The sequence below is a fragment of the Streptomyces sp. WM6372 genome, assembly GCF_001279655.1.
Taxonomy (GTDB): Bacteria; Actinomycetota; Actinomycetes; order Streptomycetales; family Streptomycetaceae; genus Streptomyces.
On record NZ_LGDB01000207.1, the window covers coordinates 1 to 56,306 of the forward strand.

The window sequence follows — 56,306 nt, forward strand, 5'->3', positions numbered from 1 at the left end:
GGTACGGCCCTTGCTGGCGTGGGGGGTGGAGAGGTGGGCTCCGGATGCGGAGTCCGGTACCGGCTCCTCCTCCGGTGCCGGTGCCGGTGCGGTGGTGGGGTTGTGCAGTGGGCTCTGCCTGGCGGCGTACGCGACGAACGCGATGGGGGTGCACGCCCTGTTCGGGGCGTTCGTGTTCGGGGCGGTGGTGCCGAGGATGGCGGTGGTCGAGGCGGCGGCGGAGCGGATGCGGGCGTTCGCGGTGCCGGTGCTGCTGCCGTTGTTCTTCGTCGGGAGCGGGCTGAAGACGGACGTGGGGCTGCTGGGCGGCGGCGCGGCGTGGCTGTGGGCGGTGGCGGTGCTGGCGGTCGCGGTCGTCGGGAAGTGGGGCGGAGGGGCCGGGGCCGCGCTGCTGGCGGGGCAGCCGGTGCGGGACGCGGTGACGCTGGGGGCGCTGATGAACTGCCGGGGGGTGACGGAGCTGGTGGTGCTGAACGTGGGGCTCGGGCTCGGGGTGATCGGGCCGGAGCTGTTCACGGCGCTGGTGCTGATGGCTTTGGTGACGACGGCGGTGACGGGGCCCGTGGTACGGGCCTTGCGGGAGCGAGGGCGGGAGAGGGAGGCCGAGGCCGACACGGTCGGCAGCCCTCAGCGTTAACGCCGTTAATGATCCACAAGGAGGGGCGCCCGCGTTAACGGCGTTAACGCCGTTAACGGTCCCGACCACGGCTCCCCGGATCCGGCCGGGCGGAGCCCCGGCGTTAACGGCGTTAACGGTCCGGGATGTGGAAACGGGGGGCGCGGGGAGGCGTGCGCCTGTGATCATCGGGCGATGATCGATGAACAGCGGAGCAGACCCGTGCTGGTGGGCGATGAGCGTGCCACCCTGACCAGCGTCCTCCAGTGGCAGCGGGACACCCTGATGTTGAAGTGCGCCGGGCTGACCGACGAGCAGTTGCGGTGCAAGGCGGTCGCGCCGTCCGGGCTGAGTCTGATCGGGCTGGTGCGGCACCTGGCGGAGGTCGAGCGGGGGTGGTTCCGCAACGTCCTGAACGATGAGGACGTACGCGGCTACTTCCCCAAGAACGCCGCCGGGGAGTGGACGGAGTTCCACGTCGAGGAGGCGGACCCGGCGGAGGCGTTCAAGATCTGGGAGGACACGTGCGCGCGGTCCCGGGCGATCGTGGACGCCGCCGAGTCGCTCGACGTGACGGGGCACCACGGCGATCAGGCGTACTCGCTGCACTACATCCTGGCCCACATGATCGAGGAGTACGCCCGGCACAACGGGCACGCCGATCTGCTGCGCGAGGCGATCGACGGGGTGACGGGGGAGTAGCCCCCGCCGGCCTCACGCGGTGTGCGGGGCGGTCGCGGAGTCCAGGGCGGTGAGCGCCGCCGGCCAGGGGAAGTGGGGCGGGGCGTCGGGGCCGGCCGGGCCGGGGACGAAGCCGCCCTCGCCGTAGAGGACGGTGATGCCGGCGCCGCGCAGGGCGGCCAGGGACTGGTCGAACTGCGGGTGGGCGGCGAGGGCGGCGTTCATGCAGGGCATGGTGACCACGGGGGTGTCCTTGCCGATCGCCTCGGCGGCGACGCCGACGGCGAAGCGGTCGGTCAGGCCGAGGGCCCAGGCGTTCAGGGAGTTGAAGGTGGCCGGGGCGAAGAGCAGGGCGTCGGCGGGCGGCCATACGTCTGGCTCGCCCGGGAGTTTGTACTGCCAGCGCACGGGGTGGCCGGTCAGGGCGGCCAGGCCGTCCAGGCTTCCGGAGAGCCAGTGCGCGGCGGTGGGCGTGAGGCCGAGGCAGACGTCCCAGCCGCGGGACTGGGCGTCCTCGATCACGTGGGCCACGTCGAAGACGGGCGGGGCGGCGGAGCAGAGCAGGTAGAGAGTCCTCGTGGGGGTCATACCGACATGTGATCACATTGCTTGATCTCGACCCTAGTTGAGGGACCGTGATCGGCCACTTTGCGCGGAGCGCGAGTGTTTTTCGCCGTGCGACGACGAGTTCCGGGTCCGGGCGGGGTCTACCCCTGGACAGAGGATGACATCCACTACGACAGGAGCATGTCGATATGAGCGAGCCGGTCAAGGGCCCCGCCAGCTACTTCCCTTCGATCGAGAAGAAGTACGGGCGCCCCGTCGCGGAGTGGAAGGACTTGATCCGGTCCTCGCCGCTGACCAAGCCCATGGAACTCGTCTCCTGGCTCAAGGCCGAGCACGCAGTGGGGCACGGCCACGCCAACGCCCTCGTCGCGCACACCCTCGCCGAGGACGCGGGACGGGCCTGAGGTGCGCGTGGACGCTCGCGTATGGAGTTGAGCTTTTCGGCGATGTCGCGTCTCGCCGGGGCGGGCTTGACTTGAGCCATGACACAGACACAGGCATCTACGGAAAATGCGGCCGCCACCCTCGTCATCGGAGGGAACGGCAAGACCGGGCGGCGCGTTGCGCAGAAGCTCCGCGTCCAGGGGCGTCCCGTGCGGATCGGGTCGCGGACCGGGGCTCCCGCCTTCGACTGGAACGTGCCCGGGACCTGGGGCCCGGCGCTGGAGGGCGTCGACCGGGTGTACGTGACCTACCACCCGGACCTCGGCTTTCCCGGGGCCGCCGAGCAGGTCGGGGCGTTCTCGGAGGCGGCCGTGGCCGCCGGGGCGGGCCGGCTGGTCCTGCTGTCCGGCCGGGGCGAGGAGGCCGCTCGGCGTGCGGAGGAGCGCCTGAAGGCGTCCGGCGCCGACTGGACGGTCGTCAGGGCCAGCTGGTTCAACCAGAACTTCGACGAGGACTTCTTCCTGGAGCCCGTACGGGCCGGGGAGATCGCCCTGCCGACGGCGGACGCGGTCGAGGCTTTCGTCGACACCGACGACATTGCCGACGTGGTGGTGGCCGCGCTCACCGACGACCGGCACATCGGCCGGACGTACGAGCTGTCCGGGCCGCGGCTGATCAGCTTCGCCGACGTCGCCGCCGAACTGTCGAAGGCGACGGGACGCGAGATCGCGTACGTGCCCGTCTCGGACGAGGAGTACCGGGCCGTGCTCCGCCAGAACGGCCTGCCGCAGGAGTTCGCCGACCTGTTCGCGCAGATCCTCGACGGGCGCAACGCGCACCTGGTGCACGGGGTGGAGGAGGTGCTCGGCCGGAAGCCGAAGGACTTCGCCGACTACGCGCGCGAGGCGGCGGCGAGCGGTGTCTGGGAGGTTTGAGTTCCCGGCACGGGCCGGGAACGCGGGGGAGGATGGGGCCATGGACACGCTGACCGGTCTCCTCGAAGGCCCCAACGCCCGGGGCGCCTTCCTCCTCAAGACCGTCTTCAACCCGCCCTGGGCGGTGCGGATCGAGGACCGGGCCCCGCTGTCGGTGGCCACGATGGTGCACGGATCGAGCTGGCTGCTCCCCGACGGCGGGGAGCCGGTACGGATCGGCCCCGGGGACGTGGCCGTCGTACGGGGGCCGGAGCCGTACACGATCGCCGACTCCCCGGACACGCCGGTGCAGATCAGGGTGGACCCGGACCAGCGGTGCAGCACCGAGGGCGGCGAGGACGTCACCGAGAGCATGTCGCTGGGCGTGCGCACGTGGGGCGCGGAGTTCCAGCGGCCCGGGTCGGCGGTGATGCTGAGCGGCACCTACCAGGCGCCGAGCGAGATCGGCCGCCGGCTGCTGGGCGCGCTGCCGACGGTCGTGGTCCGGCCGGCGGCGGCCGCGGACGCCACGCTGATCGGGCTGCTCGCCTCGGAGATCTCCCGGGACGAGCCGGGCCAGGAGCTGGTCCTGGACCGGCTGTTGGACCTGCTGCTGATCGGGGTGCTGCGCACGTGGCTCGCGGATCCCGGCTCGGGGGCCCCGGGCTGGTACCGGGCGCAGGGCGATCCGGTGGTCGGCCGGGCGCTGCGGCTGCTGCACGAGAACCCGGCCCACGGCTGGAGCGTGGAGGAGCTCGCGCGCAAGGCCGGGGTCTCGCGGGCCTCGCTGGCGCGGCGGTTCACGGAGCTGGTGGGGGAGCCGCCGATGGCCTACCTGACGGGGTGGCGGCTGGCGCTGGCGGCCGATCTGCTGCGGGAACCGGACGCCACGGTGGCGAACGTGGCCCGGCGGGTGGGGTACGGGTCGGCGTTCGCGCTGTCGACGGCCTTCAAGCGGGTGCGGGGAGTGAGCCCGCAGGAGTTCCGTACGGGGGCGGCGGCGCCGGCAGCCCGGCCGGCGGCCGCTGCCGCCACCGGGCCTTCGCGCACGGTGGTCCTGCCGGGCCCGGCATGATCCGGAAGACACGGCCTAAGCCGGCGGCAGGTCCAGTACGCCCACGGTCTGGCCGCCGCTCAGCTCGCCGGTGAGCCGGAAGCCCAGGCCCAGGTAGAACGGCTCGGGCGTGCCGGGGCCGGGCTCCCACGTCACGTACGCGCGGTCGGCGCCGCGGCGGCGGAGCTCGGCGGTGACGGCCTGGACCGCGAAGCGGCCGTAGCCCTTGGCCTGGTGGGCGGCGGAGACGTTCAGGCGCCAGATGCCCGAGCGGATGTCGGCGGGGTCGCGCTCCGGGTCCCAGGCGATGTCGACGAAGGCCATCACGAAGCCGACCACCTCGTCGCCGTCGACGACGGCGCGCGCCCAGGCGGTGTCCCCGTGGACGTAGGCCTCGGCGAGGGACTTGACGACGGGGGAGACGAGATGGGCCTGGTCGGGCCGTACCCGGACCGCGCACACCGCATCGAAGTTGGCTGCGGTGACCGGCTCCAGGCGGAGTGCGGAGGTGCTCATGGCCGCACCCTAACCGAGGGCGTGTCCCGCGCCGCCAGCGGATGTTTCGAGAGGGGATCGGCACCAACGGAAAGGAGTTCCTCATGCAGACGAACACCACCACCACCACCACGAAAACCACCACCGGCGGCAACCGGATCTCGACCGTCCTGCTCATGGTCGCGACCGTGCTCGTGGGCCTGATGGCGGGCCTGTTCTTCGCCTTCGACGTCTCGGTGATGCCGGGGCTGGCGCGGGGCGACGAGCGGACGTACGTCACCGCGATGCAGAACATCAACGCGGTCATCGACGGGAACGGCCTGTTCGGCACCGTCTTCGTGGCGGCCCTGCTCGCCGCCGTCGCCTCGGCGGTCGTGGAACTGCGCACGGGCCGGCGCGGGGTCGCGGTGTGGGTGGGGGCGGCGGCCGTGCTGTACCTCGTCGCCCTGGTGATCACCTTCACCGTGAACATCCCGCTGAACAACGAGCTCGCCACTGCGGGCGACGCGGCCCGGCTGACCGACTTCTCGATCGTGGACAGGTTCAAGGGGACCTGGGTCGCCACGAACATCGTGCGCACGGTGTGCTGTACGGCGGCGCTGATCGCCCTCGCTCGGGCGCTGGTGCTGTACGGGCGGGGCACCCCGCGGTGAGGAGCCCTCAGGGCCCGGTCAGAGGCGGCCGTTCAGGACCAGGGCCCAGGCCAGGCAGCCGAGGGCGATCGTGCACAGCAGTGTCCGCCAGCGGTTGGCCGGCACCCAGCGGGCCGCGAATGCTTGCCGGACGGCGGCCGGGTCGGCGATGCGCTCGACGGGACTGGCCTGCTCCAGGGCGTTGTTGAGCGGGATGTTGACCCTGCCCGTGACACCGAGCTGGACGGCGTACGCGACGAGCGCGGCGATCAGCGGTGGTGCGACGGCGCCCGCGCCGGAGGCCAGGTGCAGGACCAGCGCGAGGGCCGTCAGCAGCAGGGAGCCGAGGAAGGCGGTCATGAACAGGCCGTTGATGATGGCGATGTTGATGCGCTGCATCACCTCGATGAGCGTCCGGTCGTCGCAGCGCCGCAGCGCAGGCATCACGGACACGTCGAAGGCGAAGAACAGGCCCGCCATCAGGCCCGTGGTGATGGTCGCGGCGATGAGTGCGGCGAGTCGTGCGACGTCCACGTCCGGTTCCCCCTGCTGAGGTCTGCTTGCGGTCGTTTTCTGGTCATCGAATCGTCAAGGCTGCTGATCGTATGGTGGCGGAGTCCTCGGAAAGTGCGCGTCCTCGACACAACTCTGCTCGGAAACGACCGGTACTCGCGAAGCTGTTGGCAGCATGCACCTGCCGTCGTCTACGCACCGCGCACTCCCTGGAGGACACACGTGAAGGACTCGAAGGACACGCTGGAAGCACTGCGGGCCGAGATCGAGCGCCGCAACCCCGCGCAGCCGGAGTTCCACCAGGCGGTCCGGGAAGTCCTGGAGAGCCTGGCGCCCGTCTTCGCCGCGCGGCCCGAGTACGCGGATCCGGCGGTGGCGTTGGTGGAGCGGCTGACGGAGCCGGAGCGGCAGATCGTGTTCCGGGTGCCGTGGCAGGACGACCGGGGCCGGGTCCACGTCAACCGCGGCTACCGCGTCGAGTTCAACAGCGCGCTGGGCCCGTACAAGGGCGGTCTCCGCTTCCACCCCTCCGTGGACATCGGTGTGGTGAAGTTCCTGGGCTTCGAGCAGATCTTCAAGAACGCGCTGACGGGGCTGGGCATCGGTGGCGGCAAGGGCGGCAGCGACTTCGACCCGCGCGGCCGCTCGGACGCCGAGGTCATGCGGTTCTGCCAGTCGTTCATGACCGAGCTGCACCGGCACATCGGCGAGCACACGGACGTGCCCGCGGGCGACATCGGCGTCGGCGGCCGCGAGATCGGCTACCTGTTCGGCCAGTACCGGCGCATCACCAACCGCTGGGAGGCCGGCGTCCTGACCGGCAAGGGAGCCGGCTGGGGCGGCTCCGCGATCCGGCCGCAGGCCACCGGCTACGGCAGCGTCCTGTTCGCCGCCGAGATGCTGAAGGTGCGGGGCGAGTCGCTGGACGGCCTGACGGCGGTGGTCTCCGGCTCGGGCAATGTCGCGCTCTACACGATCGAGAAGCTCCAGCAGCTCGGCGCGAACCCGCTGACCTGCTCGGACTCCCAGGGCTACGTCGTCGACGACAAGGGCATCGACCTCGCGCTGCTGAAGCAGGTCAAGGAGGTCGAGCGCGGGCGGGTGAGCGAGTACGCGCAGCGGCGCGGCTCCTCGGCGCGGTACGTGCGGGGCGGGCGGGTCTGGGAGGTCCCGGCGGACGTGGCGTTCCCGTCCGCCACGCAGAACGAACTGGACGGCCAGGACGCCCGTACGCTCATCGCGGGCGGGGTCAAGGCGGTCTCCGAGGGCGCCAACATGCCGACCACCCCGCAGGCGGTACGGATGCTGCAGGAGGCCGGGGTCGCGTTCGGGCCCGGCAAGGCCGCCAACGCGGGCGGGGTCGCCGTCAGCGCCCTGGAGATGAGCCAGAACGCCGCCCGCACCGCCTGGAGCGCGCAGCGCGTGGAGGACGAACTCGCGGGCATCATGGGCTCGATCCACGCGGTGGCGTACGAGACCGCCGAACGGTACGGGACCCCGGGCGACTACGTGACGGGCGCCAACATCGCCGGCTTCGAGCGGGTCGCCGACGCGATGCTCGCCCAGGGCGTCATCTGACCGACGGGCCGACACGCGGGTGACCGACGGGCCGACACGCGGGCGGTGGATCCGGGGCTCCGGCTCCGGACCGCGCTCCTCCAGCCCCTGTGGGGCAGCCGGGCCGTAGCCTGGGGCCGAGCTGGCGGAGTGACCACCGAGGGGGACGTGACCGTGCTGACGGCGTTGGACGGGGTGTACGGGGACCGGAAGGACGCGGTCTCCGTCGCGGGGCGGAGCGCCTCGTACGAGGAACTGCTGGGCGCGGCGCGGGCGGTGGCCGCCGACGTGGCCGGGGCGAAGTCCTTCGCGATGACCGCGACGGCCTCCCTGGAGACCGTCGTCGCCGCGGTCGGGGGGCTGCTGGCCGGGGTGCCGTTCGTACCGCTGCCGCCCGACGCCGGGCCCGCCGAGCGCGAGCACATCCTGCGGGACTCCGGGGCCGAGCTCGTGGAGGTGGACTTCGCCCGGCGTTCCGACTGGACCGGGCCCGCGGCCGCGCCCGAGGACCCGGCGCTGGTGCTGTACACCTCCGGGACCACGGGCGCACCCAAGGGCGTGGTACTGACCGGCGGCGCGCTCGCCGCCGATCTGGACGCGCTCGCCGGAGCCTGGCAGTGGAGCGCCGAGGACACCCTCGTGCACGGGCTGCCGCTGTTCCACGTGCACGGGCTCGTGCTCGGCGTGCTCGGGGCCCTGCGCACGGGCAGCCGCCTCGTGCACACCGGGCGCCCGACGCCGCAGGCGTACGCGGAGGCGGGCGGGAGCCTGTACTTCGGGGTGCCGACCGTGTGGTCCCGTATCGCCGCGGACCCGGAGGCCGCGGGCGCCCTGTCCGGGGCCCGGCTGCTGGTCTCGGGCAGCGCGGCGCTGCCCGCGCCCGTGTTCCGGGACCTGGAGCGGCTGACCGGGCTGCGGCCGGTGGAGCGGTACGGGATGACGGAGACCCTGATCACCGTCAGCGGGCGGGCGGGCGGCGAGGTCCGGCCCGGTACGGTCGGCACCCCGCTGCCGGGGATCCGTACCCGGATCGCGGCCGAGCCGGGCGCCGAGATCGGGGAACTCCAGCTGACGGGGCCGACGTTGTTCGCCGGCTACCTGGGACGGCCGGAGGCCACGGCGGCCGCGTACACCGAGGACGGGTGGTTCCGTACGGGAGACATCGCGGCCGTGGACGAGGTGGACGGCGTGCACCGGATCGTGGGGCGGGCCTCCATCGACATGATCAAGTCGGGCGGATACCGGATCGGCGCCGGGGAGATCGAGAACGCCCTGCTGGACCACCCCGCGGTGCGCGAGGCGGCGGTGGTCGGGGTGCCGGACGCGGACCTGGGGCAGCGCGTCGTGGCGTTCGTGGTGGCGGAGGGCGTGACGGGGGCGGAGCTCACGGACTTCGTCGCCGCCTACCTGTCCGCGCACAAGCGGCCGCGGGAGGTGCGGTTCGTGACGGCGATCCCGCGCAACGCGATGGGCAAGCCGCAGAAGAAGCTGCTGCTGACGGAGGAGGTCGAGCCGCGGTCGGACTGACGGCGGCGTGGCATGGCGTGGCGTGGCGTGGTGCCGACCTGGCACCACCTGGCGTCACCTGGCACCAGGTGGTGTCGGGTGGTGCCATTTTGCGCTTCTGAGGGTTCCTGGGTGTGCATGGCGCCACCGGGAGGCAGGGTATTTCCTCGGCATTTTCGCAGGTGAGACGGGATTTTGGGGGCTCGGCGCCATCCGCGGCGCCATTGAGGGTTGCATGTGGCGCCATAGTGGTGCCATCATTGAGCCATGGACCTCACGCCCTATGTCGACAACCTCCGCCGCGAACTCGCGGTGGCCGCCGAAGCAGGCGGGGAAGACGCCCGCCGGCTGGCCGAGCGGCTCACTGCTCCTCTGGAGTCGGCGACCCGCCTGACCATGCTCAACGTGCTCTCCGCCGCGATGGACGAGATCACCCGCGAGCTCGCCCCCGGCTCGGTCGACGTACGGCTGCGCGGACTGGACCCCGACTTCGTGGTGACGCTGCCGCCCGCCGAGGGCGGCGCCCCCGCCGAGCCGGACGTGCCCTTCGAGCCGCTCCCGGCGCTGGCTCCCGCACCGGTCGCGGCCGACGGCGACGAGGGCGGCACCGCCCGCGTCAACCTGCGCCTGCCGGCCCACCTCAAGGCGCGCGCCGAGGAGGCCGCCAACCGCGAGGGCCTGTCGGTCAACGCGTGGCTGGTACGGGCCGTGTCGGCCGCGGTCGACGGCGGCACCCGGCCGCGGCCGGCGGAGAAGACCCGGACCGTCGGACAGAGCATCACGGGCTGGGTGCGCTAGCCGCGCCCCCTGCCCGCACCGCACCACGTCACGCGCACCACCTCACCCGCACCAACTTCACCCACAGACCCAAGAGGACGGGACAGCCATGCCTTCTTTCGACACTCCCGAACCGATCTCGGCCACGGCGCGCGTGGAGGCCGGTTCCATCCAGTTCGCCGCGGGCGACCGCCCCGACACCGTCGTCGAGGTGCGCCCCCGGGACCCGAAGAAGGACCTGGACGTGCGGACGGCCGAGCAGACCGAGGTCGCGTACTCGGGCGGCGTACTGACCGTCAGGACGCCGAAGTCCAACATGTTCGGCCGCACCGGCGTCGTCGACGTGACGGTCGACCTGCCCACGGGCTCGCGCATCGACATGACAGGCTCCTGGACCCAGGTGCTCGGTGAGGGCCGGCTCGGCGAGGTCCGCGTGAAGACCTCGTCCGGCGACGTCCGCCTCGACACCACCGGGCCGCTGTACCTGAAGGCGTCGCACGGGTCCATCACCGTCGACCGGGTCGAGGGCACGGCCGAGATCACCACCAGCTCCGGCAGCCTGCGCGTCGGCCTCGTCGACGGGCCCGCCGTCCTGAAGAACTCGCACGGCACCACGACCGTCGGCGCCGCGACCGGCGAGCTGCGGGTCAGCGGCGCCAACGGCGACATCGAGATCCGGCGCGCCGAGGACTCGGTCACCGCCACCACCGCCCACGGCACCCTGCGCGTCGGCGAAGTGGTCCGCGGCACCGTCCAGTTGGAGACCTCGTACGGCGCCATCGAGGTCGGCGTCCGCGAGGGCACGGCCGCCTGGCTCGACGTCCGCTCGACCTCCGGCCAGGTGCGCAACGCGCTCACCCCCTCCGAGACCCCGGAAGGGACCGAGGAGACCGTCCAGGTCCGCGCCCGCACCCGGCACGGCAACATCGACGTCCGCCGCGCCAAGGCCTGAGCACCCCCTCGACCGGCGCCGTCTTCCGCTCACTTCAGCCTTCGAATGGAGGGCCCCATGCCTTCTTCTGTCATGCCCATGCCCAATCAGGCCGGCGCTCACGCGTCGCCCGCCGCCGTCTCCGCCACCGGTCTGCGCAAGTCGTACGGTGACAAGACCGTCCTGGACGGTGTCGACCTGCACATCCCGGCCGGGTCGGTGTTCGCGCTGCTCGGGCCCAACGGGGCCGGCAAGACCACCGTCGTGAAGATCCTGTCCACGCTCATCACCGCCGACGGCGGGCAGGCCCGGGTCGCGGGCCACGACATCGCGACGTCACCGGACGGGGTGCGCGCCGCGATCGGTGTCACCGGGCAGTTCTCCGCCGTCGACGGGCTGATCACCGGCGAGGAGAACATGCTCCTCATGGCGGACCTGCACCACCTCTCCCGCAGCGAGGGGCGGCGGGTCGCCGCCGAGCTGCTGGAACGCTTCGACCTGGTGGAGGCGGCGAAGAAGCCCGCCTCCACGTACTCCGGCGGCATGAAGCGCCGCCTCGACATCGCCATGACGCTGGTCGGCAACCCGCGGATCATCTTCCTCGACGAGCCGACCACCGGTCTCGACCCGCGCAGCCGCCACAACATGTGGCAGATCATCCGGGAGCTGGTCACGGGCGGCGTCACCGTCTTCCTCACCACGCAGTACCTGGACGAGGCGGACGAGCTCGCCGACCGCATCGCCGTGCTCGACAACGGCAGGATCGCGGCCGAGGGCACCGCGGAGGAGCTGAAGCGGCTGATCCCCGGCGGACACGTCCGGCTCCGCTTCTCCGACCCGGCCGCTTACCAGCACGCCGCCGGCGTGCTGCGCGAGGTCACCCGGGACGACGAGGCGCTGTCCCTCCAGATCCCCAGTGACGGCAGCCAGCGCGAGCTGCGCTCCCTCCTCGACTGGCTGGACTCCACCGGCATCGAGGCGGACGAGCTGACCGTGCACACCCCCGACCTCGACGACGTGTTCTTCGCGCTGACCGGCGGCACCGACCGGATCAACCAGCCGAACCAGCCGAACCAGCCCAAGGAGACTGCCCGATGAGCTCGCTCGCCCTCGCCGTCCGCGACTCGTCCACGATGCTGCGCCGCAACCTCCTGCACGCGCGGCGCTACCCGTCCCTCACGCTGAACCTGCTGCTGACGCCGATCATGATGCTGCTGCTCTTCGTCTACGTCTTCGGCGACGTGATGAGCGCGGGCATGGGCGGCGGCGCCGACCGCTCCGCGTACATCGCCTACCTCGTTCCGGGCCTCCTGCTGATGACCGTCGGCTCCACCACCATCGGCACCGCGGTGTCCGTCTCCAACGACATGACCGAGGGCATCATCGCCCGCTTCCGAACGATGGCGATCCACCGCGGCTCGGTGCTCGTCGGGCACGTCATCGGCAGCGTGCTGCAGTCGATCGCCAGCGTGGTCCTCGTGGGCGCCGTGGGCGTGGCCATCGGCTTCCGCTCCGTGGACGCCACCGCCCTGGAGTGGCTCGCGGCGTTCGGACTGCTCACGATGTTCGCCCTGGCGCTGACCTGGATCGCGGTCGGGATGGGCATGGTCAGCCCGAACGCCGAGGCGGCCAGCAACAACGCACTCCCGCTGATCTTCCTCCCGCTGATCTCCAGCGCCTTCGTCCCGGTCGACGCGATGCCGGGCTGGTTCCAGCCGATCGCCCAGTACCAGCCGTTCACGCCGGCCATCGAGACCTTGCGCGGGCTGCTGCTCGGCACCGGGATCGGCAACAACGGGTGGCTCGCGCTCGGCTGGTGCCTGGCGCTCTCCGTGCTCGGCTACTTCTGGTCGAAGGCGGTCTTCAACCGCGACCCGAAGTAGCCGGGACCGGGCGTCGGGACCGGGCGTCGGGACCGTGGCCCGGGCCGCGTCCCGCTGCTCGTCCCGCCCGAGGGCGGCGTACCCCGACTCCAGGTCGGCGTACGCCGCCCCGACTGCGTCTCCACGCCCGTGGTGTCCGGCTCCTGCCGCGAGCCCGGCATCGAGCGATCATTCGCGTTCGAAGCCGTGCGAGTGGCCGATGACGGAGAAGCCGCGGCGCTCGTACCAGTGTCGTGGCCAGTCCGCCGCATCAGCGGTCAGGAACCGGGTACCGCAACCCCCGTCGACGGCCATGCGCAAGCCGGTGGTCAGGACCGCATCGGCGTATCCGCGCCCGAGGTGGGCCTCCGAGGTGATCAGGTCCTCGATCTGGGCCACGCCCGTCGCCGGGTCCAGATACAGGTCGGCCCAGGAGGCGACCTCCCCCTCCTCCGTGCGCGCACCGAGGAAGTGAACGACGTCGGCCCCGCGGCGGCGGGCCTCGCGCCGGTCGACGAGCTGGCGCAGGACCTCGTCGTCGACGTCCGGAAGGAAGCCCCGCCATCGCCGGGTGAGGGGGACGCGCATCGCGTCGAGGTCTATCTCCTCCGCGGAGCCGCCGGCCGGCACCGGGCCCGCATGCAGCATGACCAGGTAGGTGGAGTGGGTGTAGCCGGCCCGGATCAGCGGCTCCGCGCACGCCCTTGCGACTTCGTCGTCGAGGACGGAGATCAGTCGGTGGGGCAGATGCCCCAGTGCCTCCTCCGCGATGGCGGGCACCGCTTCGCCGTCCACGGCGGTGTCGATGATGACCTGGTTGTTCCCGCGGGACAGCGCGAAGGCGTCGTCGTACACGGCGAACCCGCCCGGGACGTCGACGACGTGCGCGGCCTGGCGGCGGGCGAAGGCCGAGAGGAAGGAGTTGATCCGCTGCAGTTCTGCGTTTGGCATGGGGGAAGCGTAAGCAGCCGTGGCCATGACCTGCCGGACCGGTGCCGGACGCCGGGCAGCAGGGGGCTCGCCGTTCAGTCGCTGCTCGCTTCCCGCTGGAGCCGGGGTTCAGGGGGGCTCAAGAGGGCCCGGAGGGCGCGGGGCCGGGGGCAGCGACTGAGGGAAAGCGACTGAGCGACTCTTCGGTCGCTCGGAACGCGGGAGAAAAAGCGCAGGTCAGAGTGGATGGCCGGAGGAAACAGCGACTGAAGCGACTCAAGGTCCGGGTATATGGAGACATTGGCGTGCGCGTGCGCATGCGCGTGTGCGCGTCATATATAGGGGTCTTGAGTCGCTTCAGTCGCTGTTTTGCCTTGCGCAGGGCTGTGACCTGGTGTTCTGTGAGCTACTCAACGAGCGACCGAACGAGACTGAGTCGCTGTCCGTTCAGTCGCTCAGTCGCTGGGGGCGGTCATGGACGCGTACATCTGTTCTGGCTCATATGCCTCTCGCCTCCCGGCGGTTTCGCTAACCTGTTGTTGGGCGTTGAGTCGCTTCAGTCGCTGATGGGGGAAGTGAATGGCAGCTGAGCTGCGGGTTTTTCGCAGCGACCCAAGGCAGTTCACGAGAGCTGCAGCGGTCGTGTCGCAGCCTCTGACGACTGCCACGTGGTGCGCGCGCCAGGGGTGGCCGGTTCACCCACTTGCACCGGGCCGCAAGACGCCCGTGGGCAACTGCGACGCGTGCCGCGCCCCGGGCCACGACCGGGGCTCCTGCGACTGCCTGAGGGCGGGCCGCTGGTGCCACGGGTTCCATGCCGCCACGCTCGACTGCGAGCGGATCCGCCAGTGGTGGGGTGCGCGACCCGATCTCGGGGTCGGCGTCGCCACCGGTCCGGCGGGCCTCGTGGTCATCGACATCGACGCGCACGGGGCAGAACTTCCGGGCCGCGAACGGCTGCTGCCGGGCATCCCCATCGCCGACACCGTCGACCTGACCGGGCTGGCCAACGGGTTCCACACCCTGGGCGTGCTGGCCGCGTTACGCGGTGCCACGAGCCCGGCGGACGACGAGACGACCCTGCGCGTACGGACCCCGTCCGGGGGCCTGCACGTCTGGTACCGCAACGAGGGCGGCCGGCGGTGGCAGTGCTCCGCCGGGTCGGGCAGCGGCCGGGCACTGGCCTGGCAGGTCGACGTACGGGCGCACGGCGGGTACATCGTGGCCCCCGGGACCGTGACCCCCGCCGGGGTCTACCGGCCGCTGGGGTCCGTACGGGTGCCCGCGCCGCTGCCCGCCTGGCTGGCCGGGGAACTGGAGCGCACCGGGCACCTGCCCGCCGAGGCCGTTCCCGGACCCCGGCCCGTACCGCCCCGGGCCCGGCAGGCCGTCATCGCGGCGGGCGGCGGACGGGCGGTGTCGGACCGGGTCCTGGCGGGAGTGCTGGCCGAGGTCGCCGGCTGCGCCACGACGGCCGAAGGGGCCGCGTTCTCCGAGAAGCTGAACCGCGCCGCCTACACCGCCGGGGGACTCGTCGCCGCCGGGCACGTCACCGAGGCCGAGGCCCTGCGGGCGCTGGAGGACGCGGCCGGAGCGGCCCGCCCCGGGCAGGAGCGCCGCTGCCGCGCCATCATCCGCGGCGGGCTGAGTGCGGGCCTGGCGCGCCCGCTGACCCTCCGAGGCCGCGTGTGAGGCCCCAAGCCAGGCCGGAGAACGACGGCATGCTGGCCGGATTCGACGTGGAGCCCGGTTTCGACGTACAGGCCGTCGCGGCACAGATCCTCGCGCAGCCCGTACCGGCGCCCCGCGGGTCCCAGGAGTGCCTGGAGCCCGCCGGATACCCGACGGGCCGGGAGGCGGCCGACAGTGCCCCGGGAGAGGCGGCGCTGGGGGCCTTGGAGGCCCTGGCGGTGGCGGGCGGCGAGGCGACGGCCGACGGGCTGCTGCCCGACACGCTCACCGACCGGGGCAACGCCAAGCTGTTCGTGAAGCTCTACCGCAACGACTACCGGCACGTTCCCGGGATCGGCTGGTTCCGCTGGGACGGCACGCGCTGGCAGATCGACGAGGACGACACCGTCATGTGGTCCGCGGGCGACCTCGCGGAGTCCATAGCCACCACCGACCCCCGGGGCGTCTACACCGCGGCCGCGCTCCAGCAGCACCGCCGCCGCACGCTCAGCACCAGCGGGATGAACGCCATGCTCACCCAGGCGAAGTCCGCCCCGGGCATGGTGCTCAACGCCGCCCGCCTGGACGCCGATCCGTACGCGCTGTGCACGCCCGCCGGTGTCGTGGACCTGCGCAGCGGCCACATCCGCCCCGCCGAGCCCACGAAGGACTTCCACTCCCGTTCCACCTCGGCGGCGCCGCAGCAGATGCCCACGCCCCGCTGGAACCGCTTCCTGACCGACACCTTCGGCGAGGGGCCGGAGGGCGCGGAGATGATCGACTTCCTCCAGCTGCTGCTCGGCTACTCGGTCACCGGGGACGTCGGCGCCCAGGTCATGCCGTTCCTGTTCGGCTCCGGCAAGAATGGCAAGTCCGTGCTGCTGGACGTCCTGATGAAGCTGCTGGGGGACTACGCGGACGCGGCGCCCCCCGGGTTCCTGATGTCGCGCCCGTACGAGGGGCACCCGACCGACCTCGCCGAACTGCACGGCCGCCGCGTGATCGTGTGCAGCGAGGTCAAACCGGGCGACCGCTTCGACGAGGCCCGCGTCAAACTGCTGACCGGCGGCGACCGCATCAAGGCGCGCCGGATGCGCCAGGACTTCTTCAGCTTCGAGCCGACGCACAAGATGTGGCTGCTGGGCAACCACCGTCCGGAGGTCGGCACCGGCGGATTCGCGTTCTGGCGGCGCATGCGGCTGATCCCGTTCGAGCGGGTCGTCTCCGACGACCGCAAGATCGACAACCTGGCGGACGTCCTCGTCACCCAGGAGGGTCCGGGCATCCTCAACTGGCTCATCGACGGCGCACGCCGCTACCTCGGCGGCGACCGTGACCTCACGGGGCCGGAGCGGGTCCGCATCGCGACGACGGCGTACGCGGAGACCGAGGACCACACCGGGCGCTTCATCGGCGAGACCTGCCGGCTGGAGGCCGATCTGAGGGCCGAACAAGCGCAGCTCTACGCGGCCTACAGGGGCTGGTGCCAGAATGAGGGCGCCCCGGCGATCTCTTCCCGGGCCTTCGCGGCGCGCGTGCGCGAGTCGGTGGGACTGGCCTCGCCGAAGGAAATGATCCTGTCCAACCAGCGCAAGTACTACCCGGGCATCGGCCTGCTCGCGGACGAGGAGACAGTGTGAGCGCCCTCATCGCAGAAGACGAGATCGTCCACGAAGTGGACCTCGTCTGGCTCGAGGACATCAGCAGGCTCGACTACGTCCGCCAGAGCCTGGACCGCCTGCCGACGCGGCGCGGGCGGCCCGCGTACCACCGCGACGGGCGGATGGTCGGGTACGCGCTGCTGGGGCCGAAGGCGAAGCCGTCGCGTTCCTCCGGCACCTTCCGGCGGCGGGTGTTCTGGCTGCTGCCGCACGACCGGGACACCGCCCCGGAGGGGCTGTACGCGACGGGGGCGCCGGCCGAGGCGGTGGACGCCCGGACGCTGGCGCCGGGCAACAAGGGGCGCAAGACGGAGCGTTCGGAGGGCGGGCCGATGTCCTCGGCGGTGCGCGGACTTCTTCCGTAGCTCCGTAGCTTCCTGGCTCCCTGGCTGCCTGGCTACTTGGCGCCGTTCCTCCCGCCGTTCCTCCCACAGTTCGTTCCGCTGCTCCTCGCCGTCCCGTTCTTCCGCAGCTCCTTGCCCTGGCTCCCCGCGCAGGCCTTGATCCCTTCCTACCGCTCGCGTCCCCGTACGCCCTGCTCCCTCCTTGCGTCTTCTTCCCTGGAAAAGAAACGGGACACCCGGTATATTTCTGCGCCTGAGGGGTCGTCAACGGGGGAGGCACCGCTGTGCAGGGGGAACGTCAAATGCGGGCGCAGGTGGCGGTGGTGGGCGGGGGGCCCGTCGGGATGCTCGTGGCGGCCGAGTTGGCCGGGTACGGGGTGGACACGGTGCTCCTCGAATCCCGGGCCGGGGTGTCCGAGCGGCCCAAGGCGACCACACTGCACGCCCGGGCCGTGCAGTGCCTGGCCCGGCGCGGCCATCTGCCGGCGCCGGCCGCCCCGTACGCCGGTGCCCGGGGCGCCCGGACCGGGAGCCCCTTCCACTTCGCCGGGCTGCCCGGCCTGTTCATCACCGCGCCCGAGACCGAGCCGGAGCCGATCCTCAAGTGCCCCCAGGCGCAGCTGGAGCGGCAGTTCGAGGAGCGGGCCCGGGAGGCGGGTGCGCGCATCCTGCGCGAGCACCGGGTGACCGGGCTGGTCCAGGAGGCGGACGGGGTGCGGATCACGGCCGAGGGACCGCAGGGGCCGGCCGTGTACGACGTGCGGTACGTGGTGGGGGCGGACGGTGCGCGCAGTACGGTCCGGGAGCGGGCCGGCATCGCCTCCGACACCCATCCGGCCACGATCTCCGCGCTGATGGGCGCCGTCAGGCTCGCCGAACCGGACGCGCTGGCCCCGGGCTGGCACCGGACCCCGCGCGGCTGGATCGTGGCCAAGGGCGACGCCGAGGGCAGGACGCACATCCGGACGCTCAACTGCGCCGGGGCGCATGCCGACCGGCACCTGCCGCCCACGCCGGAGGAGCTGCGGCGCGAGGTGTCCTGGATCGCCGGACGCGAGATCGCGATGGGGGAGGAGCGCTGGCTCGGCCGGTTCAGCGATTTCTCCCGGCTGGCGCGGACCTTCCGCGAGGGGCGGGTCTTCCTGGTGGGGGACGCGGCGCACGTCCACTTCCCGATCGGCGGGCAGGGCCTGAGCACGGGGGTGCTCGACGCCCTCAACCTGGCCTGGAAGCTGGCGCTCGCGGTGCGCGGGGAGGCCGGCCCGGACCTGCTCGGCACGTACGACGCCGAGCGCAGACCGGTTGCCCGGCGGGTCATCGAGAACACCCGGGCCCAGCTCGCGCTGATGCGGCCGGGGCCCGAGCTCGACGCCCTGCGCGGGGTGTTCTCGGGGCTGCTGGCGGAGGAGGGGGCCCAAGGGCACCTCGGCGGCCTCATCAGCGCGCAGGACACGGTGCTCCCGGCGGTGCTCCCGGCCCGTCCCGGGCGTTCCTGCCCGAGTGCAGGAACGTTTCTGCACAATGCCGCACTGACCACCCCGACCGGCGAGACGGACGTCATCCGGCTGCTCCAGGGCGGCCGGCCACTGCTGCTGCTCCTCGGAGACAAGGGCGCCGGCCACCGCGAGGAGGCGCGGGACTGGGACGGGATCCTGCGCGTGGTGCGCGCCCGGCCCACGCCCGACGTGCCGTACGAGGCCCTGCTGGTGCGGCCCGACGGCTACATCGCGTGGGCGCCGGGCGGCGCGGACCTGGCCGCCGCCCTGTCGGTGTACTTCGCCAGGGGCGCCCGTACGGGATGCTCGTGACGCTGCGGCGGCCGGGGCGCCGCAGCCCCGGGGCTGCGGGGCGCCGGGGCTGCGGGCGCGGCTCAGCCGGCGGCCGCGAGCTCCAGCTCGTCCGCGGCCTTGCGGGCCTCGGCGTAGACCGCGGCTCCGCGGGTCTCGGCGAGGTCGAGCGAGGCGAGGACGGAGGGCACCACGATGCTGGGCAGCAGGTGGCGCATCAGGGCGGAGACCCGGACCACCAGGTCGCCGTAGTCGCAGATGGCCTGGGACATGGACTGGATGCCGGCGAACGAGCCCACGATGACGTCGGCGGTCTCGGGCACCGTGACGTGCGGGAGCAGCTCGCCCTGGGCCTGCGCCCTCTCCAGCAGCGCGGAGCCGACCTCGGCCCAGCGCAGGAACGGGCCGCTGCGGTCGAGGCCCTGTGCCAGCTGGTCCATCGACAGCCGGACGCCGGCGCGCACCATGGGGTCGGTCTGGAGGCGGTGGGCGTGCAGCATGACCACGTCCACGATCTCCTGCACCTTGGCGGCGCGGTCGGGGACCATGAGCTGCTGGTCCTGCTCGGCGAGCACGCCTTGGGCCAGGTCTTCCTTCGACTGGAAATGGAAGTAGAGCGCTCCCTTGGTCACTCCGGCCTCGGCGAGGATCTGGGAGATGGTGGCGGCTTGGTAGCCGTGTTCCTCGAAGATCTTGGCCGCCGCGGAAAGGATTGCCTGCCGTGTGCGGATGGCCCGGACTTGCTCAGCCACTGTGCCTCCTCCCTTCCTCAGGGTTGTCGTCCGGTGCGGTCCACAAAAAAACCGCCCAGTTCGTATCTTACAGCGGGTGACCATCATCGGCCGCTCGCGGCGGAAGAAGAAGTCAGGTCAGGGAGGGAAGCCCATGATTCTCGTCACCGGTGCCACCGGGACGGTCGGGCGGGAACTGGTCCGCCGGCTCCCCGCGGGCCTCGCGGTCCGCGTGATGGCCCGGGAGCCGGCCCGTGTCGCGGGCGCGCCCGCCGCGGCCGAGGTCGTCCGCGCGGACTACGGTGATCCGCGCTCGCTCGCGCGCGCACTCGACGGCGTGAAGGCCGCCTTCCTGCTGACCGGCCGCGTCGGGGACGACGACGAGCACTTCGTACGGGCCGCGCAGTCGGCCGGGGTGCGGCACGTGGTCAAGCTGTCCGCGGCGGCCGTCGCGGACCCGCATGCCGATGACCTGATCACGCGGTGGCAGCGGGCGACCGAGGAGCTGCTGCGCGGCTCCGGGATGGACTGGACCCTGCTGCGCCCGCGCGCGTTCATGTCCAACGCCCTGTCCTGGGCGGCGTCCATCCGCTCGGACGGCGTGGTGCGCGCCCTGTACGGGGGGTCGGCCAATGCCTGTGTCGATCCGCGCGACATCGCGGAGGCGGCCGTACGCGCCCTCACCGAGGACGGGCACGCGGGCCGGGCCTACACGCTGACCGGGCCGGGGGCGATCAGCGCGGCCGAACAGACGGCCCAGCTCGCCGAGTTGCTGGGCCGTCCGCTGCGCTTCGAGGAACTCGGGCCGCAGCGGGCGCGCACCGCACTGGCCGCGCGCTATCCGCGGGAGATCGCCGAGGCGCTCCTGGCCAGTGCGGAGCGCCAGCGCGCGGGGGCGAAGGCCGGGGTGGACGCGACGCTCCCCGGACTGCTGGGCCGTCCCGCGGGTACCTTCCGCGGGTGGGCTGAGGATCATCTGAGCGCCTTCTCGTCCCTGTGAAGGTGTCCCGCGGTCCCGGGGCCCCTTCCCTGTGAAGGTGTCCCGCGGCTGCGCGGCTCCCCGCCCGCCACCGCAGGTCAGAGACCGTGCTCTCCCGCGGTCACGGTGGCGCTGAAGACCAGGGCGCCGTCCTGGTGCCCGGTCACCAGGACCGTCTCCTCGCCGTCGGGACCCCGCTCGGGGAGGCGGCGCGCCTCGATCATGCAGGGGGAGTCCAGTTCGGCGTACCGCTTGAACTCGCCGGCGATGCCGAGCGGGAGGTACGAGGAGCGCCCCAGTATGGAGGCCGTTGCCTGCCGGGCCGCCTCGAGGAGCACCATGCCCGGTACGTGGTCCACCGCGTGCTCGAAGAGTATGGGGTGGCGCGTGTCCACTCTCAGCTGCCAGCGGTCGGGTTCGCTCGTGGGAGAGAGGACCACGTCCATGGGCGACATGCGTCCGACGCTCTGCGGCGCGGCCGGGCTGATGAGCGGGAGCTGGTACCAGTCGCCGCCGAGGTTGTGGGCCCCGCGGACGCGCTCGTACACCCCTGGTGGCATGCAGGAGAACGATCCGCCGCCGGTGGCGACGACGTTCCCCTCGCGCCGCAGCACCGCCTCGAAGCGCAGACCCGACAGGTTCCTGCCGCGCCGCTTGACCTCCGTGCAGACGACCTCGATGTCGAGCGCGGCGGGGGCCCAGCCCACCCGCAGGTGCTGCGGGCGCACGGCGATGTCGATGTCCCAGACGATGAACTGGTGGCCGAGGGGGACGCCGAACTCGGCGTGCCCCAGGAGCATGCCGATCTGGCGGATCGTTTCGCAGCCGATCAGCGGGTCGTGGTAGCCGTCCGCGACCGGTGTGAAGAAGCTGTGCCCCCGGGGCCACTGGGCGGTCAGCTCGAAGTGCGTGTCGTCCACCCGCTGCCAGTCGGTCAGGACGACCTCGGCGACGGACGCTCGGTGCACTAATTCCTTCGGCACGGTGAAGGTCAGGGACGGGAAGCGGAATCCGCTCGGCTGGGCTGTGGCAGCTGAGAGGTCCCTTGTCGGCTCGTCGCTGACCGTTGTGCGCTCAACTCGGAACGTGCTCGCAGACATTGCTCCCCCTGGGCTCCGCTGGCGAGAAGGGCGTGTTGCCTCTTGGCTGGGAAAGATACATACCAACCGGTTTAATTTCTAGCGGTATCCGACCATCCGCTCGTGCAAACTGCGGATGATTTCCTTCCGAATAACACGTTTCCGCTGGTCAGGTGGACTCTTCTAGCCTCTGCCCCACTCTAGCCACCCCCTGTGGGGCCCTCTGTGGCCCCGGGAGAGTCGAGTGTGGTCTGAGTGATCCTCAAGTCCGCTGATCAACGGTGTCCGAATGTCTTCGGTGCTGCGGCGTGTTCTTCGGCCAACTTCGGTCGACGCTAAGCCGTGTTGACCCTCTTCTCAAAAACCGCACAGACGGTTTGTTATAGTGGGGTCCGGAGCGAGCGGCCGCCTCGCGACGCTCCGTGGCACGTACCCGCCGGCCCGCCTTCGCGGGTGTGGCGCCCCTCGCAGTGACGGAGCAGTCGATGGTCAAACAGGAACGCGCGGCGCGTACGCGCGAAACCCTGATCCGGTCCGCAGCCGAGACCTTCGATCGGGACGGCTTCTCGGTGGCCTCGCTGACCGCGATCAGTTCGCTGGCCGGGGTGAGCAACGGGGCGCTGCACTTCCACTTCCCCAGCAAGGCCGCACTGGCGAACGCCGTGGAGGAGGCGGCGCTGACCCGGCTGCTGGCGCTCACGGGGGAGGTGCGTGCGGAAGGGGATGCGGAGCGGGACGTGCTCCCGGCCGGGGGGAGCCGTGTGCAGCTCCTCGTCGACGTCACCCACGGGCTCGCGGAGGCGCTGCGCACCGACCCGGTGCTGCGGGCCGGGTTCGCGCTGAGCGGTGAGCTGTCCCGGCCGCGCCCGGGCGACCTGCGCGAACGCTGGCGCCGCTGGGTCGAGGGGACGCTGCGGCGGGCGGAGGCGGAGGGCGAGTTGCGTCCCGAGGCTGCGGCCGGGGACGTGGTGACGGCCGTGGTGGCGGCGACCGTGGGCTTCGAGGTGCTCGCCGTACGGGACGGGGCGTGGCTGTCGGCGGCGACGGTGACCCGGTTCTGGCGGCTGCTGCTGCCGACGCTCGTACCGGCGGACCGGCTCGCCGGTTTCGAGGCCGCCGGGACGGCCCGGCGCTCTGTGTAGTTGTCGCGCCAGTCCCTCTAGTCCCTCTAGTCCCTGTAGACCCTGTAGTCCTTCTCATTCCCCGTCGCCCCGGCGGAGTGGGGGGTGGCGGGGCTGTGCCCTGGTCCTCCGCGTACGAGCGCGGGGGCCGGGGCGCTTCTGTTCGTGGCGAAGGGGTGGGGCGAACCCGGGTGTTCACCCCGTTTGCACGGAGACTTCGCGGTTTGTTTTGCCACATCTAGGGCTGTTCTGGAGAGGGTGCGGAGCGGGTGTGTAGTGGCTCCACATCCTGACGGTCCGACAAAAGCCCAGGTCAGAGCCGTGTTTTGAGGATCGCTTAGGTGGACTAAGAAATAAAACAGCGCGGTCGGTTTCGTATTGACAAACCGCCGGTCCTGTTTTTTACTGGCGAAGGCTCATCCACGGACAGGGGAGTACGGCGTGGACATCGAAGTACTGGGCACACTGGCGGTGCGGGAACGCGGAATCTCCGTTACGCCGACCGCCCCGAAGCCGCGACAGGTGCTGGCGCTGCTGGCGCTCCATGCCGACCAGGTCGTCCCGGTGTCGGCTCTGATAGAGGAACTCTGGCAGGGGGCACCGCCGCGCAGCGCGCGGACCACCCTGCAGACGTACGTGCTGCAGCTGCGGGCCCTCATCGCGACCGCCCTGGAACAGGGCGAGGCCGCCGGCGAGGGCGAAGCGGCACCCGCGGGGCGGCGTACCGCCAAGGACGTGCTCGTCACGCTGCCCGGCGGCTACCTGCTCAACAGCGGCGGCGGCACCAGCGACGTCCGCGAGTTCGACCGGCTCGCCGGCATGGGCTACCGGGCGATGGACGCGGGCGACTTCCCGGGCGCGGCCCGGCTGCTGCGCGAGGCGCTGTCGCTGTGGTCCGGCCCGGCCTTCGCCGACGTACACGGCGGCATCCAGCTGGACATGGAGACGCGGCGGCTGGAGGAGACCCGGCTCTGCGCGCTCGACCAGCGCATCGAGGCCGATCTGCGGATCGGGCGGCACCGCGAACTGCTGGCCGAACTCACCGTGCTGGCCAGCCGCTACCGCACCCACGAGAACCTGCACGGCCAGTTCATGCTGGCCCTGCACCGCTCCGGCCGGCGCGGTGAGGCCCTCGACGTCTACCAGCGGCTGCGCGCCACGCTCGTACGCGAGCTCGGGCTGGAGCCGTCGGCCGCCCTGCGCCGGCTGCAGCGCTCGATCCTCATGGCCAGCCCCGAGACTCCGGTGGCGGCGGAAGCCAACAGCGAGCGACTCGTACGCGTGGGCTGAGATGGCCGCCGCACGCGACACCGACACCGACACCGGGAACGCGGCCGGGACCGGGGCCCGGGGCCGGGGGCGGGTCCGGACCACGGGCCGAGGAGGCAGCGCCGTGCAGGAGAGGTCGGAGCGGACCCGCAGGAAGCTCGTGCACGCGGGCGCCGAGATGTTCCACCGCAACGGCTACGCGAACGCGACGCTCCTGGAGATCGCCGCGTTCGCCGGAGTGACCAAGGGGGCGCTGTACTTCCACTTCGCCTCCAAGGACGAACTGGCGGAGGCGGTCCAGCTGCGCGGCTGCGAGCTGCTGCGCGAAGCGGTGCGCGAACTGCGCGCATCCGGCAGCTCCCCGCTCCAGATGCTGGTCGACACGACGCACTGGCTCGCCCTCAACCTGCGTGAGGAACCGGCGATTCCGGCCAGCTTCCGCATCACCAAGGAGTGCGCGGGACTGCCCGCGCTCGCCACCGACTTCCACCGGATCTGGCTCGCGGAGGTGTGCGGGCTGCTGTGCGAGGCCCGAGACGCGGGCGAACTGCGCGCCGAGGGCCGCTGGGAGAGCATCGAATCCCTGGTCGCCGCGGCGGCCTGCGGCATCGAGGCGCTGGCGGCCACGGGCATGCCGTACGCCGAGCTGCAGCGCCGGGTGTCGGGGCTGTGGTCGCTGCTGCTGCCGAGCCTGGTTCCCGAGGGTGCGGAACGGGAGTTCCGGGTCGGGATGCCGGATCCCGACACGGCGCCGCGGCGGGTGGCGGACGTACGGGGCGAGAGCGCGCACTGCCCGTCCCGTCCGGTGTTCTCCGGCAGCAGCGCGTGAGCGTGACCGTGATCGTGACCCTGACCGTGGGCCACCCGACGGCTTGGAGAAGCCTGCGATGACGATGGATCATCCTGCGGACGTACTGACCGACCTCATCGGAGTGCTGGGCGACGTCCTGCGGGTCAAGCCGGAGAAGATCGACCCCGAGCAGACCTTCCAGTCCATGGGGCTCGACTCCCTGCTGGTCGTGGAGTTCGTGGCCGTCGTCAACACCCGGTACGGACTGCGCGTGCGCGCGACCGACCTGTACGACTTCCCGACCCCGGTGTCCTTCGCGCGCGAGGTCGCGCGGGCGGCGAGCACCGCCGCGAGCAGTGCGGCCGCCGCGCCCGCGCCGGTTGCCGCGGCGGCGGCTCCCGTCACGTCGGCGGGGCACGCAGCGCCGGTCGCCGCCTCGTCCGCTTCCGCTCCCACCGCCGCTCCCGCTTCCGCCGCCCGGCAGTCGCCGGCGGCCGCCGCGGCGACCCGGATCGCGGAGGTGCTGCGCGAGCAGCTCGCGGGGATCCTGTGCTGCGATCCCTGGGACATCAACACCACGGCCGCGTTCAACGTGCTCGGTGTCGACTCGATGGTGGGCGCGGAGTTCATCGCGGTCGTCAACCGCAGCTTCGGCCTCCAGGAGCGGTCCGTCCTGCTGTACGAGCACCCGAACCTGGCCGCCATGGCCGCGTACATCGCGACGCGGACGGGGGCGGCGGCGCAGGCGGTCCAGGCAGCACAGGCGGTCCAGGCGGTCGAGGTAGCACAGGCGGCGCATACCGCGCAGGTGGCGCATGCCGCGCAGGACCTCACCCCGGCCCCGTGGACGCCGGAGCCGGTCCTTCGCCCGGCGGGTGCGGCGCCGGCCACCGCCGCCACGGCCCCGGCGCCCGGCGTGCGTCCGCTCCCGGGCGGCGACCTCGACGTCCTGCTGGACGCGATCCGCGATGACCGGCTCACCGTGGACGAGGCACTCGTGCTGCTCGGCCGCCGCGGCTGAAGCCACGTGGTGTCCGGCGGATCAGACCGGGCGCCGAGAGCCCGGCCCGATCCACACGACACCCCCTAGAAGGAGCACGTCCAGATGGACGAGAAGGAAGTCCTGACCCGGTTCAAGAACGGCCATCTGGACCGGGCCCAGGTGGCCGCGCTGCTGACCGGCGCCGCAGGTGTCGCCGGCAGCGCCGGCACCGCCACCGGGACGGGACCCGTCGTCCTCACACTGCCGGACCTGCGGCCGGAACCCTCCCCCACGACCGGGCCGGTGACTCCCGTGCGGGACGCGCAGCCGGTCGCCGTCGTCGGGATGGCCGGGCGGTACCCGGGGGCGCCCGACCTGGCCGCGTTCTGGCGGCGGGCGCGCGACGGGTACGACAGCGCCTCGACTCCGCCGCCCGGCCGGCCCGGGAACGAGCTCGGCCACTACCTGGAGCGCGTACAGGACTTCGACCCGGAGTTCTTCGGGATCGACGCGCACGAAGCCGCCCTGATGGACCCCCAGGAGCGGCTGTTCCTGGAAACCGCGTGGGAGGCCCTCGAGGACGCCGGCTGTACCGGGACCCGCCTCGACGCGCTGACCGCAGCCGACGGTACTCCGCGCAGCGTCGGGGTGTTCACCGGCTCCGGGTCCGGTGACTACGCGCTGCTCGCCGCCCGGACGTGGCGGCGCGAGGGGTCCCGTCCGATGCCGCGGGGCGGCCAGTGGAGCCTGCCCAACCGGCTCTCGGCCCTGCTCGGTCTGACCGGCCCCAGCCAGTCGGTGGACACCGCGGAGTCCTCGGTGCTCGTCGCCCTCCATCTCGCGGTGGCCGCCCTGCGGCGCGGCGAGTGCGCCGCCGCGCTCGTCGGCGGCGTACGGCTGCTGCTGCACCCCTCCAGCCGGCACCCCGGAGCGGGTGAGGGCGTGGGCGCGCTGCTGCTCAAGCCGTTGGCGCGGGCCCTGGCCGACGGGGACGGCGTCCACTGCCTGGTCCGCGGCAGCGCGGTCGGCCACACCGCACCCGATCACGCGGCTTCCGGCCCGGGCCGCAGGTCCCGTGCCGCAGGTGCCCGTACGGAGACCGCGGGTGCCCGTACGGCGGCCGCCGGGGCGCCTGCGGGGCGGGTGTTGCGGGAGGCGTTGCGGGTTGCCGGGGTGGATGGGGCGGCCGTCGGTGTGCGTGAGGATGCCGGGGCCGTGCGTGCGCTCGTGGGGGACGCGGGTGCTGCCACCGGGGTGGCCGTGCTGACGCGGGCCGTGCTGCAGCTGGGGCACCGGGTCCTGGCGCCGGGGCCGGGGCGCGTCGAGGCGCGGACCTGGGAGGGCGAGGGGCACGGGCCGCGCCGGATCTGCGTCGGGGTGCGGGGTGCGGGGGGCGCTGACGCGGAGGTGGTGCTGGAGGAGTACCTGCCGGCCGCCGCCGAGCCGCATGTGGCCCCGGACCGAGCCCCGGACCGAGCCCTGGACCGGGCTCCGGTCGGTCCCGAGCTGTTCTTGCTGTCCGCCCCGACCCCGTCCCATCTGGCGGCCACCGCGCGGCGGTTCGCCGAGATGCTGGGCGGGACCGGGCCGGTGCCGCCGCTCCGCGGGCTCGCGCGCGCCCTGCGGACCGGCCGGGCCGCCATGGACTGCCGCTTCGCGGCCGTCGTCGGTGACACCGGCGAACTGCTGCGGGCCCTGGAGCGGTTCGTGCGCGACGGCGCGCCCTGCGCCGATCTGCGGGACGGCGGCGCCGACCCGCTGGGGCTGGGAGCCGTACCGGAGACGGACGGGTACCTCGCCGCGCTCTGGCGGGCCGGGCACCTGCACCAGCTGCGCGGTCTGTGGCTGTCCGGGCTGGACGTGGACTGGGCGGTGCTGGAGCCGGCCCGCGGGTCCGCCGCGGGCGCGGCGCCGCTGCCGGCGTCCGCGTTCCTGCGCGTACCGCTGTGGCTGGGCGGCGAGGAGGGGCCGGCATGACGACGCTGCCGCTCGACCCGGCGGGGCCGGGGGAGAACGAGCCGGCCCCGGTCAACCTGTGGTTCTGCCCCAACGAGGACCTCGCGCCGGGGATCGCCGCGACCTTGGCCTCGTACTGGCTGGACGAGAACGAGCAGGAGGTGGCGGGCCGGTTCCTGTTCGAGCGTGACCGCCGGCAGTACCTCGTCGCGCACGCGCTGGTACGGCGGGTGCTCGCGCTGGAGACGGGCATTCCGGAGGCCGAGGCGATCATCTGGCGGTCGTCGCGCGGGCGGCCGTTCCTGCAGACGCCGGCCGGGGGCCTGCCGCGGGGCGCCGATGCGCTGGACTTCAACCTCTCGCACGCCAACGCGTACAACCTGCTGGGGGTCGCGCGGGGGCTGCGGATCGGTGTGGACGTGGAGCGGCTGGACCGGGGTGAGCGGGGGCTGGACAACATCATCGCGACGTTCTCCGGGGAGGAGCAGGACTGGATCGCCAGTGCCGCGCCGGGGCGGCCGCGGGACCGGCGGGCCCTGCGGCTGTGGACGCTGAAGGAGGCGTACTCGAAGGCGCGGGGACTGGGGCTGGGGCTGCCGTTCGACTCCTTCGCGTTTGCGCTGGCCGAGGACCGGGGGGTGCTGTCGTTCCGGCCGCCGGCCGACGACTCGGCGCAGCGGTGGCGGTTCCTCGAGGTGGAGCCGGTACCGGAGGTACTGGCGGCGGTGGCGGTCGAGGTCGACGCCGCGCGCCCCCCGGCGGTCCACCTCCACCACGGCTTCCCCTGGGGCCGCGCGGCCCCCCGCCGCCTGGTCCTCCCGGCCCCCGCGGGCATCTGACCCCTCCCGCCGCGCCGCCGAGTGCCCGGCTCGGTGTCCCGGCCCCGGTTTCCCCGGTACGGCAATGGGTTTGCCGGAAATCTGCTGGACGGTGGATGGAGGGGCGGGGATTTCCGGGTCTTCCTGTAGGTCGGGAATGCTGCAAATCCAGCGGGAATTGAGCGGGGCGGGAGAGGATTCGGGGTCCGGATATCAAGGGGAATGGAAGAGGTCGGTGTGGGCGGGGAACGGCGCGTTCTCGAGGTGGGCGACGGGGTTCACGCCTATGTGCAGCCCGATGGCGGGTGGTGTCTGAACAATGCGGGGATCATCAGCCATCGCGGGTCCAGTGCGCTCGTCGACACCGTTGCCACCGAGGAGCGGGCCCGGGAGCTGCGGAGGGCAGCGCTGCGGGTGGCGGGGCGGGCACCCCGGGCCCTCGTCAACACGCATTTCCACGGCGACCACACGTACGGGAACTTCCTCTTTCCCGAGGCGCTCACCATCGGGCACGAGCGGACCCGGACCATGGTCCAGGCGGCCGGGCTGCACATGGCCGGGTTGTGGCCCGACGTGTGCTGGGGGGACATCGAGGTCAGGCCGCCCGAACTGACCTTCCGGGACCGGACGACGCTCCACGTGGGGGACGTCCGGGCCGAGCTCATCCACATCGGCCCGGCCGCCCACACCACCGACGACACGGTCGTCTGGCTGCCCGACCAGGGCGTGCTGTTCACCGGCGACCTCGTCATGAACGGGGTCACGCCGTTCTGCGTCATGGGGTCCGTCGCGGGGAGCCTGCGGGCCCTGGAGCGGTTGCGGGACCTGGGGGCCACCACCGTCGTTCCCGGTCACGGGCCCGTCGGGGGGCCCGAGGTGTTCGACGCCAACGAGGGGTACCTGCGCTGGGTGCAGGGTCTGGCCCGGGAGGGCGTCGCGGCCGGGGCCAGCCCGCTGGAGCTGGCCCGCGCCACCGATCTGGGACCGTACGCCGAGCTGCTCGACTCCGAGCGGCTGCTGCCCAACCTCCACCGCGGCTATGCGGAGGCGCGGGGCCGGCTGCCCGAGGGCTCACCCCTCGATGTCGGCGCCCTGTTCGCGGAGATGACCGCCCACCACGGGCGGCCCCTGGAGTGCCACGCCTGAGGTCAGGCCGTTCAAGCGGCGGATGAGGCGCTCCTGCTCGCGCGCCAGCGCCTCGATCCGCGTGCCCAGGCGGGCTATCGCGCCGCCGAGTTCGTGGAGCGAGGCCTCCGGGTCGGGCGTCGACAGGGACGGGGCGTGGTGGAGGATCGCCTCCATGCGCGCGCGCAGGGCCGGACCCGGTTCCACGCCGAGTTCGTCCGCCAGCCGGCGCCGGGCCCGCTCGTACGCGCCCAGGGCCTCGGCCTGGCGGCCGCAGCGGTACAGGGCCAGCATCTGGAGGTCGTAGAGCCGCTCGCGCACCGGGTGGCGGGCCGTCAGCCGCTCCAGCTCCCGGGCGGCCTCGGCATCGCGGCCGCTGCGCAGGTAGGCGTCGTACAGCGTCTCCAGCGTGGTCAGCCGCAGTTCCTCCAGCCGCTCCGCCTCCCTCGCGCAGAGGGGCCCCTGCCCGCTGCCCTCCAGGGCCGGGCCGCGCCACAGGGCGAGCGCGTCGCCCAGCAGCCGCGCCGCCCGTACGGGATCGGCGGCGAGCGTTCCGCGGCCCTTCGAGGAGAGGTCGTGGAAGCGGTGGGCGTCCGTCCGCGTCGCGGGCCGTCCCAGTGCGTAGCCCGTCGCGTGGGTGGAGATCGGGTCGTGGCCCGCCGTGTCGTGGAGCAGCCGGCGCAGGCGGGCCACATGGGCGTGCAGGGCGTTGGCCGCGCCCGCCGGCGGGCGCTCGCCCCACAGTTCGTGGATGAGCCGCTCGGCGGGCAGCACCCGGCCCGCCCGGACCACGAGGGCGCCGAGCAGGGCCCGCTGTTTGGCGCCGGAGGGCGCGACATACGTCCCCGTGCGGCGGTCGAGCACCTCCACCGGCCCCAGGACGCGGAAGTCCGTTTCGGTGTCGTCGTCCATGGCTGCGCCGCCCCCTCCCGGCGGAAATGAAATATGTGCCGGTTCTCATGCCCTGAGCGGAATCTACCAGCTCGTATTTCGCCTGCAACCTTCTGAAGCGGAGGGCTGCTCGACACCTGCTCGAGAATTCCGGGACGGTGCGCTGGACACCGCTACCGTGCCGGAGTCGAAGGCTGAAAATCGATGGGAACTCGACGAAATACGGAGGACACCGTGAAGATTCAGGTTCTGGGTCCGTTGAGTGCCGAGGTCAACGGGGGCTCGATTGTTCCGACGGCTGGCAAGCCGCGCCAGATCCTGGCGCTGCTCGCGCTCTATCCGGGGCGGGTGATGCCCGTGCAGACCCTCATGGAGGAGATCTGGGGCACCGACCTCCCGCAGAGCGCGCTCACGACGCTGCAGACGTACATCCTGCAGCTGCGCAGGAGACTCGGCACGGCCATGGGACCGGGGGTCCCGGGCAGCGCCAAGGACGTGCTCGCGACCCGGCACGGCGGCTACCTGCTGCAGATACCGCCGGACGCCGTGGACGTCCACGCGTACGAAAGCCTCGTGGTGGGCGGACAGCACGCCTACGAGGACGGGGACGACGAGCGCGCGGCCGACCTGCTGCGCAAGGCGCTCGGACTGTGGAACGGCCCGGCGCTGGTCGACGTACGCGTGGGACCGATCCTGGAGATCGAGGTCATGCGGCTGGAGGAGAGCCGGCTCGTGACGGTCGAGCGGCGCATCGACGCGGACCTGCGGCTCGGCCGGCACGTCGAGGTCATCGCCGAGCTGACCGAGCTGATCGCCCGGCACCCGCAGCACGAGGGCCTGCACTCGCAGGCCATGGTCGCGCTGTACCGGTCCGGCCGCCAGGCCACGGCCCTGGACGTCTACCGCAGGCTGCGCAACCGCCTCATAGACGACCTCGGAGTGGAGCCGTCCCCGCAGCTCCAGCGCCTGCACCAGGCGATGCTGACGGTGGATCCGGCGCTGGACGTCGTGGCGGGGCCGCGCCGCGGATCCACCTTCGACCTCTACGCCGCCTAGCGCGCCCACTCCACCGCCTCTCAGTCCCTCCAGTCCCTTTCAGTCCCTCCCAGTACCTTCCACGGCGGTCTGCACACCGATTCGAGCCGGTCTCAAGCGCGGTCGGTGAGTGTCGAGGTCTACGTGGTGCGGTTCCTGGGAGGTGGCGATGGGCGACAGACAGGCCGTACGGCTGCACTGCTTCGCACATGCGGGTGCCGGAGTGTCCTCGTTCTACCGGTGGGACAAGCTCGCCGGGAGCGGGGTGTCGACCACGCCCTGGCTGCTGCCCGGGCGCGACGAGCGGCGCCGCGAGATCCGGCTGACCGGCCGCGACGAGCTCCTGGCCGATCTCAAGCCCCTGTTCGAGCAGATCGCCGACGGGGCCGGCGACCCCTACATCCTCTACGGGCACAGCCTCGGCGCGTCGGTCGCCCTCACGGTCGCCCACGCCGCGATGGAGTACGGGCTGCCGATGCCCGCGCTGCTCGCCGTCGGGGCCAGCCCGCCGCCGGACCTGCCGGCCGCCCTCGCGAACTCCGCCGAGCTGCCGGACGAGGAACTGCTGCGCGTCCTGGACCGGTTCGACGCGCTGCCGCCCGGCGTACGGCCCGGGGACGTGTGGTTCCGCTCCGTCTTCCCCGTGCTCCGCGCCGACCTCCGGCTCGCCCGCAGCCTGCGGGCCGCCGCCGTCGCGCCGACCGCGCCCGGCCCCGTGCCCGTACCGCTGCTCGCGGTCACCGGCACCGAGGACCCCCTCGTCGGCGCCGCGGCCGCCGCGGGCTGGCAGCGCTGGACCACCGGCCGGCTGGTGCGGCGGACCGTGCCCGGGGGCCACTTCTTCGTCCGGGGCGGCGAGCTGCCCCGGATGCTCGGCCGGGCCGCCCGCATCGTGCTGCGCGGACGCCCGACGGGCCACCGCGAACCGACAGGACAGGGGGAAGGGCGATGAGACGAGTCGTCATCACGGGCATCGGGGTCGTGGCCCCGGGCCGCCCGGGCACCAAGGAATTCTGGTCGCTGCTGACCGACGGCCGTACGGCCACCCGCGCCATCACCCTCTTCGACGCCTCCGGATTCCGCTCCCGGATCGCCGCCGAGGCCGACTTCGACCCCCAGGAATCGGGGCTCGGCGCGGAACAGTCGGACCGCCTGGACCGCGCCGCCCAGTTCGCCGTCGTCAGCGCCCGCGAGGCCCTCGCGGACAGCGGCCTGGCCGGCTCGTACGACGCCACCCGCACCGGGGTCACCCTCGGCAGCGCGCTCGGCTGCACCACCGGCCTCGACGCCGAGTACGGGGTCGTCAGCGAGCGGGGCACCCGTACGCTCGTCGACCACACCAAGGCCGTGCCCCACCTCTACGACTACTTCGTCCCCAGCTCGATGGCGGCCGAGGTGGCCCGTACCGTCGGCGCCCAGGGGCCCGTGGCCCTGGTGTCCACCGGCTGCACCTCCGGCCTCGACGCGATCGGGCACGCCGTCGACCTCGTCCGCGAGGGCAGCGCCGACGTGATGGTCACCGGCGCGGCCGAGGCGCCCATCACGCCGATCACCGCCGCCTGCTTCGACGCGATCCGTGCCACCTCCACCCGCAACGACGAGCCGGAGACCGCCTCGCGGCCCTTCGACCGCACCCGCAACGGGTTCGTCCTGGGGGAGGGCTCGGCCGTCCTCGTCATCGAGGAGTACGAGCACGCCCGCGCCCGCGGCGCGCACATGTACGCCGAGATCTCGGGTTTCGCCTCGCGCAGCAACGCGTACCACATGACCGGACTGCGGCCCGACGGGATCGAGATGGCCGCCGCCATCACGGCCGCGCTCGCCGAGGCGCGGTTGGTCCCCGGGGACATCGACTACATCAACGCGCACGGCTCCGGCACGAAGCAGAACGACAAGCACGAGACCGAGGCGTTCAAGCGGAGCCTGGGACAGCGGGCGTACGAGGTCCCCGTCAGCTCCATCAAGTCGATGATCGGCCACTCCCTCGGCGCGATCGGGGCGCTCGAAGTGGCCGCCTGCGCCCTCGCCATCGAGCACGACACCGTCCCGCCCACGGCGAACCTGCACGAACCCGACCCGGCCTGCGACCTCGACTACACCCCGCTGACCGCCCGCCGGCAGCGCACCGACGCCGTGCTGACCGTCGGCAGCGGCTTCGGCGGGTTCCAGAGCGCGATGATCCTGACCAGCCCGAGCCTGAAGGCGGACCGATGACCACCGTTCTCGCCGCCCCGGACGCCCCGCACGCCCCGGCCGCCTCCGCCACCACACCTGCCTCCCGTACCGCCGCTCCCGTCGTCACGGGCATCGGGGTCGCCGCGCCCAACGGGCTCGGCACCGAGGCCTGGTGGTCCGCCGTCCTGCGCGGCCGCTCCGGCATCCGGCCGGTCAGCCGGTTCGACGCGAGCGGCTACCCGGCCAAGCTGGCCGGCGAGGTCCCCGGATTCGTCGACGCCGAGCACGTCTCCAGCCGGCTGATGCCGCAGACCGACCGCGTCACCCGGCTCTCTCTCGCCGCCGCGAAGGAGGCGCTCGACGACGCCGTGGCCGACCCCGCGCAGCTGCCCGACCACGCCGCGGGCGTGGTCACCGCCAACTCCTTCGGCGGCTTCGAGTTCGGCCAGCAGGAGCTCCAGGCGCTGTGGAGCAAGGGCGGCCAGCACGTCTCCGCGTACCAGTCCTTCGCCTGGTTCTACGCCGTCAACAGCGGCCAGATCTCCATCCGGCACGGCCTGCGCGGCGCCTCCGGAGTGATCGTCTCCGAGCAGGCCGGCGGCCTCGACGCGATGGCCCACGCCCGCCGCCAGATCCGCAAGGGCGCCGAGCTCGTCGTCACCGGAGGCGTCGACTCCGCGCTGTGCTCCTGGGGCTGGGCCGCCTACCTGGCCGGGGGCGGGCTCACCGACCGCGAGGACCCGGCCCGCGCCTACCTGCCGTTCGCCGAGGACGCGAGCGGCCACGTCGCGGGCGAGGGCGGAGCGCTCCTCGTCCTGGAGGGCGCCGAGGAGGCGCGCCGGCGCGGCGCCCGCGCGTACGGCGCCATCGCCGGACACGCCGCCACCTTCGACGCCGACGGGGCCTCCCGGCTCGGCGCGGCCGCGGAACTCGCCCTCGCCGACGCGGGCGTCCACCCCGACGAGGTCGACGTCGTCTTCGCCGACGCGGCGGGCGAACGCGCCGCCGACCGCGCCGAAGCGGAGGCGATCACCGCACTGTTCGGCCCGTACGGGGTCCCCGTCACCGCGCCCAAGTCGATGACCGGGCGGCTCGCCGCCGGAGGCGCGGCCCTCGACGTGGCCGCCGCCCTGCTGACCCTGCGCGACCAGCTGATCCCGCCGACCACCGGGACCGAGCTCCCGGCCGACGACTACCTGCTGGACCTGGTCACCGGCGCGCCCAGCCCGGCCCTCGGGCTGCCGCTGCGGACCGCGCTCGTACTGGCCCGCGGGCGCGGCGGCTTCAACTCCGCCGTCGTCGTACGCGCCCCGGACGCCTGAGCCCTGACCCCTATCCCCCCGAAATCCCCCGAACACGAAGCCCCCACCAGAACAGAGGGAGACCATGGACCGGCTGGAACTCGACGACCTGAAGCGCATCCTGCGCGAGTGCGCGGGCGAGGAGGAGGGCGTCGACCTCGACGGCGACGTCCTGGACCTGAACTGGTTCGAGCTGGGCTACGACTCGCTCGCCGTCCTCCAGACCACCGGCTACATCGAGCGCGAGTACGACGTGCTCCTCGACGAGGAGGCCCTCGACGACGCGGACACCCCGCGCCGCTACCTCGCCATGGTCAACGAGGTGCTGTCCGCACGGGCTGCGGTCTGATCCAGTGATCCGGGAGACCCTCACCACCGACACCACCGACACCGGCGCCACCGTAGACACCGACGTCTGCGTCATCGGCGCCGGACCCGCCGGGCTGGCGCTGACGCTCATGCTGCTGCGCTCCGGCGTCCGCGTGACCCTGGTCGAACGCTCCACCGCGTTCCGCCGCGAGTTCCACGGCGAGATCCTCCAGCCGGGCGGCCAGCGGATCCTCGACGAGCTCGGGATCCTGGCCGGGGCGGCGGCCCGCGGCGCGGCCCGCCTGCGCGGGTTCCAGGTGCTGGAGCAGGAGCGGGTGCTGCTCGACATCGACTACGGGCGGCTGCCCGCCCCGTACGACCACCTGCTGGCCCTCCCGCAGCCGCACCTGCTGGAGGAACTCCTCGCCGCCTGCGAGCGGTTGCCCGGCTTCACCCTGCTCGAAGGACACCGGATCGCCGCGCTCCGGCAGAAGCGGCCGGACAGCCCCTGCACGGGCGCCGTGGTCAACGGACCCGACCGGGTGCCCGTCACCGTCCGCGCCCAGGTGGTCGTCGGCGCCGACGGCCGGTTCTCCAAGACCCGCGCGCTCGCCGGCATCGACGCCGGTCGCCGCGAGTCCTTCGCCCACGACGTGGTGTGGTTCTCGCTGCACGCGCCCGGCCGGGCGACCGGGCAGGTACGGGTGCACCGCGCGGCGGGCAGCGCCGTACTCGTCCACGACACCCACCCCGACCGGCTGCGGATCGGCTGGACCCTGCCGCACGGCGGCTGGCGCGCCGTCGTCCGGCGCGGCATCGAGGACATCCGGTGGGAACTGGCCGAGGTACTGCCCCAGTACGCCGACCTCGTGCACGAGCAGATCACCTCCATGGCCGATCTGACCCTGCTCGACGTGTTCGCCTCGCACGCCGGGGAATGGGTGCGCGACGGGCTCGTGCTGCTCGGCGACAGCGCCCACACCCACGGGCCGATCGGCGCCCAGGGCATCAACCTGGCCCTCCAGGACGCCGCCGCGCTGCACCCCGTACTCGTCTCCGCCCTCTCCGACGGGGAGCCGACGGCGCAGCGCCTCGCGCCCTACCGGGACCGGCGCGCCCCGGCGGCGGCCGCCGTGCACCGCATGCAGGTCATGCAGGCCCGCTCGCTGTTCGGCGGGGGCGGTGCGGCCGCCGCGTTCCTGCGGGCTCGGGCGGCGGCGGTCGTCACCCGCACCCCGATCGGCGCGAAGATCACCCGGAAGGTCGCGCACGGCCACGACCCGGCGGGGGTCCGCACCGACCTGTTCCCGGTGCTGCACGTCAACCGGTCCCTGTAGGCCGGTCCCTGTAGGCCGGTCCCCGTAGGCCGGTCCCGCCGGGCCGGTCCCGCCGGGCCGGGCGGCTCAGGGCAGGTCGTCGCGCGTCACCAGGCGGTGGGCGACCTGCCAGCCGCCCGGCGCGGGGACCAGTACGTCCTCCATCACGCACACCCGGTGCACCTTCGACTCACCATCCCGCGGGGTCAGGTACACCAGCGCGTAGCTGCGGGTGTGCACCGTGCCGTCGGGCTGCGGCCGCGCGTCCAGCATGCCGAGCCAGTGCCGCAGCTGCTCGCCGCTGCCGGCCCGGACCTCCGCGTTGCGCCGGACGTTCGCGGCGAGGGCCGCGCGCCCGACCACCGGCGCGGGCAGCGTCGGCACGTCGAAGACGGCGTCCTCGGTGAAGGTCCGCGCCCACGGCTCGGCCTCGAAGGAGTCGAAGAGTTGCATCTGGCGTGAGTAGAACTGCTGGACCTCCGCGTACAGCAGGCCGAACTCCCTCACTGCCGCCGTCGTCGTCGCTGTCATCGGGGACTCCGTTCCATCGGTTCCCGACAGCATCCGCACCGCAGATCGAGCGCTCTTCGAAGACTCCTCAAGCGCCGCTGCCCAGGCTGGGCCGACAGGGTCCAGGGCCCCATCCGACCCTGATCCGCCGGACAGGTCCTGGGGTGCCGCCGCAGCCGCGGCCGCCCCTTCGGGAGCCAGGAGGAGAGCACCATGCCGAGATTCGCGTACCCGGAACTCCCGCTGGACGGCCTGCTGCGCCGGGCGGCGGTCCGCGACCCCGCCGGCCGGGCGATCCGCACCGCGACCGGCGCCGGGTTCACGACGACGGTGACCTTCGCCGAACTGGACGGCCGCGCCGACCGCTTCGCCTCCTACCTGGAGCACACCCTCGGCCGCCGCGGGGCGCGGGTCGGCGTCGCCAACGTCCTCGACCCCGTCTTCGCCGCCGCCTACTACGGGACCGTGCGCAGCGGGAACACCGTCGTGCTGGTCAACCCGCTGATCAAGGAGGCGGGCCTGGTCCACGTCCTGCGGACGGCCGAGGCCGAGGTGGCGTTCGTACCGACCGCCACCGCCGAACTGCTGGTCAAAGTGGGCGACCGCCTTCCGCACCTGCGGTCCGTCGTCGTCACCGACGCGCCCGACGGGGTGGTCCCCGGCGACGCCCTGCCGCTGGCCGCCGCCCTGGCCGCCGCTCCGGAGCGGGCGGTGCTGCCCGGGGCCGTCGACCTGGACGCCGACGTCTGCATCCAGTTCACCACCGGCACCACGGGCCTCCCCAAGGGCGTCCGGCTCACCCACCGCAACCTGGTGGCGAACGCGGCCCAGACCGCCGCCGCACACGATCTCGGCAGCGACTCGGTCACACTCAACCACCTGCCGCTCTACCACACCATGCACCTCAACTCGGGCGTGTACGCGGGCGCCTGCCAGGTGCTGTGCACCGACCCCGACCCGGTCGCCTCGCTCGCCGCCTCCGCCCGCGCCGAGGCCACCCACTACTACGGGCTGCCCGCACGCCTGCACCGGCTGGCCCAGGACGAGCGGCTCACCCACGACTTCCCGGCCGGGCGCCGCCTCACCGCCGTGCTCTCCGGCGGCACCGCCCTCGCCCCGACCGCCGCCCGGACCCTGCGGGCGCGCCTCGGCGTACCCGTCATCCAGGGCTACGGGCTGGCGGAACTCTCCCCGCTCTCCCACTGCCAGGACCCGCACCGCCCCAAGAGCGGCTCGGTGGGACCCGCCGTACCCGGCACCGAATGCCGCATCGTCGCCGTGGACACGAGCACCCCGCTCGACGTCTACGCCACCGGTGAGGTCCAGGTCCGCGGGCCGCAGGTGATGGCCGGCTACCTCGACGACAGCGCGCCCTCGCCCATCGACGCGGACGGCTGGTTCTCCACCGGGGACGTCGGGTACTGCAACGAGGACGGCGTGCTGTTCCTGGTGGACCGGCTCGACGACGTCTTCAAGTACGACAACGAACTCGTCTCGCCCAGCGGCGTCGAAGACGTCATCGGCGCCGACCCGCGCGTCGCCGAGTGCATCGTGGCGGGCTGGCCCGACCCGGTGCACGGCGCGCTCGTGTGGACCGGCATCGTGCTGCGCGACCCCACCGCCCCGGGCCTGCTCGACGTCCTCGACTCCATCGTGGAGCGGGCCAACGCCCGCCTGAACGACTTCGAGCAGATCCGCCGCGTCGAGGTGCTCGACGCCGTCCCGCGGAGCCCCGTCGGCAAGCCCGAGCGGCGCGCGCTGCGCCTGAGCCTGCGCGGCCGGGCCGCCGCCGAGGCCGCGGCCGTGTGACCTGCCGCGGCCCCTGGTGCCCGCGCCCCGCGCCGCGCCGTCCCGCCCCGCGCCCGTCCTTCCGTACGTACGAACAACAGAGGAGCAACCACGTGGCGAGCAGTACCGGCACACCGTCCGGAGCCGGGTCCCCCCGGGTCCTCGTGGTGGGGGCGGGCCCCGTGGGCCTGACCGCCGCCCATGAACTGGCCCGGCGGGGGCTGCGCGTACGCCTGGTCGACGGAGCCCCCGGACCGGCCCGCGAGAGCCGCGCCGTGGCCGTCCACCCGCGCACCCTGGAGACGTTCGACCAGATGGGCGTCGTGGACGGGGTCCTCGCCCGGGGCCGCAAGAACCGGGCCTTCACGATGTACGCGCGGGGCAGCCGGCTGGTCCGCCTCGACGCGGACTACGCGACGATGCCCACCCGCTTCCCGTACAGCCTGATCATCGCGCAGACCGAGACGGAGGCCGTACTGCGCGAGGCCCTCGCCCGGCTCGGCGTCGGCGTCGAATGGGGGGTGCGGCTGACCTCGCTCACACAGGACGGGGACGGCGTACGGGCCCGCCTGGAGCACCCCGACGGCACCGCCGAGGAGTACGAGACGCCCTGGCTGGTGGGCTGCGACGGCGGTCACAGCACCGTGCGCAAGCAGCTGGGACTGCCGCTGCTCGGCGAGTCCAGCGAGACCTGGGCGCTGGCCGACGCGCCCGTCACCACCGACCTGCCGCCCGACACCATCTACTGGGTCCACACCGGCAGCCAGGCCCTGATGATGGTCCCGTACCGGCGGGAGGGGCACTGGCGGCTGCTCGACACCGCCCCCGGGCCGCGGCGCGGGGGCGAGGACGCGGCGCGGCGCTTCTCGGAGAAGCTCAGCGCCGGGCTCGGCCGCCCGGTGCGGGTCGGCGAGCCCGAGTGGACCTCCGTGTTCACGTTCCAGCAGCGCATGGTGCCGCGCATGCACGACGGCCGCTGCTTCGTGGCGGGCGACGCCGCCCACGTGCACAGCCCCGCATCCGGGCAGGGCATGAACACCGGCGTCCAGGAGGCGTACAACCTCGCCTGGAAACTGGCGATGGCCGCCCGCGGACAGGCGGGGCGGGAACTGCTGGCCACGTACGGGCAGGAGCGGGTGCCGATCGGCAAGGCGCTCATCGGATCGACCCGGAAGGCCACCTTCCTGGTCCAGTTCAAGAACGCCCTGGCCGGGGTGGCGCTGCCCGTCGTCTTCACCTTCGTGCGCAACCTCGGACCGCTGCGCCGGGCCATCCAGCGCAAGGTCCTCGGCGGCATGTCCGGGCTGCGGCTGTCGTACGGGGACAGCCCGCTGAGCACCGCCGACCCGCTGATGGGGCTGCCCGCCGGCTCCCGGGCGGCCGCGGCGGCGGCCCGGCGCGGGGACCCGGGCTCGGAGGCGCTGCGGGCCGAACTGCGGGACGTCCGCTGGTCCCTGGTGTGGGAGGCGGGCGGTCCGGGCGAGGTCGGGCGGGGCGCGGCGGCCGCGGCCGCCCGCGCGCACGGCGACTGGCTGTCGGTACGGACGGTGGGGGAGGGGACGTCCGTCGGCCCCGGCGACCCCGACCCCGACCGCCCCCGGCCGCTGGCCGATCCCGACGGGGTGCTGCGGCGCGCGCTGGGGCTGCGCCCCGGTGGCTGGCTGCTGATCCGGCCCGACGGCTACGTCGCCGCGGGCGGCGCGGCCCTGACCCGGCGCGCCCTCGCCCGGGCACTGGCACCGCTGGGGCCGCGGGCCGCCGTGCCGTCCGCCGGACACGGACCGGGCCTCGATCCCGCTTCCACCGCCTCTCCAGGGCTCCGCGACACGGTCGGAGTTCCGCCACGGGTACTGGAGGCTCAGAGATGACCACGACGACCACGACGTCCGCGACGTCCACGACGTCCACGACGACAACACGGTCAGCGCCGTCGGCGGCGCCGCAGAAGCCGGTCGCCCTCGTGACCGGCGGCACCAGCGGCATCGGCCTGGCGGTCGTACGGGACCTGGCCGCGCGCGGGCACCGGGTGTTCCTGTGCGCCCGGACCCCGGAGAACGTCAAGCGGACCGTCGAGGAACTGCGCGCCGAGGGGCTGGCCGTCGCCGGCGGCGCCGCCGACGTCCGCTCCCGCGAGGCGGTCGCGGAGCTGGTCGCCGCCGCCGTCGCGGAGTGGGACAGCCCGGTCTCCGTCCTGGTCAACAACGCCGGGCGCAGTGGCGGCGGTCCGACCGCCGACATCAGCGACGAGCTCTGGTACGACGTCATCGACACCAACCTGAACAGCGTCTTCCTGCTGACCCGGGAGGTACTCAAGCACGGCGGCCTCGGCGGGGCCCCGTGGGGCCGGATCATCAACATCGCCTCCACGGCGGGCAAGCAGGGCGTCCTGCTGGGCGCCCCCTACTCGGCGTCCAAGCACGCCGTCGTCGGCTTCACCAAGGCCCTCGGCAAGGAGCTGGCCCCGGCCGGGATCACCGTCAACGCGGTGTGCCCCGGATACGTCGAGACGCCGATGGCGCAGCGCGTCCGGGCCGGCTACGCGGCGGCCTGGGACACCACGACCGAGGACGTGCAGGAGCGGTTCGAGGCGAAGATCCCGCTGGGGCGGTACGCGACCCCGGAGGAGGTGGCGGCCATGGTCGGCTACCTGACCACGGACCTCGCCGCGTCCGTCACCGCACAGGCGCTGAACGTCTGTGGCGGACTGGGCAACTTCTGATGGCGGCCGAGCGGGTGCACCGTACCGTGCACGAGACCGAGGTGGCCGCCCCCGCGGGCGTGGTCTACGGACTGATCGCGGACCCCGTGCAGTGGCCGCTGTACTTCCCGCCCAACGTGTACGTGGAGCGGCTGGAGTTCGACGGCGTCCACGAGCGGCTGCGGATGTGGGCGACGGCCAACGGCCGGGTCAAGTCCTGGACCTCGCGCCGGGTGCTCGACGCGGCCGCGCGGCGCATCGAGTTCCGCCAGGAGGTCCCCGCGGCCCCGCTGTCGGCGATGACCGGCACCTGGATCGTGGAGCCGCTGGGCGCCGAGCGCTCGCGCCTGGTCCTGCTCCACGACTTCTCGGTCGCGGGCGACCGGGCCGAGGACGTCGAGTGGGTCGAGCGCGCCACCGACACCAACAGCCGGGCCGAGCTGGGCAACCTGGCGCGGCTGGGCGAGCGCTGGGGCAGCCTCGACGACCTCGTGATGTCCTTCGAGGACACCGTCCGCGTGGACGCCCCGCCGGAGCTGGTCTACGCGTTCCTGGAGCGGGCCGAGCAGTGGCCCCAGCTGCTGCCGCACGTATCGCGGCTGGAGCTCACCGAGCCCGCGGAACTGCCCGGCGTCCAGGTCATGGCCATGGACACGCTGACCGCCGACGGGTCCGCGCACACGACGGAATCGGTACGGGTGTGCTTCCCGGCGGCCGGCCGCATCGTCTACAAGCAGACCCGCACGCCCGCACTGATGTCCGCCCACACCGGCGTGTGGACGGTCACGGGCGGAGCCTACGGCTCGACGGTCACCTCGCGGCACGGGGTGGTGCTCCGGGAGGAGGCGATCGCCGGGGTGCTGGGCGCGTCGGCCGATCTCGCGGCGGCCCGCCGGTACGTGCGCGAGGCGCTCGGCCGCAACAGCACGGCGACGATGACGTACGCGAAGCAGTACGCGGAGTCGGCGCTCGCCCGCTGAGGCGGGACTTCACGGAGAGCGCCCGGGGCTCCAGGCCGTCTCGACCGGAGCTCCGGCCGGTACGGACAGACTCTGGATCACTTGTGACGGAAAGGTGTGGCGATGTCGGTCCAGCAGGTGCACCGCACGTCCTATTCCGTGGACGTCAACGCGCCCGCGGGCGTGGTCTACGGGCTGATCGCGGACACGACCCAGTGGCCGCTGTACTTCCCGTCGAGCATCCACGTCGAGCGGCTCGACTTCGACGGCTCCCGGGACCGGTTCCACATCTGGGTGACCGCGAACGGGACCGTCAGGTCCTGGCTCTCGCGCCGGACGCTGGACGCGACCCGGCTGCGCATCGACTTCCGCCAGGAGGTCCCCGCCGCCCCCGTCGTCTCGATGGGCGGCAGCTGGATCGTGGAGCCGCGGGGCACCGGGCGCTCGCGGCTGGTCCTGCTGCACGACTTCGCGGTCGCCGGCGACCGGCCCGCCGACGTCGACTGGACCAAGGAGGCCACGGACACCAACAGCCGGGCCCAGCTGGCCACGCTGAAGGAGGCCGCGGAGGGCTGGAGCCGGCTCGACGGCCTGCTGCTGTCCTTCGAGGACACCGTACGGATCAAGGGGTCGGCCGATCTGGCCTACCAGTTCCTGTACGAGGCCGCCGACTGGCCGGACCGCGTCCCGCACGTCTCGCGCGCCGCCGTGACGGAGGAGGCGCCCGGCGTGCAGCTGCTGAGCATGGACACGGTGACGGCCGACGGAGCGGCGCACACGACGGAATCGGTGCGGGTGTGCTTCCCGGCGGCCGGCCGCATCGTCTACAAGCAGACCGCGACCCCGGCCCTGATGGCGGCGCACACCGGCGAGTGGTCGCTGATCCCGGACGAGAGCGGGGTCACCGCCGTCGCGCAGCACAGCGTGCTGCTGCGGGAGGAGGCGGTCGAGCGGGTCCTGGGCCCGGGCGCGGACCTGGCCGCGGCCAGGACGTACGTGCGCGAGGCGCTGGGGCGCAACAGCCTCGCGACGCTGGGGCTGGCGAAGCAGCACGCGGAGACGGCGATCCGCATGCTGTGAGGCCGACTGGCCCTGCCCTGCCCTGCCCTGCCCTGCCTGCCGGCCCCGTCCTGCCTGCTGTGCCTGCTGTGTCTGCTGTGCCTGTTGTGCCCGCTCCACCGGCACTCCATCGGCGTGTCAGGAGCGCGTCAGCGAAACGTGGGAGCCCCGCGCATACTCGACCCCTTTGAAGTGCGAGGCCGAGACGAGGGGGAGAGGATGAGCGTCGGTTCCGAGCAGGCCGGCCCGCCCGCGCGCCCCGGACCCGCACGTCCGGGGCCCGGACTGCCCGCGTCCGCCCGGCAGCGCGAGGTGCTGCTCGACGCGATGGCCGCCCGGCCGGGCTCCGGAGCGCACGTCGAGCAGGTGCACTGGCGCTGGTACGGGCCGCTGGACACCCGGCGGTTCCTGGCCGCTTGGCAGTCCGTGTACGACCGGGAGGCCGTGCTGCGGGCCGCGTTCGCGCCGTACGGGGCCCGGGGCGGGCCCCGGGTCGTCGTGCACCGGCGGGTCGTCCCGCAGCTGGTGCGCCATCCGTACGGATCCGCCGACTGGCAGACCCTGCTCGCGGGGGAGCGGCGGCGCGGCTTCGACCCCACCCGGCCCGGACTGCTGCGGATCGCGCTGCTCGACGAGCGGGCCGGGCCGGGCGGCGGGTCGGGTGCCGGCCCGGGGCCCGGGCCGACGCGCGTGATCCTGACGTACCACCACGCCGTGCTCGACGGGCGCAGCGTACGGCTGCTGGTGCGCGCGTTCGCCCGCGCGTACCTCGCGGAGGGGAGCGGGACGGGCGGCGAGCGGCGCCCCGACGTCCGCGACCACCTGCGCTGGCTGGCGGGCCGGGACCGCGGCCCGGCCCGCGCGTTCTGGTCGGCGGCGGCGCCGCCGGCGGGCGCGGTCACGCTGCCGCCGGGGGGCGGCGGCGCGGCCGGCCAGGTCCGCGCCACGGTACGGCTCGCCCCGTACGAGGCCTCGCTCCTGCGGGACTGGGCGGCCGGGCAGGGCGTCACCGAGAGCACTGCCCTCCAGGCGGCCTGGGCCCTCCAGTTGCGCCGGGCCGTCCCCGGCGGCGGCCCGGTCCCGGTGGCGTTCGCGACGGCCGTGTCCGGCCGCGGCATCCCCCTCGACGGGGCGTCCCGCCTGCCCGGCCCGCTGCGCTCTCCGCTGCCGGTGTCCGTGGAGGTCGACCCCGACGGGCTGTTCGGGAGGCTGCTGTCCGATCTCGCCGACCGGGCGCTGGACCTCGCGGCGTACGAATGGGTCTCGATGGGCCAGGTGCGGGAGTGGAGCGGCCGGGCCCCGGCCGAGCCGCTCGTACGGACGGTCCTGTCCTTCGACCCCCCGCCGCCGACGGACACGGACCCCCTGGACGAGGACCTGGCGGCCCAGGGCATACGCCTCACGGTTCCGGAGACGGTCGACGCGCCCGGTGGCCACGCACTGTCGCTCACCGCGCACCACGACCGCGAGGGCGGCCTGGTGCTGACCGGTGTGCAGGACCGGACCCGGCTCGCGGACGCGCGCGAAGCCGTCCACCACACCGCGCGCCTCCTTCGCGGGTTCCCCACCACCGACCGCCTGTCGACGACGGTGGCGGAGACCCTGCGCCTCCTGGGCCCCTGGCCGGCACCGCCCGTCCCCGCGGCCCGGCGCCGGCACCCGGGGCGCGGGACTGCGGTGCCCGGGGGCGTGGTGCCTGGGGGTGTGGTGCCCGGGGGTGTGGCGCCTGGGGCCGTGGAGCCCGGGCCCGGGAGGCCTGGGGCCGCCGAGCCCGGGGCCGTGGGGCCTTGGGGTGTGGCGCCTGGGGCCGTGGAGCCCGGGCCCGGGAGGCCTGGGGCCGCCGAGCCCGGGGGCGTGGCGCCGGGGGCGGCTGAGCCTGGGGGCGTGGCACCCGGGGCGGCTGAGTCCGGGGCCGCCGAGACCGCACGGCTCGTCGTGCTGCGGCCCGGCGCCCGGGCGGGGGCCGGGGCCGTCGTGTTCGTCCCGCCCCCGGGCATGCCCGTGGGCCGCTTCGCCGCGCTGGCCCGGACGCATCCGGGGAACGGGCAACTGGCCGCGCTCGACGCCCCGGTGGATGCCGCGGGTTGCGTGGCGGCGCTGCGGCAGGTCCTGGCGGCGGGTGAGCCGCTGGTGCTGGGGTGCCATCCGGCCGGGGCCCCGCTGGCCCACGAGATCGCCCGCCGCATAGCGGCCTTCGGCTGGCCCGCGCCCGCGGTCGCCGTGGCCCCGGACACCGAGGCCCTCTCCCGCACCCTGACGGCGGCCGCGCCCCGCTGAGCCGTGCCGCCGGCCTGGCCGTGCCGCCGGCCCGCCGAGCGGCGGCGGCCCGCCGAGCGGTGGCGGCCCGCCGAGCGGCGGCGGCCTGCCGAGCGGTGGCGGCCTGCCGAGCGGTGGCGGCCTGCCGAGCGGTGGCGGCCCGCCGAACGGCGGGGGGCAGGCGAGCTGCGGGGGTCAGGCGACGGCGTGGAGGAGGCCCGCGTCGCGCATTTCCTCCACCCAGACGTCCAGGTCGGCGCGGGCGTTCTCGGGAACCGTGCCCCAGAGGCGGGCGAGGAGATCGGCCGCGGCCGCGGTGTCGCCGTCGTACTGGCGCAGGGCGATCCACATCGCCGTGCCCACCGGGCCGCAGCGGTAGCTCTCCGGTCCGGCGGTGGACGCGGCCAGCAACTCCAGGCGGCCGTCGGCGTCCACGGAGGCGACACGCACCCCCGGCATCGGTCGGATGCGCACGGGCACCTCCAGGGCCAGCGGTCGAGGAACCCTCAAGCTATTACGGAAATCCGGCAGGATCCATGGAGCCCCCCGCATTCTGGGGTTCCCCCTCGCATACCCCCTGTACGGCTGATTCCCGGAGTTAGGGGGGTGGGCGCCCGCGTGCCGGGCACGCTTCCCCGTGGACGGGAACTCCGTCGCCCGGCACCCGCGGGCTGGAGGGGTGGTCGAGCCGTCTTCCAGGGCTCTTCGAGCGGAGCGGCCGAGCGTGGCACCCGGACCCCCCGAAGACCCGCACACCCGAGGAGCCCCCATGGTGACCTTCGTCAACAAGCTGACCGTCCACGGTGACATCGACCGGTTCCTGGCGGTCAAGGACCGTCTGACCGCCTATATGAGCAGCCAGCCCGGCTACATCGGCCACGAGGCGCTGCGCCACCTCGGCGACCAGCGGGTCTTCCTCGAACTGGCCGTGTGGAAGGACGCCCAGGCCCACGCCGCCGCGGTCCGCAGCGAGCAGTTCCAGGCCCTCGTCAAGGACCTTGGCCCCCTGGCCACCCCCGAGCCCGGTCTGTACGAGACCGTGGAGGCGGCGCCCGGTGTCCGATGACGCGGCCGCCCTCCTCGCCCGCCGGCCCCGCCGGCCGCGCCCGCCCCGGCGGCCCGCCGCCCCGCCCCTGACCGTCCTGTTCACCGGTCACGCGGGCCGCCGCCTCGCCCTCGGCCGCGAGCTGTACTGCGCCGTCCCCGCCTTCCGGAGCGCGTACGACGGAGTACGCGACGCACTGGACCCCTGGCTGCGCCTGCCGCTGGCCGCCGTGGTCTTCGCCCCCGAGGGCGGGGTGGACTCGGGCCTGATCCGCCGCGCCGAGTTCGCCCAGCCGGCGCTGTTCGCCTTCCAGGTCGCCGTGTACCGGCTCTGGCAGAGCTGGGGGCTGCGCGCCGACGCCGTCGCCGGCCAGGGTGCCGGGGAACTCTCCGCCGCCCACGTGGCCGGCGTGCTCACGCTGGCCGACGCGGCCCGGCTCGTCGCCGCGCTCGGCCGCCTCGTACCTCCCCGGCCCGCACCCGGCGCCGCGCGCGCCGCCGAGGCCGAGTTCCTGAAGGCGGCCCGCGAGAGCGCCACCGCGCCGCGGTCCGTCCACCTCGTCTGCACCGCGACCGGCCGGGCCATCGGCCCCGGGGCGGACGAACGCCCGCTGCGGCCCGAACGGCTGCTGCTCCAGACCCACCAGGTCATCCGTACCGCAGACGCCGTACGCACCCTTGAGGCGGCCGGGTTCACCCGCCCCCACCCCTGCGGGCCCGACCCCGAGGACACCCTGCCCGGCTGCGAACTGCGCGCCGCCCGGGCCGTACTGCTGCACGTCGAACGAACCGAAGGACAGGCCGCAGGCCGCCACCGGTGATCCCGGTGGCCGGTCTCCGGCTGCCCTGGGCCGCCGCTGCACGACGCCTCAAGCGGGTGTCGAGCGGATGCCCGCACGCTGAAGACCCGTAAGCCCGTAGGACCGTAAGCCCGTAGGACCGAAAGACCCGTACGGCTCGTACGGCCCGTAAGACCCGTAAGACCCGCAACAGAGGACGGACCAGCCCCGCGGACTGCGCGCAGCAGGCCGAGAGTCCCGGACGAAGGAGCTGATCTCCGCCGCCATGGCCACCACCACCGAGACCCCCACGCGTCCCGAGAGCGGGCCCGCCGGCCGTACCGCCGTCGGCCGTACCGCGGCCGACCGCCCCGCCGCCGATCACACCGCCGCGGGCCGCGCCGCGGGCCGGGCCGCCGAGGAGACCGAGGCGCTGCGCCGGGCCGCGCGCCTCGAAGCCCTGCTCGGCGACCCGTACGACCCCGCCAACCCGCACGGCCTCGGCGCCCTGTTCGCCGCCGACGAGCGGCGCGAGCCGCCCGCGGCCACCGAGCGGCTGCTCGTCGGGGCGGGCCTGGGCGCGGAGTTCGTGCCCGCCGAGTTCGGCGGTCGGCTCACCCGCGCCGACCTGCTCGTCAAGGTGCTGCGCCCGGTCTTCCGCCGCGACCTCGCCCTCGGCTTCGGCTCCGGCATCACCTCGCTGTTCGCGACGTCCGCCGTCTGGGCGGCCGGCAGCACGGCCCAGCGCCGGGCCACCGCCGACGTCCTGCTCGCCGGCGGGCGCGCCTCGATCGTCCACCACGAGCTCGCCCACGCGAACGCCATCCTGCGCGACGAGTTCACCGCCGCCCCGCTGGCCGGCGGCGGCTTCTCCCTCAGCGGCCGCAAGGACGTCATCATCAACGCCGCCCGGGCGCAGGCCTACGTGGTCTACGCCCGGACCGACCGCGCCCGCAGCCCCCTCAGCCACTCCGTCCTCCTGCTCGACCCGGACGAGCTCACCGCCACGGGCGGGCTGGCCCGGCTGCCGCGCGTCCCCACCGCCGGCATGCGCGGATCCCTCTTCTCCGGACTGCGGTTCACCGACTGCGAGGTCCCGGAGGACGCCCTCGTCGGCCGCGTCGGTGAAGGCGTCGCCCTGGCGCTGCGCACGTACCAGGTCAACCGCTGCGTCATCGCCGCGACCGCCGTCGCCGCCGCCGGCACCGTCCTGCACTCCGCCGTACGGGCCGCCACCACCGGCCGCAGCCGCCCCGTCGCGCGCCGCTTCCACAAACCCCTCGCCGGGGTCTTCGCCGACCTGCTGGCCTGCGACAGCATGGCCACCGTCGCGCTGCGCGCCCTGAGCCTGCTGCCCGACCGCACCCACGTGCTCGCGGCGGCCGTCAAGTACGTCGTCCCCGACCTGCTCCGCGAGAGCCTGGAGGAGCTGGCGGCCGTACTCGGTTCGCGCGGCTACCAGCACGGCACGCCCGAGTACGGGGCGCTGGACAAGCTCTCGCGCGACCTGCCGGTCGCCGGCCTCGGGCACGCCGGGACCGCCGCCTGCCAGGCCGTGATCGTGCCCCAGCTGCGGGCGCTGGCCGAGCGGGCCTGGTTCAAGGAGGAGGAGCCGCCTTCCGAGTTGTTCCGCTCCGGAGCGAGCCTGCCGCACCTCGACTACCGGCTCCTGGGCATCGCTGACGGCGGGGACTTCCTCGCCGCGTCCCTCGTCGGGTCGGCCGCCCGGCTGGCGGAGGTCCGCGGGGTCGGCGGGCAGCTCGCCGTCCTCGCCGACCTGGCCGAGGCCTTCGTCACCGAACTGCGGGCGCTGCGCGAGCAGTGCAGGGCGATCCCGCAGGGCGCCGCCGCCCTCGCCGACCCCGCCTGGTGCGTGCTCAGCGACCGCTACGCCCTGGTGCTCGCGGCGGCCGCGATCCTGGGCACCTGGGAGGGCCAGGACGGCAGCGAGCCGTTCCTCGCCTCGCCCGCCTGGGCGGTGCTCGCGCTGACCCGGATCGGCGGCAGGCTCGGCATTCCGGTACCGGAGCTGCCCGACGACTGCCTCGGGCAGGTGCTGGAGGAACTCGTACGCCGCTACCGGGCGGGCCGCAGCTGCGACCTCGACGCCACCGAGCTGGCCCAGTGACCGGAAGGGACACGCGATGAACCGGAACAACTCACCGCTGCTGAGCGTGCCCGTGCACGCGGCGGGGCCCGACGGGCCGTGGGCGGAGGTGGCCGCGGGCATGACCCGGTGCGGCAACGCCTGCGCGTACACCACCTGGGAGGAGTGGCCGGCCGAGCCGGGCTCCCCGGCCGCGCTGCGGATCCTGCTGGGCCGCGACTGGGCGCGCTACCGGGACACGGCCGACGCCACCGCCCGGCACCGTTTCGTCGCCTCCCGGCTGGCGATCCGGTACACGGCCGCCGCCGCGCTGGGCTGCGGGCCCGCCGAGCTGGACCTCTCGTACAAGCCGGGGGGCCGCCCGTACCTGCGCGGATTCGACCAGATCGATCTGAGCCTGACGCACACCGACGACCTGATAGCGGTCGGCATCAGCCGCAACGGGCGCATCGGCGTCGACACCGAACCCGCCGACCGCAGGCTCTCCTTCGACCTGCTGCAGGACCAGGTCTGCACCCCGGCCGAGCGCGCCGAGCTCGCGGCGCTGGGGGAGCGCGGGCGGGCGGCCGGGATCCTGCGGCTGTGGACGCTGAAGGAGGCGTACACGAAGGCGCTCGGCCAGGGCCTGCGGATGGGCTTCTCCGAGTTCGGCTTCGCCACGGCGACCAGCGGTGAGACCGGGCTGCTCACCCCCGACGGCTCACCCGCCACGCACGGCGAATGGGCCTTCGGCACCTACCCGGTGGCCGGGCGCTACCTGCTCAGCGTCGCCTGCCACGACGCCGGGCTGGACACGTCGCGCGACAGCTCCGTGTCCACGATGCTCGACGAGGGCTTCGTCGGCATGGTGTCGGCGCTGCTCGATCCGGCCTGATCCGGCTTGATCCGGCCTGATCCGGCCTGATCCGGACGGCTGGCCTGAATCACCCTGAAAGCCGGGCAGTTCCACACGGAACTCGCCAACTTCCATGTGGAACAAGACATTCCATGGCTGGAGCCATGTCGTTTGACCAGTTTTTACCTTAGAATTGACCCCGACTTGACTCGCCCTTTTCGGAGGCGTTTCCGCAGCATGCTTTGAGGGTACGGGGAGGGGCGTATGGACGGCGCCATGACCGTGGTGATCGCGCCCGGCACACCGCTCGCACTCGACCTGCTCGGTCCCCTCGACGCCCCGCTCCTGGCCAGTGCCCTCGCCATGGCCGCGCCCTGCGGGCCGACGCTGCGCCGGCACACCGCGACCCACCACACGCTCCAGCTGACCTGCCGGCCCGGTGAACGGCCCGCCGGCCGGCCCGGCCTGGCCGGCCGGCTCGCGGACCTGCTCACCGACCCGGCCTCGGCCGACGGCCGCCCGGGCTGGTGGTCGGGCGTACTGGCCGCCCTGCCGCAGCAGCCCGCCCCGGGCCGGGAGGCGCACCCCGCCGGAGCGCCCGCCGGACTGCCCGCCTCCGCCCGCCAGCGCGAGGTGCTGCTCGACGCCATGACCGCCCCGCCCGGACCGCCGCTCCACCTCGGACAGCTGCACCTGCGCTGGTACGGGCCGCTGGACCGGCACCGGTTCGACGAGGCGTGGCAGGCGGTCGCCGACCGCGAGGCCGTGCTGCGCTCCGCGTTCGCACCCGGCCCCGGCCGGGGCGGCAGCGGGCCCGTCGTCGCCGTGCACGAGCGGGCCGAGATCCCGGTACGGCACGATCCGTACGAGCCCGACGGCGCGGCCGGCGGTTCGCCGGGGGGCTCGACGGGCGGGGTGGCCGGCGGTTCGACGGGCGGGGTGACGGGCGGGGCGGCCGGCGGTTCGACGGGCGGGGTGACCGGAGGGGCGGCCGCCTGGTCCGCCGTGCTCCGCGGCGAGCGCGAGCAGGCCTTCGACCTCGGCCGGCCCGGCCCGCTGCGCGTCCGCCGTGTCGACGCGGAGCCCGGCGCCCACGGCCCCGACGCCCGGATCGTCCTGACGTACCACCAGGCCCTGCTCGACGCCCCGAGCGTGCAGCAGCTGCTGCGTTCCTTCCTGCGGGCGTACGCGGCCGAGGGCCGCCCGGCGGGCGGCGAGCGCCGCCCGTCACTCCCCGACCACCTGCGCTGGCTGGCCGCCCGGGACCCGGGCCCGGCCCGGGAGTTCTGGTCCCGGGCCGCCCCGCTCGCCGGGGCCCGTACGCTGCCCGCGGTCCCGGCCGCGGACCGGCCGCCGGTCCCCGGCGGGGGCACGGGCCGCGGGTACGGCCGTGGGTACGGCCGCGCGGTGGAACGGCTCAACCCCACCGAGGCGGTACGGCTGCGGGGGTGGGCGGCCTCGTGCGGGGTCGCGGAGAGCACCGCCCTGCACGCCGCATGGGCCCTCCAACTGCACCGGGCGGCTTCGCCCGGTCCCGGCCTCGGCTCCGAGCCCGTCCCCGTCGCGTTCGGGGTGACCGTCTCCGGGCGCGGCATCGCCCTCGAAGGCGCCGACCGGCTGCCCGGCCCGCTCGGCAACCCGCTGCCGCTCTCCGTGGACGTGGACCCGGCGGCCCCGCTGGCCCGGCTGCTGACCGACCTGCGGGACCGGGCGCTGGGCCTGGCCGCGTACGAGTGGGTCTCGGCCGGGCAGATACGAGAGCAGGTACAGGAGCAGAGCGGGCGCTCCGAGGAAGAGAGCGGGCGCTCCGACGAGCGGAGCGGGAGTTCCGGGGAACCGACCGGCCGTTCCGGGGAACCGCCCCGGACCGAATCGCTGATCACCTTCGACCGGGTGCCCGCCCGCCCCGGGGCGGGCGCGAGCGGCGATCCGCTGGACGGGGAACTGGCCGCGGCCGACGTGCGCGTGGGCCCGCCGGAGGCCGTCGAGGCGTACACCGGGCTGCCGTTCGCCCTCACCGCCCGCCACGACCGCGCGGGCGGCCTCGTCCTGACCGCCGACAGCAGCCGGGCCCGGCTCGCCGACGCCGACGCGGCCCGGATCCTCGCCCAGACCGCGCTGCTGCTGCGCGAGCTCCCGGAGGCGGACCTCCACCGCGCCACCGTCGCCGACGCGCTGACGCTGCTCGACGGCCTGCCCGTGCCGGGCGCGGTGGCCGCGCCGCAGGCGGCCGCGCCCCGGCTGGTCACGCTGCGCCCCGCCGCGTACCCCGGCGCCGGGACGGTGCTGCTCGTACCGCCCCCGGACGCGCCGCCGGACTGCTACGCGGCGGTGGCGCGGGCGCACCGGGGGCTTCAGGCGCTGGTCACCCTCGATGCCCCGGCCGACGCCACGGCCTGCCTCACGGCGCTGCGGCCGGTCCTCGCCGCGGCCGGACCGCTGCTGCTGGGCTGCTTCTCCGGGGGCGGAGCCGTCGCGTACGAGGTGGCCGAACGGATCGGCGCACACGGCTGGCGGGCCCCGCTGGTGTCGATCGGCGGCACCGCCGACGGCAGCCGGGCTTCGGCCCAGGACCTGTCCCGGGCCCTGTGGGCGGCCGCCGGCCACGAGTCGTGACCGGCCGTTCGGGAGGAGGCGCGGTCAGCGGCAGAGGGCCGTGTCCACGAGGTGCTCGAAGCGCTTCATGGCCGCCCCGTCCGACGGCTTGGCGGTCACCGCGACGTTGACGGCGCGGCCGGTGGCGCTGACTCCGCCCCGGGTCTCGTACCCCGGGAAGCTGCCGCCGTGGCCCCAGTAGACGCCGCCGCAGGACAGCGGCGTGCTCACGAGCCCCAGTCCGTAGCGCGCGCGGGAGTCGAAGGGGTACCCGGCGGGGACGGTGGTGCGCATCTCGGCGAGCTGGGCCGCCGGCAGGAGGCCGCCGCCCAGGAGTTCGGTGAAGAACCGGTTGAGGTCGGAGTTGGTGGAGATCACCTGGCCCGCCGCCCAGCCCCAGGAGGGGTCCGTCTCCGTGATGTCGCGCAGCGGCGCGTCCGCCTCGTCCCGGTAGTAGCCCCGGGGGTGGGGTTCCCGGATGGTCGCGTCACCGGGGGCGGGGAAATAGGTGTGGCGCAGCCCGATGCGCTGGATGATGCGCCGGTCGATCTCCTGGGCGAGGGGGTGCCTGGTGACCTTCTCCACGATCAGGCCGGCCAGTACGTAGTTGGTGTTGCTGTACGCCCACTGCTCGCCGGGGCCGGATTCGGCCTTGTACCGGAGGGCGAACGCGACGAGCTCGCGCGGCTCGTAGTACCGGGGCTGGATGTCGGCCTTGGTGTAGTCGGGGAGCCCGCTGGTCTGCTGGAGGAGCTCGCGGACGGTGATGCGGCGGCCGTCGATGCCCTCCCCGCGTACGAGGCCCGGCAGATAGGTGTCGACCGTGGCGTCGAGGCGGATCCTTCCCTCGCCGACCAGTTGCAGTACGACCACCGAGGTGAACGTCTTGGTGTTGCTGCCGACCCGCACCTGCCCGTCCCGGGGCACCTTCGAGCCGGTGGCCAGGTCGCCGACGCCCGCGGTGTACGTACGGGTGCGGCCATCGGGGCCGGTGACGCTCGCCAGAGCGGCGGGCAGGCCGTCGTCCCGCACCAGCGCGTCCAACCCCTGCTGGACGGTGTCCGGCCGGGTGGCGGCGAATGCCGCCGACGGCGCCAGTGCGCCGATCGCCAGGACACCGGCGGCCAGGGCCGTCGCGACCGTGGCGGCTCTGCGCCGACCACCCGGCTGCCGCTGCCGCTGCCGCTGCCACCGGGACGGACGAAACGTCTGCGACGGCGATTCCTGCTCACGCACGGGCCAACTCCTACGGAATCATGGGGAAACCAGCGGTATGTGCCGGTCCCAGCATGTCCGGATGCGGCCGGGCGGGACGATCCCGCCACCCACCCGCTCCGAGGTGGGGCTAACCCCCGATGCGCGTGGGTGATACACCCGTACGGGTGGCCGGTGCATGCGTCCCGGAGCGGATCTGTCAGGGTGGTGGGCCATGTGGGCCGTCAGGGTCCTGTGATGCGAGAGGGGAACGTCATGACCGAGGCCGAACTCAAGGCGCTGTTCGACGAGATCGACACGGACGGCGACGGGCGGATCAACATCGTCGAACTGGCCGAGGGGTTCAAGGCCGAGGGCGGCCAGGGACACCTCGCGGAAGAGGTCAGGAAGGCCATGGCGGCCGACGCGAACGGTGACGGGGTCCTCGACTTCGAAGAGTTCAAGACCCTGCTGAAGTAGCGGCGTCCCGGACAGCCCCCGCCGGTCCCGGCAAGGGACCGTACGGGGGCTGACGCGTGTCCGGCGCGGCCCGGCTACGCGCGGCGGCGGGGGCGGACGGGCCGGAGGGAGAGGGCGATCAGGAGGGCCGCCGCCGCGAAGGCGGCGCCCGCGGTGAAGCCCGCGGACATGGTGTCCGAGAAGTCGGCGTGTCCCGCGGAGGCGGTCACCATCAGGGCGATGCACAGCGAACCGCCCACCGACTGAAGGGCGTTGAGCACCGAGGCAGCCGAGCCCAGTTCCTCGGGGCGCAGCCCCGACGTGGCGAGCACGGTCGGCGGGATCACGCAGAAGGCCATGCCCGCGCCCAGCAGGACCAGCGCGGGCAGTATGCCCGTCAGATACGCGTCGCCGGGCCCGAGGACCGACAGCCACAGGTTCTCGGCGACCAGCGCGGCCGTGCCGATCGCCATCATCGGCTTCGGGCCGATCGCCCGCTCCACCCGTACGCCCACACCGGCCATGGCGGCCATCGTCACCGGCACCGGGAGCAGGCCGAACGCCGCCTCCAGCGGGGACCAGCCGTGGTGCTGCTGGAAGAACTGGCTCAGGAAGAAGTAGGCCCCGATCAGGCCGCCCGGCAGGACCAGCATGCTGGAGAAGGCCAGCGCCCGGTCCCGGTCCCGGAAGAGCCCGAGCCGGACGATCGGCTCGGCGGCGCGGCGCTGCGTAGCGACGAACACGGACAGCAGTACCAGGCCGGCGAGGAGCGGACCGGCGACGAGGACGTCGGTCCAGGGGTGTTCGGCCGCCTGCGACAGCCCGTACACGAGCGCGGCGGCGCCGAGCGCGGAGAGCAGCGCGCCGCGCAGATCGAAGCGGCCGCGGATCCGCTCGGTCTCGGTGATCACCCGCGGAGCGAGCAGTACGATCGCCAGACCCATCGGGACGTTGAGCAGCAGCACCCAGCGCCAGGAGCCCGCCGAGGTCAGCGCGCCCGCCAGCAGCAGGCCTCCGGCGGTGGAGGCCGCGCCCACCGCGGTGCAGACGGCGATGGCCCGCTTGCGGGCGGGCCCTTCCGCGAACGTGCTCAGCATCAGCACGAACCCGTTGGCCGCGGCGCACGCGGCGCCGGCGCCCTCCACGGCGCGTACGGCGATCAGCAGTTCACCGCTCGGGACCACCGCCCGCACCGCGGCGGCGGCCGTGAACAGCGCGACGCCCGCGACGAAGACCTTGCGCCGCCCCAGGATGTCGCCGGCCC

53 protein-coding genes (1 of these 53 running past the window's edge) are annotated in these 56,306 nt (G+C 73.7%); 42 read left to right on the plus strand and 11 right to left on the minus strand.

The window, feature by feature from the left end; genetic code table 11:
• Both ADK52_RS27330 and ADK52_RS27335 read left to right on the plus strand, forming a co-directional pair.
• Positions 1 to 637, plus strand: a 637-nt coding sequence (locus ADK52_RS27330) for a cation:proton antiporter (RefSeq protein ID WP_199828557.1), incomplete at its 5' end; no start/stop codon positions are given.
• A gap of 174 nt (positions 638 to 811) precedes the next feature.
• The gene (locus ADK52_RS27335; protein WP_053692500.1) at positions 812 to 1,318 is read left to right on the plus strand and encodes a DinB family protein; all 507 of its coding nucleotides are present in this window, start codon (positions 812 to 814) and stop codon (positions 1,316 to 1,318) included.
• Between the two features lie 12 nt (positions 1,319 to 1,330).
• Here ADK52_RS27335 and ADK52_RS27340 read toward each other — a convergent pair whose 3' ends face one another.
• A complete protein-coding gene (locus ADK52_RS27340; RefSeq protein ID WP_053692501.1) occupies positions 1,331 to 1,885 on the minus strand; it encodes a flavoprotein in 555 nt (184 codons plus the stop codon).
• Positions 1,886 to 2,052: 167 nt separating this feature from the next.
• Here ADK52_RS27340 and ADK52_RS27345 point away from each other — a divergent pair, with 167 nt between their 5' ends.
• The 3 genes from ADK52_RS27345 to ADK52_RS27355 all read left to right on the plus strand — a co-directional run bounded on the left by ADK52_RS27345 (position 2,053) and on the right by ADK52_RS27355 (position 4,237).
• A complete protein-coding gene (locus ADK52_RS27345) occupies positions 2,053 to 2,268 on the plus strand; it encodes a DUF4287 domain-containing protein (protein ID WP_053692502.1) in 216 nt (71 codons plus the stop codon).
• A 78-nt stretch (positions 2,269 to 2,346) separates the two neighbouring features.
• Complete coding sequence (locus tag ADK52_RS27350) at positions 2,347 to 3,183, plus strand: NAD(P)H-binding protein (protein ID WP_053692503.1); 837 nt, start codon at positions 2,347 to 2,349, stop codon at positions 3,181 to 3,183.
• 40 nt (positions 3,184 to 3,223) lie between these two features.
• Complete coding sequence (locus ADK52_RS27355; RefSeq protein ID WP_053692504.1) at positions 3,224 to 4,237, plus strand: AraC family transcriptional regulator; 1,014 nt, start codon at positions 3,224 to 3,226, stop codon at positions 4,235 to 4,237.
• 15 nt (positions 4,238 to 4,252) lie between these two features.
• Here the strand turns inward: ADK52_RS27355 and ADK52_RS27360 are convergent, their stop codons facing one another.
• Complete coding sequence (locus tag ADK52_RS27360; RefSeq protein WP_053692505.1) at positions 4,253 to 4,732, minus strand: GNAT family N-acetyltransferase; 480 nt, start codon at positions 4,730 to 4,732, stop codon at positions 4,253 to 4,255.
• Between the two features lie 83 nt (positions 4,733 to 4,815).
• Between ADK52_RS27360 and ADK52_RS27365 the strand changes: the two genes are divergently transcribed.
• Positions 4,816 to 5,364: a DUF1772 domain-containing protein gene (locus ADK52_RS27365; RefSeq protein WP_199828558.1), complete on the plus strand. Its 549-nt coding sequence runs from the start codon at positions 4,816 to 4,818 to the stop codon at positions 5,362 to 5,364.
• A gap of 18 nt (positions 5,365 to 5,382) precedes the next feature.
• Here ADK52_RS27365 and ADK52_RS27370 read toward each other — a convergent pair whose 3' ends face one another.
• Positions 5,383 to 5,877, minus strand: coding sequence for a DUF1772 domain-containing protein (locus tag ADK52_RS27370; RefSeq protein ID WP_053692506.1), 495 nt, complete (start codon positions 5,875 to 5,877; stop codon positions 5,383 to 5,385).
• Positions 5,878 to 6,078: 201 nt separating this feature from the next.
• Between ADK52_RS27370 and gdhA the strand changes: the two genes are divergently transcribed.
• The 6 genes from gdhA (at position 6,079) to ADK52_RS27400 (ending at position 12,510) form a co-directional block, all read left to right on the plus strand.
• Positions 6,079 to 7,434: an NADP-specific glutamate dehydrogenase gene (gdhA, locus tag ADK52_RS27375; protein WP_053692507.1), complete on the plus strand. Its 1,356-nt coding sequence runs from the start codon at positions 6,079 to 6,081 to the stop codon at positions 7,432 to 7,434.
• A 153-nt stretch (positions 7,435 to 7,587) separates the two neighbouring features.
• Positions 7,588 to 8,940: an AMP-binding protein gene (locus ADK52_RS27380; RefSeq protein ID WP_182508934.1), complete on the plus strand. Its 1,353-nt coding sequence runs from the start codon at positions 7,588 to 7,590 to the stop codon at positions 8,938 to 8,940.
• 246 nt (positions 8,941 to 9,186) lie between these two features.
• Positions 9,187 to 9,717: a toxin-antitoxin system HicB family antitoxin gene (locus ADK52_RS27385; protein ID WP_053692508.1), complete on the plus strand. Its 531-nt coding sequence runs from the start codon at positions 9,187 to 9,189 to the stop codon at positions 9,715 to 9,717.
• A gap of 88 nt (positions 9,718 to 9,805) precedes the next feature.
• Positions 9,806 to 10,648: a DUF4097 family beta strand repeat-containing protein gene (locus tag ADK52_RS27390; RefSeq protein WP_053692509.1), complete on the plus strand. Its 843-nt coding sequence runs from the start codon at positions 9,806 to 9,808 to the stop codon at positions 10,646 to 10,648.
• Between the two features lie 57 nt (positions 10,649 to 10,705).
• On the plus strand, positions 10,706 to 11,725 hold the full coding sequence (locus tag ADK52_RS27395) for an ATP-binding cassette domain-containing protein (protein WP_078988638.1): 1,020 nt from the start codon (positions 10,706 to 10,708) through the stop codon (positions 11,723 to 11,725).
• Positions 11,722 to 12,510 (plus strand): ABC transporter permease, encoded by a 789-nt coding sequence (locus ADK52_RS27400; protein WP_053692511.1) that lies wholly within the window; start codon positions 11,722 to 11,724, stop codon positions 12,508 to 12,510. Before ADK52_RS27395 ends, ADK52_RS27400 begins: the two co-directional genes overlap by 4 nt.
• Positions 12,511 to 12,678: 168 nt before the next feature.
• Here ADK52_RS27400 and ADK52_RS27405 read toward each other — a convergent pair whose 3' ends face one another.
• A complete protein-coding gene (locus ADK52_RS27405) occupies positions 12,679 to 13,440 on the minus strand; it encodes a GNAT family N-acetyltransferase (protein ID WP_053692512.1) in 762 nt (253 codons plus the stop codon).
• A 558-nt stretch (positions 13,441 to 13,998) separates the two neighbouring features.
• On the opposite strand from ADK52_RS27405, the gene ADK52_RS27410 reads away from it, so the two are divergent.
• The 4 genes from ADK52_RS27410 to ADK52_RS27425 all read left to right on the plus strand — a co-directional run bounded on the left by ADK52_RS27410 (position 13,999) and on the right by ADK52_RS27425 (position 18,903).
• Positions 13,999 to 15,111 (plus strand): bifunctional DNA primase/polymerase, encoded by a 1,113-nt coding sequence (locus ADK52_RS27410; protein WP_078988639.1) that lies wholly within the window; start codon positions 13,999 to 14,001, stop codon positions 15,109 to 15,111.
• Positions 15,112 to 15,140: 29 nt separating this feature from the next.
• On the plus strand, positions 15,141 to 16,730 hold the full coding sequence (locus tag ADK52_RS27415) for a DNA primase family protein (RefSeq protein ID WP_053692514.1): 1,590 nt from the start codon (positions 15,141 to 15,143) through the stop codon (positions 16,728 to 16,730).
• Positions 16,727 to 17,116 (plus strand): DUF6009 family protein, encoded by a 390-nt coding sequence (locus tag ADK52_RS27420; protein ID WP_053692515.1) that lies wholly within the window; start codon positions 16,727 to 16,729, stop codon positions 17,114 to 17,116. Before ADK52_RS27415 ends, ADK52_RS27420 begins: the two co-directional genes overlap by 4 nt.
• Positions 17,117 to 17,397: 281 nt before the next feature.
• Positions 17,398 to 18,903: an FAD-dependent monooxygenase gene (locus ADK52_RS27425; RefSeq protein ID WP_234344261.1), complete on the plus strand. Its 1,506-nt coding sequence runs from the start codon at positions 17,398 to 17,400 to the stop codon at positions 18,901 to 18,903.
• A 62-nt stretch (positions 18,904 to 18,965) separates the two neighbouring features.
• Here ADK52_RS27425 and ADK52_RS27430 read toward each other — a convergent pair whose 3' ends face one another.
• The gene (locus tag ADK52_RS27430; protein WP_053692517.1) at positions 18,966 to 19,634 is read right to left on the minus strand and encodes a ScbR family autoregulator-binding transcription factor; all 669 of its coding nucleotides are present in this window, start codon (positions 19,632 to 19,634) and stop codon (positions 18,966 to 18,968) included.
• Between the two features lie 133 nt (positions 19,635 to 19,767).
• Between ADK52_RS27430 and ADK52_RS27435 the strand changes: the two genes are divergently transcribed.
• Positions 19,768 to 20,613 carry an NAD(P)H-binding protein gene (locus tag ADK52_RS27435; protein WP_053692518.1) on the plus strand — a complete coding sequence of 282 codons (846 nt, stop codon included), beginning with the start codon at positions 19,768 to 19,770 and terminating at the stop codon, positions 20,611 to 20,613.
• 77 nt (positions 20,614 to 20,690) lie between these two features.
• Here the strand turns inward: ADK52_RS27435 and ADK52_RS27440 are convergent, their stop codons facing one another.
• Entirely contained in the window at positions 20,691 to 21,560 is an 870-nt protein-coding gene (locus ADK52_RS27440; protein WP_234344263.1) for a ScbA/BarX family gamma-butyrolactone biosynthesis protein, read from the minus strand.
• Positions 21,561 to 22,093: 533 nt separating this feature from the next.
• On the opposite strand from ADK52_RS27440, the gene ADK52_RS27445 reads away from it, so the two are divergent.
• From ADK52_RS27445 to ADK52_RS27475, 7 genes are all read left to right on the plus strand, one after another.
• Complete coding sequence (locus ADK52_RS27445) at positions 22,094 to 22,813, plus strand: ScbR family autoregulator-binding transcription factor (protein ID WP_234344265.1); 720 nt, start codon at positions 22,094 to 22,096, stop codon at positions 22,811 to 22,813.
• Between the two features lie 420 nt (positions 22,814 to 23,233).
• Positions 23,234 to 24,082 carry an AfsR/SARP family transcriptional regulator gene (locus ADK52_RS27450; RefSeq protein ID WP_053692521.1) on the plus strand — a complete coding sequence of 283 codons (849 nt, stop codon included), beginning with the start codon at positions 23,234 to 23,236 and terminating at the stop codon, positions 24,080 to 24,082.
• A gap of 103 nt (positions 24,083 to 24,185) precedes the next feature.
• Positions 24,186 to 24,890, plus strand: coding sequence for a ScbR family autoregulator-binding transcription factor (locus tag ADK52_RS27455; protein WP_159046040.1), 705 nt, complete (start codon positions 24,186 to 24,188; stop codon positions 24,888 to 24,890).
• Between the two features lie 58 nt (positions 24,891 to 24,948).
• Positions 24,949 to 25,872, plus strand: coding sequence for a phosphopantetheine-binding protein (locus tag ADK52_RS27460; RefSeq protein ID WP_053692523.1), 924 nt, complete (start codon positions 24,949 to 24,951; stop codon positions 25,870 to 25,872).
• Between the two features lie 84 nt (positions 25,873 to 25,956).
• Entirely contained in the window at positions 25,957 to 27,810 is a 1,854-nt protein-coding gene (locus ADK52_RS27465) for a polyketide synthase (protein WP_053692524.1), read from the plus strand.
• The gene (locus ADK52_RS27470; protein ID WP_053692525.1) at positions 27,807 to 28,628 is read left to right on the plus strand and encodes a 4'-phosphopantetheinyl transferase family protein; all 822 of its coding nucleotides are present in this window, start codon (positions 27,807 to 27,809) and stop codon (positions 28,626 to 28,628) included. Before ADK52_RS27465 ends, ADK52_RS27470 begins: the two co-directional genes overlap by 4 nt.
• A 201-nt stretch (positions 28,629 to 28,829) precedes the next feature.
• Complete coding sequence (locus ADK52_RS27475) at positions 28,830 to 29,753, plus strand: MBL fold metallo-hydrolase (protein WP_053692526.1); 924 nt, start codon at positions 28,830 to 28,832, stop codon at positions 29,751 to 29,753.
• Here the strand turns inward: ADK52_RS27475 and ADK52_RS27480 are convergent.
• Positions 29,679 to 30,644: an AfsR/SARP family transcriptional regulator gene (locus ADK52_RS27480; RefSeq protein WP_053692527.1), complete on the minus strand. Its 966-nt coding sequence runs from the start codon at positions 30,642 to 30,644 to the stop codon at positions 29,679 to 29,681. The two genes, ADK52_RS27475 and ADK52_RS27480, sit on opposite strands and share 75 nt — an antisense overlap.
• Before the next feature lie 213 nt (positions 30,645 to 30,857).
• Between ADK52_RS27480 and ADK52_RS27485 the strand changes: the two genes are divergently transcribed.
• The 6 genes from ADK52_RS27485 to ADK52_RS27510 all read left to right on the plus strand — a co-directional run bounded on the left by ADK52_RS27485 (position 30,858) and on the right by ADK52_RS27510 (position 36,780).
• A complete protein-coding gene (locus ADK52_RS27485) occupies positions 30,858 to 31,679 on the plus strand; it encodes an AfsR/SARP family transcriptional regulator (RefSeq protein WP_053692528.1) in 822 nt (273 codons plus the stop codon).
• A 148-nt stretch (positions 31,680 to 31,827) separates the two neighbouring features.
• Positions 31,828 to 32,610, plus strand: a complete 783-nt coding sequence (locus tag ADK52_RS27490) for a thioesterase II family protein (protein ID WP_053692529.1) — start codon at positions 31,828 to 31,830, stop codon at positions 32,608 to 32,610.
• A complete protein-coding gene (locus ADK52_RS27495; RefSeq protein ID WP_053692530.1) occupies positions 32,607 to 33,872 on the plus strand; it encodes a beta-ketoacyl-[acyl-carrier-protein] synthase family protein in 1,266 nt (421 codons plus the stop codon). Before ADK52_RS27490 ends, ADK52_RS27495 begins: the two co-directional genes overlap by 4 nt.
• Positions 33,869 to 35,155 (plus strand): ketosynthase chain-length factor, encoded by a 1,287-nt coding sequence (locus ADK52_RS27500; protein WP_078988640.1) that lies wholly within the window; start codon positions 33,869 to 33,871, stop codon positions 35,153 to 35,155. The genes ADK52_RS27495 and ADK52_RS27500 overlap by 4 nt, the downstream gene beginning before the upstream one ends.
• Positions 35,156 to 35,219: 64 nt before the next feature.
• On the plus strand, positions 35,220 to 35,483 hold the full coding sequence (locus tag ADK52_RS27505; protein ID WP_053692531.1) for an acyl carrier protein: 264 nt from the start codon (positions 35,220 to 35,222) through the stop codon (positions 35,481 to 35,483).
• Between the two features lie 4 nt (positions 35,484 to 35,487).
• On the plus strand, positions 35,488 to 36,780 hold the full coding sequence (locus ADK52_RS27510; RefSeq protein ID WP_234344267.1) for an FAD-dependent monooxygenase: 1,293 nt from the start codon (positions 35,488 to 35,490) through the stop codon (positions 36,778 to 36,780).
• 66 nt (positions 36,781 to 36,846) lie between these two features.
• Here ADK52_RS27510 and ADK52_RS27515 read toward each other — a convergent pair whose 3' ends face one another.
• Complete coding sequence (locus tag ADK52_RS27515) at positions 36,847 to 37,290, minus strand: nuclear transport factor 2 family protein (RefSeq protein WP_053692532.1); 444 nt, start codon at positions 37,288 to 37,290, stop codon at positions 36,847 to 36,849.
• 192 nt (positions 37,291 to 37,482) lie between these two features.
• Here ADK52_RS27515 and ADK52_RS27520 point away from each other — a divergent pair, with 192 nt between their 5' ends.
• From ADK52_RS27520 to ADK52_RS27545, 6 genes are all read left to right on the plus strand, one after another.
• Positions 37,483 to 39,078 carry a class I adenylate-forming enzyme family protein gene (locus tag ADK52_RS27520; protein ID WP_053692533.1) on the plus strand — a complete coding sequence of 532 codons (1,596 nt, stop codon included), beginning with the start codon at positions 37,483 to 37,485 and terminating at the stop codon, positions 39,076 to 39,078.
• Positions 39,079 to 39,170: 92 nt separating this feature from the next.
• The gene (locus ADK52_RS27525; protein ID WP_053692534.1) at positions 39,171 to 40,925 is read left to right on the plus strand and encodes an FAD-dependent oxidoreductase; all 1,755 of its coding nucleotides are present in this window, start codon (positions 39,171 to 39,173) and stop codon (positions 40,923 to 40,925) included.
• On the plus strand, positions 40,922 to 41,776 hold the full coding sequence (locus ADK52_RS27530; RefSeq protein ID WP_078988641.1) for an SDR family NAD(P)-dependent oxidoreductase: 855 nt from the start codon (positions 40,922 to 40,924) through the stop codon (positions 41,774 to 41,776). Before ADK52_RS27525 ends, ADK52_RS27530 begins: the two co-directional genes overlap by 4 nt.
• A 26-nt stretch (positions 41,777 to 41,802) precedes the next feature.
• Positions 41,803 to 42,735, plus strand: coding sequence for an aromatase/cyclase (locus ADK52_RS27535; RefSeq protein ID WP_324615944.1), 933 nt, complete (start codon positions 41,803 to 41,805; stop codon positions 42,733 to 42,735).
• Positions 42,736 to 42,837: 102 nt separating this feature from the next.
• Positions 42,838 to 43,794 (plus strand): aromatase/cyclase, encoded by a 957-nt coding sequence (locus ADK52_RS27540; RefSeq protein ID WP_053692536.1) that lies wholly within the window; start codon positions 42,838 to 42,840, stop codon positions 43,792 to 43,794.
• A gap of 198 nt (positions 43,795 to 43,992) precedes the next feature.
• Positions 43,993 to 46,050, plus strand: a complete 2,058-nt coding sequence (locus ADK52_RS27545; protein WP_053692537.1) for a condensation domain-containing protein — start codon at positions 43,993 to 43,995, stop codon at positions 46,048 to 46,050.
• Between the two features lie 174 nt (positions 46,051 to 46,224).
• Here ADK52_RS27545 and ADK52_RS27550 read toward each other — a convergent pair whose 3' ends face one another.
• Complete coding sequence (locus ADK52_RS27550) at positions 46,225 to 46,503, minus strand: PqqD family peptide modification chaperone (RefSeq protein ID WP_053692538.1); 279 nt, start codon at positions 46,501 to 46,503, stop codon at positions 46,225 to 46,227.
• Positions 46,504 to 46,798: 295 nt separating this feature from the next.
• Here ADK52_RS27550 and ADK52_RS27555 point away from each other — a divergent pair, with 295 nt between their 5' ends.
• The 5 genes from ADK52_RS27555 (at position 46,799) to ADK52_RS27575 (ending at position 53,410) form a co-directional block, all read left to right on the plus strand.
• Positions 46,799 to 47,095 carry an antibiotic biosynthesis monooxygenase family protein gene (locus tag ADK52_RS27555; RefSeq protein ID WP_053692539.1) on the plus strand — a complete coding sequence of 99 codons (297 nt, stop codon included), beginning with the start codon at positions 46,799 to 46,801 and terminating at the stop codon, positions 47,093 to 47,095.
• Entirely contained in the window at positions 47,085 to 47,894 is an 810-nt protein-coding gene (locus ADK52_RS27560) for an acyltransferase domain-containing protein (protein WP_053692540.1), read from the plus strand. The genes ADK52_RS27555 and ADK52_RS27560 overlap by 11 nt, the downstream gene beginning before the upstream one ends.
• Before the next feature lie 244 nt (positions 47,895 to 48,138).
• A complete protein-coding gene (locus ADK52_RS27565; RefSeq protein ID WP_053692541.1) occupies positions 48,139 to 49,980 on the plus strand; it encodes an acyl-CoA dehydrogenase in 1,842 nt (613 codons plus the stop codon).
• 16 nt (positions 49,981 to 49,996) lie between these two features.
• A complete protein-coding gene (locus ADK52_RS27570) occupies positions 49,997 to 50,833 on the plus strand; it encodes a 4'-phosphopantetheinyl transferase family protein (protein ID WP_053692542.1) in 837 nt (278 codons plus the stop codon).
• A 225-nt stretch (positions 50,834 to 51,058) separates the two neighbouring features.
• Positions 51,059 to 53,410: a condensation domain-containing protein gene (locus ADK52_RS27575; RefSeq protein ID WP_053692543.1), complete on the plus strand. Its 2,352-nt coding sequence runs from the start codon at positions 51,059 to 51,061 to the stop codon at positions 53,408 to 53,410.
• Between the two features lie 24 nt (positions 53,411 to 53,434).
• Here ADK52_RS27575 and ADK52_RS27580 read toward each other — a convergent pair whose 3' ends face one another.
• Entirely contained in the window at positions 53,435 to 54,625 is a 1,191-nt protein-coding gene (locus tag ADK52_RS27580) for a serine hydrolase domain-containing protein (protein ID WP_078988643.1), read from the minus strand.
• A gap of 216 nt (positions 54,626 to 54,841) precedes the next feature.
• On the opposite strand from ADK52_RS27580, the gene ADK52_RS27585 reads away from it, so the two are divergent.
• Entirely contained in the window at positions 54,842 to 55,063 is a 222-nt protein-coding gene (locus ADK52_RS27585; protein ID WP_078988644.1) for an EF-hand domain-containing protein, read from the plus strand.
• 74 nt (positions 55,064 to 55,137) lie between these two features.
• Here ADK52_RS27585 and ADK52_RS27590 read toward each other — a convergent pair whose 3' ends face one another.
• Positions 55,138 to 56,306 carry the 3' portion of an MFS transporter gene (locus ADK52_RS27590; RefSeq protein ID WP_053692545.1) on the minus strand. Its footprint extends 247 nt past the window's final position, so only the last 1,169 of its 1,416 coding nucleotides appear in the window; its start codon lies beyond the right edge, outside the window; it ends in the stop codon at positions 55,138 to 55,140.

Coding starts and splice junctions, on each gene's coding strand:
- ADK52_RS27335 (WP_053692500.1), top strand. CDS start 812: ATGATCGATGAACAGCGGAGCAGACCCGTGCTGGTGGGCGATGAGCGT.
- ADK52_RS27340 (WP_053692501.1), bottom strand. CDS start 1,885: ATGACCCCCACGAGGACTCTCTACCTGCTCTGCTCCGCCGCCCCGCCC.
- ADK52_RS27345 (WP_053692502.1), top strand. CDS start 2,053: ATGAGCGAGCCGGTCAAGGGCCCCGCCAGCTACTTCCCTTCGATCGAG.
- ADK52_RS27350 (WP_053692503.1), top strand. CDS start 2,347: ATGACACAGACACAGGCATCTACGGAAAATGCGGCCGCCACCCTCGTC.
- ADK52_RS27355 (WP_053692504.1), top strand. CDS start 3,224: ATGGACACGCTGACCGGTCTCCTCGAAGGCCCCAACGCCCGGGGCGCC.
- ADK52_RS27360 (WP_053692505.1), bottom strand. CDS start 4,732: ATGAGCACCTCCGCACTCCGCCTGGAGCCGGTCACCGCAGCCAACTTC.
- ADK52_RS27365 (WP_199828558.1), top strand. CDS start 4,816: ATGCAGACGAACACCACCACCACCACCACGAAAACCACCACCGGCGGC.
- ADK52_RS27385 (WP_053692508.1), top strand. CDS start 9,187: ATGGACCTCACGCCCTATGTCGACAACCTCCGCCGCGAACTCGCGGTG.
- ADK52_RS27390 (WP_053692509.1), top strand. CDS start 9,806: ATGCCTTCTTTCGACACTCCCGAACCGATCTCGGCCACGGCGCGCGTG.
- ADK52_RS27395 (WP_078988638.1), top strand. CDS start 10,706: ATGCCTTCTTCTGTCATGCCCATGCCCAATCAGGCCGGCGCTCACGCG.
- ADK52_RS27400 (WP_053692511.1), top strand. CDS start 11,722: ATGAGCTCGCTCGCCCTCGCCGTCCGCGACTCGTCCACGATGCTGCGC.
- ADK52_RS27405 (WP_053692512.1), bottom strand. CDS start 13,440: ATGCCAAACGCAGAACTGCAGCGGATCAACTCCTTCCTCTCGGCCTTC.
- ADK52_RS27410 (WP_078988639.1), top strand. CDS start 13,999: ATGGCAGCTGAGCTGCGGGTTTTTCGCAGCGACCCAAGGCAGTTCACG.
- ADK52_RS27415 (WP_053692514.1), top strand. CDS start 15,141: ATGCTGGCCGGATTCGACGTGGAGCCCGGTTTCGACGTACAGGCCGTC.
- ADK52_RS27425 (WP_234344261.1), top strand. CDS start 17,398: ATGCGGGCGCAGGTGGCGGTGGTGGGCGGGGGGCCCGTCGGGATGCTC.
- ADK52_RS27435 (WP_053692518.1), top strand. CDS start 19,768: ATGATTCTCGTCACCGGTGCCACCGGGACGGTCGGGCGGGAACTGGTC.
- ADK52_RS27460 (WP_053692523.1), top strand. CDS start 24,949: ATGACGATGGATCATCCTGCGGACGTACTGACCGACCTCATCGGAGTG.
- ADK52_RS27465 (WP_053692524.1), top strand. CDS start 25,957: ATGGACGAGAAGGAAGTCCTGACCCGGTTCAAGAACGGCCATCTGGAC.
- ADK52_RS27470 (WP_053692525.1), top strand. CDS start 27,807: ATGACGACGCTGCCGCTCGACCCGGCGGGGCCGGGGGAGAACGAGCCG.
- ADK52_RS27475 (WP_053692526.1), top strand. CDS start 28,830: ATGGAAGAGGTCGGTGTGGGCGGGGAACGGCGCGTTCTCGAGGTGGGC.
- ADK52_RS27480 (WP_053692527.1), bottom strand. CDS start 30,644: ATGGACGACGACACCGAAACGGACTTCCGCGTCCTGGGGCCGGTGGAG.
- ADK52_RS27490 (WP_053692529.1), top strand. CDS start 31,828: ATGGGCGACAGACAGGCCGTACGGCTGCACTGCTTCGCACATGCGGGT.
- ADK52_RS27495 (WP_053692530.1), top strand. CDS start 32,607: ATGAGACGAGTCGTCATCACGGGCATCGGGGTCGTGGCCCCGGGCCGC.
- ADK52_RS27500 (WP_078988640.1), top strand. CDS start 33,869: ATGACCACCGTTCTCGCCGCCCCGGACGCCCCGCACGCCCCGGCCGCC.
- ADK52_RS27505 (WP_053692531.1), top strand. CDS start 35,220: ATGGACCGGCTGGAACTCGACGACCTGAAGCGCATCCTGCGCGAGTGC.
- ADK52_RS27515 (WP_053692532.1), bottom strand. CDS start 37,290: ATGACAGCGACGACGACGGCGGCAGTGAGGGAGTTCGGCCTGCTGTAC.
- ADK52_RS27520 (WP_053692533.1), top strand. CDS start 37,483: ATGCCGAGATTCGCGTACCCGGAACTCCCGCTGGACGGCCTGCTGCGC.
- ADK52_RS27530 (WP_078988641.1), top strand. CDS start 40,922: ATGACCACGACGACCACGACGTCCGCGACGTCCACGACGTCCACGACG.
- ADK52_RS27540 (WP_053692536.1), top strand. CDS start 42,838: ATGTCGGTCCAGCAGGTGCACCGCACGTCCTATTCCGTGGACGTCAAC.
- ADK52_RS27545 (WP_053692537.1), top strand. CDS start 43,993: ATGAGCGTCGGTTCCGAGCAGGCCGGCCCGCCCGCGCGCCCCGGACCC.
- ADK52_RS27555 (WP_053692539.1), top strand. CDS start 46,799: ATGGTGACCTTCGTCAACAAGCTGACCGTCCACGGTGACATCGACCGG.
- ADK52_RS27565 (WP_053692541.1), top strand. CDS start 48,139: ATGGCCACCACCACCGAGACCCCCACGCGTCCCGAGAGCGGGCCCGCC.
- ADK52_RS27570 (WP_053692542.1), top strand. CDS start 49,997: ATGAACCGGAACAACTCACCGCTGCTGAGCGTGCCCGTGCACGCGGCG.
- ADK52_RS27575 (WP_053692543.1), top strand. CDS start 51,059: ATGGACGGCGCCATGACCGTGGTGATCGCGCCCGGCACACCGCTCGCA.
- ADK52_RS27585 (WP_078988644.1), top strand. CDS start 54,842: ATGCGAGAGGGGAACGTCATGACCGAGGCCGAACTCAAGGCGCTGTTC.